The sequence below is a fragment of the uncultured Clostridium sp. genome (assembly GCF_947036855.1).
Classification (GTDB): Bacteria; Bacillota; Clostridia; order Clostridiales; family Clostridiaceae; genus Sarcina.
This window is the reverse complement of sequence record NZ_CAMQRY010000003.1, coordinates 1-57,189: the sequence shown is the minus strand read 5'-3', so window position 1 is coordinate 57,189 and position 57,189 is coordinate 1. Positions and strand designations below refer to the sequence as shown.

71 protein-coding genes and 1 tRNA gene (1 of these 72 only partly in view) are annotated in these 57,189 nt (G+C 31.7%); 3 read left to right on the top strand and 69 right to left on the bottom strand.

Going from position 1 to position 57,189, the window contains the following annotated elements; all coding sequences use genetic code 11:
- The 64 genes from cwlD to Q0V15_RS01025 all read right to left on the bottom strand — a co-directional run.
- A protein-coding gene (gene cwlD / locus Q0V15_RS01340) for an N-acetylmuramoyl-L-alanine amidase CwlD (protein WP_297435235.1) crosses the window boundary here: on the bottom strand, positions 1-458 show its 5' portion. The gene continues 226 nt to the left of window position 1, outside the view; only the first 458 of its 684 coding nucleotides appear in the window; the start codon lies at positions 456-458; the stop codon falls past the left edge of the window.
- 94 nt (positions 459-552) lie between these two features.
- Positions 553-2,169: a Na/Pi cotransporter family protein gene (locus Q0V15_RS01335; RefSeq protein ID WP_297435234.1), complete on the bottom strand. Its 1,617-nt coding sequence runs from the start codon at positions 2,167-2,169 to the stop codon at positions 553-555.
- Between the two features lie 371 nt (positions 2,170-2,540).
- Positions 2,541-3,191 carry an HD domain-containing protein gene (locus tag Q0V15_RS01330; RefSeq protein WP_297435232.1) on the bottom strand — a complete coding sequence of 217 codons (651 nt, stop codon included), beginning with the start codon at positions 3,189-3,191 and terminating at the stop codon, positions 2,541-2,543.
- 73 nt (positions 3,192-3,264) lie between these two features.
- Positions 3,265-3,657 (bottom strand): 30S ribosomal protein S9, encoded by a 393-nt coding sequence (gene rpsI / locus Q0V15_RS01325; protein WP_297435230.1) that lies wholly within the window; start codon positions 3,655-3,657, stop codon positions 3,265-3,267.
- 25 nt (positions 3,658-3,682) lie between these two features.
- Positions 3,683-4,117, bottom strand: a complete 435-nt coding sequence (gene rplM / locus Q0V15_RS01320) for a 50S ribosomal protein L13 (RefSeq protein ID WP_297435229.1) — start codon at positions 4,115-4,117, stop codon at positions 3,683-3,685.
- 156 nt (positions 4,118-4,273) lie between these two features.
- Positions 4,274-5,008: a tRNA pseudouridine(38-40) synthase TruA gene (truA, locus tag Q0V15_RS01315; protein WP_297435227.1), complete on the bottom strand. Its 735-nt coding sequence runs from the start codon at positions 5,006-5,008 to the stop codon at positions 4,274-4,276.
- 188 nt (positions 5,009-5,196) lie between these two features.
- The gene (locus tag Q0V15_RS01310) at positions 5,197-6,009 is read right to left on the bottom strand and encodes an energy-coupling factor transporter transmembrane protein EcfT (RefSeq protein ID WP_297435225.1); all 813 of its coding nucleotides are present in this window, start codon (positions 6,007-6,009) and stop codon (positions 5,197-5,199) included.
- A complete protein-coding gene (locus Q0V15_RS01305; RefSeq protein WP_297435223.1) occupies positions 6,002-6,871 on the bottom strand; it encodes an energy-coupling factor transporter ATPase in 870 nt (289 codons plus the stop codon). The genes Q0V15_RS01310 and Q0V15_RS01305 overlap by 8 nt, the downstream gene beginning before the upstream one ends.
- On the bottom strand, positions 6,856-7,701 hold the full coding sequence (locus Q0V15_RS01300) for an energy-coupling factor transporter ATPase (RefSeq protein ID WP_297435221.1): 846 nt from the start codon (positions 7,699-7,701) through the stop codon (positions 6,856-6,858). Before Q0V15_RS01300 ends, Q0V15_RS01305 begins: the two co-directional genes overlap by 16 nt.
- A 419-nt stretch (positions 7,702-8,120) precedes the next feature.
- Positions 8,121-8,462, bottom strand: a complete 342-nt coding sequence (gene rplQ, locus Q0V15_RS01295; protein ID WP_297435219.1) for a 50S ribosomal protein L17 — start codon at positions 8,460-8,462, stop codon at positions 8,121-8,123.
- A 15-nt stretch (positions 8,463-8,477) separates the two neighbouring features.
- Entirely contained in the window at positions 8,478-9,425 is a 948-nt protein-coding gene (locus Q0V15_RS01290; RefSeq protein WP_297435217.1) for a DNA-directed RNA polymerase subunit alpha, read from the bottom strand.
- Positions 9,426-9,647: 222 nt separating this feature from the next.
- Positions 9,648-10,040: a 30S ribosomal protein S11 gene (rpsK, locus tag Q0V15_RS01285; protein ID WP_297435214.1), complete on the bottom strand. Its 393-nt coding sequence runs from the start codon at positions 10,038-10,040 to the stop codon at positions 9,648-9,650.
- An 18-nt stretch (positions 10,041-10,058) separates the two neighbouring features.
- Positions 10,059-10,427, bottom strand: a complete 369-nt coding sequence (rpsM, locus tag Q0V15_RS01280; protein ID WP_297435212.1) for a 30S ribosomal protein S13 — start codon at positions 10,425-10,427, stop codon at positions 10,059-10,061.
- 207 nt (positions 10,428-10,634) lie between these two features.
- Positions 10,635-10,748: a 50S ribosomal protein L36 gene (gene rpmJ / locus Q0V15_RS01275; protein ID WP_039312872.1), complete on the bottom strand. Its 114-nt coding sequence runs from the start codon at positions 10,746-10,748 to the stop codon at positions 10,635-10,637.
- Positions 10,749-10,760: 12 nt separating this feature from the next.
- Positions 10,761-10,979 (bottom strand): translation initiation factor IF-1, encoded by a 219-nt coding sequence (infA, locus tag Q0V15_RS01270; protein WP_297435205.1) that lies wholly within the window; start codon positions 10,977-10,979, stop codon positions 10,761-10,763.
- A gap of 285 nt (positions 10,980-11,264) precedes the next feature.
- Positions 11,265-12,014 (bottom strand): type I methionyl aminopeptidase, encoded by a 750-nt coding sequence (map, locus tag Q0V15_RS01265; RefSeq protein ID WP_297435203.1) that lies wholly within the window; start codon positions 12,012-12,014, stop codon positions 11,265-11,267.
- Entirely contained in the window at positions 12,014-12,664 is a 651-nt protein-coding gene (locus Q0V15_RS01260) for an adenylate kinase (protein ID WP_297435201.1), read from the bottom strand. The genes map and Q0V15_RS01260 overlap by 1 nt, the downstream gene beginning before the upstream one ends.
- A gap of 24 nt (positions 12,665-12,688) precedes the next feature.
- Entirely contained in the window at positions 12,689-13,966 is a 1,278-nt protein-coding gene (secY, locus tag Q0V15_RS01255) for a preprotein translocase subunit SecY (protein ID WP_297435199.1), read from the bottom strand.
- 1 nt (position 13,967) lies between these two features.
- Positions 13,968-14,408, bottom strand: coding sequence for a 50S ribosomal protein L15 (gene rplO, locus Q0V15_RS01250; RefSeq protein WP_297435197.1), 441 nt, complete (start codon positions 14,406-14,408; stop codon positions 13,968-13,970).
- 32 nt (positions 14,409-14,440) lie between these two features.
- Positions 14,441-14,614 (bottom strand): 50S ribosomal protein L30, encoded by a 174-nt coding sequence (rpmD, locus tag Q0V15_RS01245; protein ID WP_297435195.1) that lies wholly within the window; start codon positions 14,612-14,614, stop codon positions 14,441-14,443.
- 12 nt (positions 14,615-14,626) lie between these two features.
- The gene (rpsE, locus tag Q0V15_RS01240; protein ID WP_297435193.1) at positions 14,627-15,124 is read right to left on the bottom strand and encodes a 30S ribosomal protein S5; all 498 of its coding nucleotides are present in this window, start codon (positions 15,122-15,124) and stop codon (positions 14,627-14,629) included.
- Positions 15,125-15,144: 20 nt separating this feature from the next.
- Positions 15,145-15,504, bottom strand: coding sequence for a 50S ribosomal protein L18 (gene rplR / locus Q0V15_RS01235; protein ID WP_297435191.1), 360 nt, complete (start codon positions 15,502-15,504; stop codon positions 15,145-15,147).
- Positions 15,505-15,523: 19 nt separating this feature from the next.
- Positions 15,524-16,063, bottom strand: coding sequence for a 50S ribosomal protein L6 (gene rplF, locus Q0V15_RS01230; RefSeq protein ID WP_297435189.1), 540 nt, complete (start codon positions 16,061-16,063; stop codon positions 15,524-15,526).
- A gap of 86 nt (positions 16,064-16,149) precedes the next feature.
- Positions 16,150-16,548: a 30S ribosomal protein S8 gene (gene rpsH / locus Q0V15_RS01225; protein ID WP_297435187.1), complete on the bottom strand. Its 399-nt coding sequence runs from the start codon at positions 16,546-16,548 to the stop codon at positions 16,150-16,152.
- Positions 16,549-16,578: 30 nt separating this feature from the next.
- Positions 16,579-16,764 carry a type Z 30S ribosomal protein S14 gene (locus Q0V15_RS01220; RefSeq protein ID WP_297435185.1) on the bottom strand — a complete coding sequence of 62 codons (186 nt, stop codon included), beginning with the start codon at positions 16,762-16,764 and terminating at the stop codon, positions 16,579-16,581.
- Positions 16,765-16,779: 15 nt separating this feature from the next.
- The gene (gene rplE, locus Q0V15_RS01215) at positions 16,780-17,319 is read right to left on the bottom strand and encodes a 50S ribosomal protein L5 (protein ID WP_297435252.1); all 540 of its coding nucleotides are present in this window, start codon (positions 17,317-17,319) and stop codon (positions 16,780-16,782) included.
- 28 nt (positions 17,320-17,347) lie between these two features.
- Entirely contained in the window at positions 17,348-17,662 is a 315-nt protein-coding gene (rplX, locus tag Q0V15_RS01210) for a 50S ribosomal protein L24 (RefSeq protein WP_297435183.1), read from the bottom strand.
- A 25-nt stretch (positions 17,663-17,687) separates the two neighbouring features.
- Positions 17,688-18,056: a 50S ribosomal protein L14 gene (gene rplN / locus Q0V15_RS01205; protein ID WP_297435181.1), complete on the bottom strand. Its 369-nt coding sequence runs from the start codon at positions 18,054-18,056 to the stop codon at positions 17,688-17,690.
- Between the two features lie 28 nt (positions 18,057-18,084).
- Complete coding sequence (rpsQ, locus tag Q0V15_RS01200) at positions 18,085-18,339, bottom strand: 30S ribosomal protein S17 (protein WP_297435179.1); 255 nt, start codon at positions 18,337-18,339, stop codon at positions 18,085-18,087.
- A 28-nt stretch (positions 18,340-18,367) separates the two neighbouring features.
- On the bottom strand, positions 18,368-18,574 hold the full coding sequence (gene rpmC / locus Q0V15_RS01195) for a 50S ribosomal protein L29 (protein WP_297435177.1): 207 nt from the start codon (positions 18,572-18,574) through the stop codon (positions 18,368-18,370).
- The gene (gene rplP / locus Q0V15_RS01190; RefSeq protein WP_297435175.1) at positions 18,574-19,008 is read right to left on the bottom strand and encodes a 50S ribosomal protein L16; all 435 of its coding nucleotides are present in this window, start codon (positions 19,006-19,008) and stop codon (positions 18,574-18,576) included. The genes rpmC and rplP overlap by 1 nt, the downstream gene beginning before the upstream one ends.
- A 30-nt stretch (positions 19,009-19,038) precedes the next feature.
- Positions 19,039-19,707, bottom strand: a complete 669-nt coding sequence (rpsC, locus tag Q0V15_RS01185; protein WP_297435173.1) for a 30S ribosomal protein S3 — start codon at positions 19,705-19,707, stop codon at positions 19,039-19,041.
- Positions 19,708-19,728: 21 nt separating this feature from the next.
- Positions 19,729-20,061 carry a 50S ribosomal protein L22 gene (gene rplV / locus Q0V15_RS01180; RefSeq protein ID WP_297435171.1) on the bottom strand — a complete coding sequence of 111 codons (333 nt, stop codon included), beginning with the start codon at positions 20,059-20,061 and terminating at the stop codon, positions 19,729-19,731.
- 26 nt (positions 20,062-20,087) lie between these two features.
- On the bottom strand, positions 20,088-20,369 hold the full coding sequence (rpsS, locus tag Q0V15_RS01175) for a 30S ribosomal protein S19 (RefSeq protein WP_297435169.1): 282 nt from the start codon (positions 20,367-20,369) through the stop codon (positions 20,088-20,090).
- Between the two features lie 69 nt (positions 20,370-20,438).
- The gene (gene rplB / locus Q0V15_RS01170; protein ID WP_297435167.1) at positions 20,439-21,272 is read right to left on the bottom strand and encodes a 50S ribosomal protein L2; all 834 of its coding nucleotides are present in this window, start codon (positions 21,270-21,272) and stop codon (positions 20,439-20,441) included.
- A gap of 55 nt (positions 21,273-21,327) precedes the next feature.
- Complete coding sequence (rplW, locus tag Q0V15_RS01165) at positions 21,328-21,621, bottom strand: 50S ribosomal protein L23 (protein WP_297435165.1); 294 nt, start codon at positions 21,619-21,621, stop codon at positions 21,328-21,330.
- Positions 21,621-22,241 carry a 50S ribosomal protein L4 gene (gene rplD / locus Q0V15_RS01160; RefSeq protein ID WP_297435163.1) on the bottom strand — a complete coding sequence of 207 codons (621 nt, stop codon included), beginning with the start codon at positions 22,239-22,241 and terminating at the stop codon, positions 21,621-21,623. Before rplD ends, rplW begins: the two co-directional genes overlap by 1 nt.
- Before the next feature lie 24 nt (positions 22,242-22,265).
- A complete protein-coding gene (rplC, locus tag Q0V15_RS01155; protein ID WP_297435161.1) occupies positions 22,266-22,895 on the bottom strand; it encodes a 50S ribosomal protein L3 in 630 nt (209 codons plus the stop codon).
- A gap of 81 nt (positions 22,896-22,976) precedes the next feature.
- Entirely contained in the window at positions 22,977-23,285 is a 309-nt protein-coding gene (gene rpsJ, locus Q0V15_RS01150) for a 30S ribosomal protein S10 (RefSeq protein ID WP_297435159.1), read from the bottom strand.
- A gap of 495 nt (positions 23,286-23,780) precedes the next feature.
- The gene (gene tuf, locus Q0V15_RS01145) at positions 23,781-24,974 is read right to left on the bottom strand and encodes an elongation factor Tu (RefSeq protein WP_297435145.1); all 1,194 of its coding nucleotides are present in this window, start codon (positions 24,972-24,974) and stop codon (positions 23,781-23,783) included.
- A 45-nt stretch (positions 24,975-25,019) separates the two neighbouring features.
- A complete protein-coding gene (fusA, locus tag Q0V15_RS01140) occupies positions 25,020-27,086 on the bottom strand; it encodes an elongation factor G (RefSeq protein ID WP_297435157.1) in 2,067 nt (688 codons plus the stop codon).
- Positions 27,087-27,172: 86 nt separating this feature from the next.
- Complete coding sequence (gene rpsG / locus Q0V15_RS01135) at positions 27,173-27,643, bottom strand: 30S ribosomal protein S7 (RefSeq protein WP_297435156.1); 471 nt, start codon at positions 27,641-27,643, stop codon at positions 27,173-27,175.
- Positions 27,644-27,801: 158 nt separating this feature from the next.
- Positions 27,802-28,179 carry a 30S ribosomal protein S12 gene (gene rpsL / locus Q0V15_RS01130; RefSeq protein ID WP_297435155.1) on the bottom strand — a complete coding sequence of 126 codons (378 nt, stop codon included), beginning with the start codon at positions 28,177-28,179 and terminating at the stop codon, positions 27,802-27,804.
- Between the two features lie 173 nt (positions 28,180-28,352).
- Positions 28,353-31,889: a DNA-directed RNA polymerase subunit beta' gene (rpoC, locus tag Q0V15_RS01125; protein ID WP_297435154.1), complete on the bottom strand. Its 3,537-nt coding sequence runs from the start codon at positions 31,887-31,889 to the stop codon at positions 28,353-28,355.
- 144 nt (positions 31,890-32,033) lie between these two features.
- Entirely contained in the window at positions 32,034-35,723 is a 3,690-nt protein-coding gene (rpoB, locus tag Q0V15_RS01120; RefSeq protein ID WP_297435153.1) for a DNA-directed RNA polymerase subunit beta, read from the bottom strand.
- Positions 35,724-35,999: 276 nt separating this feature from the next.
- Positions 36,000-36,359 (bottom strand): 50S ribosomal protein L7/L12, encoded by a 360-nt coding sequence (gene rplL, locus Q0V15_RS01115; protein WP_297435152.1) that lies wholly within the window; start codon positions 36,357-36,359, stop codon positions 36,000-36,002.
- A gap of 47 nt (positions 36,360-36,406) precedes the next feature.
- Positions 36,407-36,910 (bottom strand): 50S ribosomal protein L10, encoded by a 504-nt coding sequence (gene rplJ / locus Q0V15_RS01110; protein WP_297435151.1) that lies wholly within the window; start codon positions 36,908-36,910, stop codon positions 36,407-36,409.
- Positions 36,911-37,117: 207 nt separating this feature from the next.
- The gene (gene rplA / locus Q0V15_RS01105; RefSeq protein WP_297435150.1) at positions 37,118-37,807 is read right to left on the bottom strand and encodes a 50S ribosomal protein L1; all 690 of its coding nucleotides are present in this window, start codon (positions 37,805-37,807) and stop codon (positions 37,118-37,120) included.
- A gap of 57 nt (positions 37,808-37,864) precedes the next feature.
- Positions 37,865-38,290, bottom strand: coding sequence for a 50S ribosomal protein L11 (rplK, locus tag Q0V15_RS01100; RefSeq protein ID WP_297435149.1), 426 nt, complete (start codon positions 38,288-38,290; stop codon positions 37,865-37,867).
- 74 nt (positions 38,291-38,364) lie between these two features.
- Positions 38,365-38,886, bottom strand: a complete 522-nt coding sequence (gene nusG / locus Q0V15_RS01095) for a transcription termination/antitermination protein NusG (RefSeq protein ID WP_297435148.1) — start codon at positions 38,884-38,886, stop codon at positions 38,365-38,367.
- 46 nt (positions 38,887-38,932) lie between these two features.
- The gene (secE, locus tag Q0V15_RS01090; RefSeq protein ID WP_297435147.1) at positions 38,933-39,157 is read right to left on the bottom strand and encodes a preprotein translocase subunit SecE; all 225 of its coding nucleotides are present in this window, start codon (positions 39,155-39,157) and stop codon (positions 38,933-38,935) included.
- Positions 39,158-39,220: 63 nt separating this feature from the next.
- Positions 39,221-39,370 (bottom strand): 50S ribosomal protein L33, encoded by a 150-nt coding sequence (rpmG, locus tag Q0V15_RS01085; RefSeq protein WP_297435146.1) that lies wholly within the window; start codon positions 39,368-39,370, stop codon positions 39,221-39,223.
- Between the two features lie 184 nt (positions 39,371-39,554).
- Positions 39,555-40,748 carry an elongation factor Tu gene (gene tuf, locus Q0V15_RS01080; RefSeq protein ID WP_297435145.1) on the bottom strand — a complete coding sequence of 398 codons (1,194 nt, stop codon included), beginning with the start codon at positions 40,746-40,748 and terminating at the stop codon, positions 39,555-39,557.
- Positions 40,749-40,809: 61 nt separating this feature from the next.
- Positions 40,810-40,885, bottom strand: a tRNA-Thr gene (locus tag Q0V15_RS01075).
- 77 nt (positions 40,886-40,962) lie between these two features.
- Entirely contained in the window at positions 40,963-41,622 is a 660-nt protein-coding gene (gene sigH, locus Q0V15_RS01070) for an RNA polymerase sporulation sigma factor SigH (protein ID WP_297435144.1), read from the bottom strand.
- Between the two features lie 49 nt (positions 41,623-41,671).
- Complete coding sequence (locus Q0V15_RS01065; RefSeq protein ID WP_297435143.1) at positions 41,672-42,196, bottom strand: NYN domain-containing protein; 525 nt, start codon at positions 42,194-42,196, stop codon at positions 41,672-41,674.
- 17 nt (positions 42,197-42,213) lie between these two features.
- A complete protein-coding gene (rlmB, locus tag Q0V15_RS01060; RefSeq protein ID WP_297435142.1) occupies positions 42,214-43,083 on the bottom strand; it encodes a 23S rRNA (guanosine(2251)-2'-O)-methyltransferase RlmB in 870 nt (289 codons plus the stop codon).
- 37 nt (positions 43,084-43,120) lie between these two features.
- Positions 43,121-43,612: a dihydrofolate reductase gene (locus Q0V15_RS01055; RefSeq protein WP_297435141.1), complete on the bottom strand. Its 492-nt coding sequence runs from the start codon at positions 43,610-43,612 to the stop codon at positions 43,121-43,123.
- 16 nt (positions 43,613-43,628) lie between these two features.
- Positions 43,629-44,459: a thymidylate synthase gene (gene thyA / locus Q0V15_RS01050; protein ID WP_297435140.1), complete on the bottom strand. Its 831-nt coding sequence runs from the start codon at positions 44,457-44,459 to the stop codon at positions 43,629-43,631.
- 47 nt (positions 44,460-44,506) lie between these two features.
- Positions 44,507-44,923, bottom strand: a complete 417-nt coding sequence (locus Q0V15_RS01045; protein WP_297435139.1) for a Mini-ribonuclease 3 — start codon at positions 44,921-44,923, stop codon at positions 44,507-44,509.
- Between the two features lie 215 nt (positions 44,924-45,138).
- The gene (gene cysS / locus Q0V15_RS01040; RefSeq protein WP_297435138.1) at positions 45,139-46,536 is read right to left on the bottom strand and encodes a cysteine--tRNA ligase; all 1,398 of its coding nucleotides are present in this window, start codon (positions 46,534-46,536) and stop codon (positions 45,139-45,141) included.
- 78 nt (positions 46,537-46,614) lie between these two features.
- Positions 46,615-48,312: a proline--tRNA ligase gene (locus tag Q0V15_RS01035; RefSeq protein WP_297435137.1), complete on the bottom strand. Its 1,698-nt coding sequence runs from the start codon at positions 48,310-48,312 to the stop codon at positions 46,615-46,617.
- Positions 48,313-48,621: 309 nt separating this feature from the next.
- Positions 48,622-49,302 carry a 2-C-methyl-D-erythritol 4-phosphate cytidylyltransferase gene (ispD, locus tag Q0V15_RS01030; RefSeq protein ID WP_297435250.1) on the bottom strand — a complete coding sequence of 227 codons (681 nt, stop codon included), beginning with the start codon at positions 49,300-49,302 and terminating at the stop codon, positions 48,622-48,624.
- A gap of 4 nt (positions 49,303-49,306) precedes the next feature.
- A complete protein-coding gene (locus tag Q0V15_RS01025; protein ID WP_297435136.1) occupies positions 49,307-50,422 on the bottom strand; it encodes a PIN/TRAM domain-containing protein in 1,116 nt (371 codons plus the stop codon).
- A gap of 309 nt (positions 50,423-50,731) precedes the next feature.
- On the opposite strand from Q0V15_RS01025, the gene Q0V15_RS01020 reads away from it, so the two are divergent.
- Complete coding sequence (locus Q0V15_RS01020; protein WP_297435135.1) at positions 50,732-51,127, top strand: DUF1573 domain-containing protein; 396 nt, start codon at positions 50,732-50,734, stop codon at positions 51,125-51,127.
- Between the two features lie 57 nt (positions 51,128-51,184).
- Here Q0V15_RS01020 and disA read toward each other — a convergent pair whose 3' ends face one another.
- From disA to Q0V15_RS01000, 4 genes are all read right to left on the bottom strand, one after another.
- On the bottom strand, positions 51,185-52,243 hold the full coding sequence (gene disA / locus Q0V15_RS01015) for a DNA integrity scanning diadenylate cyclase DisA (RefSeq protein WP_297435134.1): 1,059 nt from the start codon (positions 52,241-52,243) through the stop codon (positions 51,185-51,187).
- A 12-nt stretch (positions 52,244-52,255) separates the two neighbouring features.
- A complete protein-coding gene (gene radA, locus Q0V15_RS01010) occupies positions 52,256-53,629 on the bottom strand; it encodes a DNA repair protein RadA (protein WP_297435133.1) in 1,374 nt (457 codons plus the stop codon).
- A 259-nt stretch (positions 53,630-53,888) separates the two neighbouring features.
- Positions 53,889-54,620: a glucosamine-6-phosphate deaminase gene (nagB, locus tag Q0V15_RS01005; RefSeq protein ID WP_297435132.1), complete on the bottom strand. Its 732-nt coding sequence runs from the start codon at positions 54,618-54,620 to the stop codon at positions 53,889-53,891.
- Entirely contained in the window at positions 54,617-55,339 is a 723-nt protein-coding gene (locus Q0V15_RS01000; RefSeq protein WP_297435131.1) for a GntR family transcriptional regulator, read from the bottom strand. Before Q0V15_RS01000 ends, nagB begins: the two co-directional genes overlap by 4 nt.
- A 163-nt stretch (positions 55,340-55,502) precedes the next feature.
- On the opposite strand from Q0V15_RS01000, the gene Q0V15_RS00995 reads away from it, so the two are divergent.
- Both Q0V15_RS00995 and Q0V15_RS00990 read left to right on the top strand, forming a co-directional pair.
- Positions 55,503-55,667, top strand: coding sequence for a hypothetical protein (locus tag Q0V15_RS00995; protein ID WP_297435130.1), 165 nt, complete (start codon positions 55,503-55,505; stop codon positions 55,665-55,667).
- A 132-nt stretch (positions 55,668-55,799) separates the two neighbouring features.
- Positions 55,800-56,027, top strand: a complete 228-nt coding sequence (locus Q0V15_RS00990; RefSeq protein ID WP_297435129.1) for a glutaredoxin family protein — start codon at positions 55,800-55,802, stop codon at positions 56,025-56,027.
- A gap of 23 nt (positions 56,028-56,050) precedes the next feature.
- Here Q0V15_RS00990 and Q0V15_RS00985 read toward each other — a convergent pair whose 3' ends face one another.
- Complete coding sequence (locus Q0V15_RS00985) at positions 56,051-56,974, bottom strand: NAD(P)/FAD-dependent oxidoreductase (RefSeq protein WP_297435128.1); 924 nt, start codon at positions 56,972-56,974, stop codon at positions 56,051-56,053.
- Between the last annotated feature and the right edge of the window lie 215 nt (positions 56,975-57,189).

Below are 57,189 nucleotides of genomic sequence, written 5' to 3'. Positions count from 1 at the left end.
TCCTTAAAGCTTGCTTGCATCAAATCTGCAAGTGCTTTACTATCTGGACTATTTTGTGCATACCAAACTTGCATCCCTTTATACTTTGCTTCCGGAAATGTATTTTGATGAATACTTATAAAAATATCTGCATCCGTACTATTTTTAAGCTTAACTCTACTAGCTAAATCTTCCCTCTTCTTTTCCCTAATTGTTTTCCCCTCTGTATAAAGCCCCTTATCTTCATCTCTAGTCATATAAACCTTATAGCCCCCATCTTCTAAAACTTCTTTTAATTTTAATCCTATACTTAAATTAACATCCTTCTCAATAACTCCGCTACTTGATACAGCTCCACCATCAATCCCACCATGACCTGGATCTATTAGTATAACTTTCTCACTAGCATATGCTATCTTACTCATAAAAAATAGAAAACAAAAAACTCCTATTAAACTTAAAGTAATTTTTTTCTTCATAAAAACCTCCAATAAAATTATTTCATTTCTAGTATCTCCTTTTAAATCTAACTTTATTAAAAGAAAAAGGAGTGCTATTTAGCACTCCTTAAAATTACTTATTATTTTGAATAACACTATCCGCTATGTTTGTAGCATGATCTCCTATTCTTTCAAGATTACTTAAAAGATCCATGAATATCGCTCCCTCATATGCATTACACTTACCATCGTTAAGTCTTCCAATATGATTATATCTATATTCTTTTTGCTGTGAATCTATTCTGTGTTCTATATGGTATACAGCCTCAGCCTTTTGAATATCTCTCTCTTCGTAAGCCTTAATAGATGTTTCAAGTGCACTAATTGTGTCTGCATACATACTATCAAGTTCTTTAATTGCATCTGCTGAATAGTTAAGATTTTTAACACTTCTAAGAAGTGCAAGCTCTGCTATATTCTCAGCATGATCTCCAATCCTCTCAATATCAGTTACGATATGGAAAGTAGCTGCTACTATATTTCTCTCTCTATTTGATAAATCTCTTTTTGATAACTTAACTAAATATGATGTTATAGCTTCTTCTAAAACATTTATACTCTCTTCATTTTCATAAACCTTTTTAACTAACTTCTCATCTTTTCTATCAAAAGCTTCTTTACTAAGTTCTAAATTTTTTCTAGCTTTATTAGCCATTCTTATTGTTTCTTTAATAACTTGACCAGCTGCAATAACAGGTGTTTCAAGAATTTTATCATCAATAAACTTTGGTCCTACCCTTTCAATATCATCTTCACCTTTAATTAGCTTATTAACAAACTTAATTAGAAGTCCCATGAATGGGAAGATAATAATTGTTGCACCTATATTAAATATAGTATGTGCATTGGCGACTTGTCTAGCAACCATATCTGGGCTCATTTGTTGAACTACCTTACCAAGAATACTTATAAATGGTAAGAATATTAATGTTCCAACTACATTAAATAATAAATGTAAAATCGCTGCTTTTCTAGCATTGATTGTTGTACCTATACAAGCAAGTAATGCTGTTACACAAGTACCTATATTACATCCAAATAATATTGGAAGTGCTGCTTCGATATTAATTGCCCCTGCCGTAGCAAGAGAGATTAGTATTCCTGTTGTTGCTGATGAACTTTGTAAAACTGCTGTCATAGCAAGTCCAACTACAATTCCGATAAGAGTATTATCTCCAATAGCCATAACCATTTGCTCAAATACTGGTGAATTTGCAAGAGGCTTCATTGCCGCACTCATTGCTGACATTCCCATAAATAAAAGACCAAATCCTAAAATTATATTTCCAATTTCTTTTCTCTTCTTAGCTTTAGCTGCAATAACAACTATTGCTCCGATAGCTACAAACATTGGTGCATAATCTGTAAGCTTAAATGCTACAAGTTGAGCTGTAATAGTTGTCCCTATATTAGCTCCCATGATAACTCCTGCTGCCTGTATAAGATTCATAAGACCTGCATTAACAAATCCTACAACCATAACAGTAGTAGCTGATGAACTTTGAACTATAGCAGTAACCACAGCTCCAACTATAACTCCGATAAATCTATTTTTTGTAACTTTTTCAAGAATTCCCTTAAGTTTATCTCCTGCTGAATTCTCTAAACCTTCTCCCATTATCTTCATTCCATATAAGAAAAGACCAAGTCCCCCTAATAATTCAATTGCCGTAAAAAACACATCTTTCAAAGTTAAATCGCTCCTTCACTAATTTAATATTTATTAAAATTTTAATTATTCCCGTTCTCACAATTTTAATTTTAACCTATCCTCCCCCCTTTGTTAATAGCTTTTAAGACTTCTTAACCTAAACTTAAACTTCAACCCATTTTTTACCTATTATATTTTAAAATACATTTAATATTCTAAACATTTAATTAACAAACACTAAAAAACACCTATTAAAAAGAAAAATGAAAGAGATTAAATCATATAATTTAACCTCTTTCATTTACACTTTATTCACTTTTCTTAACACTAATCTAATTTTAATTATCAATTTCATAAAATTCATCAATTAAATTGTATATTTTTCAAAATATTATTTAACATCAATTTTTTTATTCTCCTAAATTCCACTCACTATAAAACATTTCTAAAAAACTCACCATAAAATTATGTCTTTCATTTGCTAAAATTTTAGCTGTATCAGTATTCATTAAATCCTTAAGTTTTAATAATTTCTCATAAAAATGATTAACAGTAGTATTCTTTTTCTTAACATCATCAAGTGATTTAAAATCCATAGCTTTAACCTCTGGGTCATATATCAGATTATTTTTATAACCACCATAAGTAAATGCTCTAGCAATCCCAATAGCACCTATTGAATCTAACCTATCAGCATCTTGAACTATCATGCCCTCTAGAGATGTTTGTGTTGAATCAACAACTCCACCTTTAAAAGAAAGAGTTTTAATTATATCTGTTATCTTAAATATATCATCATCTGAAACTTCTTGAGCTACTAAAAACTTTTCAATTCTGCTAGTATCTGTTTTATTCTCACTAGAAAATTTCCAATCATCTACATCATGAAGTAATGCTGTAATTTTAACTATAAACTCATCTGCCCCCTCTTCTCTTTCAAGAATGTAGCATGTGTTTTTATAAACTCTATCAATATGAAGCCAGTCATGTCCACTTCCTTCATCACAAAACTCACTCTTAATAAAATTAATAGTATTTTCTATAACTAAATCTTTATCCATAAAGCCACCTCTTTCATATATAATTATATATAAAAAAAAGAGAGGTATAAACCTCTCTCCATAAAATAGAAAATTATCTTTTTGAGAATTGTGATGATTTTCTAGCTTTCTTCTTACCGTATTTCTTTCTTTCAACCATTCTTGAGTCTCTAGTAACAAATCCAGCTTTCTTTAATTCAGCTCTTAAGTTCTCATCAGCTTTTAATAAAGCTCTTGTGATCCCGTGTCTGATAGCTCCAGCTTGACCTGTTGTTCCCCCACCGTGAACATTAACTAAAACGTCATATTTATCTTTAGTTTCTGTTAAAACTAATGGTTGGTTAACGATCATTCTTAAAGTTTCTAATCCAAAGTATGTTTGGATATCTCTTTTATTTATTGTAACATTACCTTCTCCAGGTACTAATCTTACTCTTGCAACTGATGTTTTTCTTCTACCAGTTCCCATGTATTGAACCTTTGCCATTTGAATTCCCTCCTTCTAATTTATACTAGTACTTTAACTCAAGTACTGATGGTTTTTGTGCTTCAAATCCGTGCTCTGAACCTTTAACTGTTTTAAGTTTTTTAAGCATTTGTCTTCCTAAAACTCCAGTAGGTAACATTCTTCTTACAGCTTCATCGAAAACGAACTCAGGTTTTTTAGCTAAAACAACTCTATAAGGTGTTTCTTTTAATCCACCAACGTATCCGCTGTGCTTTCTCATCATTTTTTGGTCTAATTTCTTACCAGTTAAAACAACCTTTTCAGTGTTTATAACGATAACGAAATCTCCACAGTCACAGTTAGGTGTGAATGTTGGTTTATGCTTTCCTCTTAATATTGAAGCAACCTGACTAGCTACTCTTCCTAGTGGCTTTCCAGCAGCGTCAACTACGTACCATGATCTTTCTACAGTTTGTGCATTAGCAATGTATGATTTCATGATTTATTCCCTCCTTAGATATTCAAAATTTATTTTCATTTTAATTTATTAGTTCTATGTATGTTAAAACTCTATGAGTTAGATACACAATCTTCTCTTACAAACAAATACCATTATAATACACGCATACGGGTGTGTCAACTTTTTTCTTTTAATTTAGCAAAAAACCTTTTCAAGACATAATCCCTTTGCTGGTGCACATTTACCTGCTTTTTTCCTATCCTTTGATAATATAATATTTGGTATTTCTTTTGGTTTAATTTTACTAGAACCCACATCTAGTAGTGTCCCAACTATTATCCTAGCCATATTATATAAAAAAGCATTTGCAGTGATATATACTTTGATAAACTCTCCTTCAACTTCTATATGTAAATCAGTAATCGTTCTAGTAGATGTCTTAACTGAACCACCTTGGCTTTTAAAAGCCTCAAAATCATGTTCACCATAAAAATACTGACAAGCTTCTTTCATTAGCTCAACATCAAGATATGGTACATGATGATATGAATAATTTCTTCCTATAGTCATAGGCTCTCTTCTTATACAGATACTATAACTATATGTTTTTCCTGTACTAAAATATCTTGAATGAAAATCCATACTAACCTCTTCTGACTCTAAAATAACCATATCCTTTGGAACTTTTGTATTAATAGCATCTCTAAATCTCTCACTTGGAATAGTTGAATTTGTTTTAAAATTGCAAATATATCCTCTTGCATGAACCCCTGAATCTGTTCTACTACTCCCAAACACTTCAATATCTTCACCAGTAAGCTTTGATATAGCCTTTTGTAAATCTTTTTGAACAGTTCTTTCAGTTGGTTGTATTTGCCACCCACAAAAATTTGTTCCATCATATTCAATCTTAAGCTTAATATTTCTCATATAAAATTCCCACCTAACTTATTTATTAATTATCCTATATTTATATCTTATAAAATAGCTCTTAAAATTCTAATTAATCTTTATTCTAAAATTATAACAAAATAAAAAGACTTTGATAAATCAATATGAAATATCAAAGCCTATTTTTTAACGTTAGCTTTATAATCTTTTTCAAGATTATAATAATTTTATATTATTCCTACTCTCATAAGAACTGTAAGTCCAATTAAAACAATAATAGAAGCATATCCAACTATATCTCTACCTGTATATTTTAATTTCTTCATCCTAGTTCTTCCCTCTCCACCTCTATAACATCTTGCTTCCATAGCCATAGCAAGTTCATCAGCTCTTCTAAAAGAACTAATAAATAATGGTACAAGTAAAGGGATTAAATTTTTAGCCCTTTTCATAATATTTCCTGATTCAAAATCAGCACCCCTAGCTTTTTGAGCTTTCATTATCTTATCAGTCTCATCAATAAGAGTTGGAATAAATCTTAATGCAATAGTCATCATCATAGCAAGCTCATGAGCTGGGAACTTAACTTTCTTTAACGGATTAAGTAAACTCTCAATACCATCTGTAAGCTCAATAGGAGATGTTGTAAGAGTTAATAGAGATGTTCCCATTATTAGTAGTATAAGTCTTAAAACCATCTTAATAGCCATTAAAATACCATTAGTATAAATTTCAAAGAACTTCCACTTCCAAACCAATTCACTAGGATTACCTTTAATCATAAAGACATTAAATAAGGAAGTAATTATAATAAGTATAAAAATGGGTTTAAGCCCATTATAAATAAACCTAAACGGTACTTTTGATATTATAATCGCAAGTGCTAAAAATACTATAGAAAAACCATATCCATAAATATGACCAACTAAAAATAAATTAATTACATATAAAATTGTAAGAAGTATCTTTGTTCTTGGATCAAGTTTATGAACAAATGATTTTCCTGGGATATATTGTCCGAGTGTAATATCCTTAAGCATCAATTTTCTCCTTTCTCTTCAAGATTTTTAAAAGTGCCTCTTTAGCATCTTCAATAGTAAATATATCATCTGATATATCAAAACCTTTATCTCTAAGTCTATTTATCATATAAGTAACCTGTGGTACACCAAGCCCTATCTTTTCAAGTATATCAATTTGCTTGAAAACTTCACTAACAGTTCCATCAAGTGCAATATCACCATTATTCATAACAATAACTCTAGATGCAATCCTTGCAACATCTTCCATACTATGACTAACTAAAATAATCGTCATATTATAATTAGCATGCAAAATCTTAATTTGTGCTAAAATATCATCTCTCCCCTTAGGATCAAGTCCTGCTGTAGGTTCATCAAGTATAAGAATCTTAGGCTCCATTGCTATAACTCCAGCAATAGCAACTCTTCTCTTTTGCCCACCTGACAACTCAAATGGAGATATATCTTTATACTCTTCATAATCTAAACCAACCATTTCCATGGACTTTTTAACTCTCTTAGTTATAGCATCTTGCTCAAGCCCCATATTTCTTGGTCCAAACTCAATATCTTTCTCAATAGTTTCTTCAAACAACTGATACTCTGGATACTGAAATACAAGTCCAACTTTCTTTCTTATATCACTAAGCTTAGTCTTCTTATCTGATAAATCTATACCATCAACAATTATCTTCCCCTCTGTTCCCTTTAACAGACCATTTAAATGTTGAATAAGTGTAGATTTACCAGAACCAGTATGCCCTATAAGTGCAACAAATTCCTCATCTTTTATTTCTAAATTAATATTATTAAGAGCCATCTTCTCAAATGGACTTTTAGGCATATAAACATGTTTTAAGTTTTCTATTTTAATCGACATAACTCATCCACCATTTCATCTATATTTAATATTTCATTAGAAATATCAATTCCTTCCCTTCTTAATTCATAAGCAAGTTCTGTAACTTGTGGTACATCAAGACCTATCGCCTTAATTTTTTCAACATTAGAGAATACCTCTCTAGGTGTTCCCTCAAGCTCAACATGCCCTTTATCCATAACTATAACTCTATCAGCCATAGCAGCTTCGTCCATATAGTGTGTTATAAGAATAATCGTTATATTTAAATTTTTATTTATATCTTTAATAGTTTCAAGAACCTCTTTTCTCCCTGATGGATCAAGCATAGCTGTTGGTTCATCTAAAATAATACATCTAGGCATCATTGCAAGAATCCCAGCTATAGCAATTCTTTGTTTCTGTCCTCCTGAAAGTAAATGAGGTGCATGTTTTCTATAATCATACATTCCAACTTTTTTTAAGCACTCATCAACACGCTTTCTAATTTCTAAAGGCTCTACCCCTAAATTTTCTGGACCAAAAGCAACATCTTCTTCAACAATAGTTGCAACTAGTTGATTATCTGGATTTTGAAAAACCATTCCAGCTTGACTTCTAATATCCCAAAGAAGACTATCATCTCGTGTATCCATATTATTAACAAGCATTTTACCACTAGTAGGTAGTAAAAGTGCATTCATATGCTTCGCAATAGTAGATTTACCTGATCCATTATGCCCTAAAACAACTAAAAACTCGCCTTTTTTAACATTTATATTAACATTATCTAAAGCTATCTTTTCTTCTTTTCCTTCTTCAACTTCATATTTAAAAGTTAAATCTTCAGAAATAACCATAAATTCCTCCATCTCTATACCTCCCACTTCATTATTATGTATTAATTTTTACATATAATAGGTTATTAATATCTGCTACCTAATATCTATATTTTCCTATTTATATATATATCCCAACTACTATTATATTTTAAACCTCGAAAATGAACAACTTTCCAAAATACAACATTTTGTTAAAATTATAAAAAAAAATATCTACTTATAAAATAATACTATTTGTAGTTTTATTTTGTAAATAGATATAATCTATATATTATTAAATTTTATAAATAGCATTTGTCTAATAACCATAATCTCATCAGATAATAATCCTACACTATAGTTACATAAGTATACTCTTATACTTAACTCGTACTATTCCCTTTAACTTAAAGGTTTTTTATTTTTTATGAAAAAGGGATTAAGCGTAACACTTAATCCCTGAAGCAAAATTATACTAATTCAAGTATAACTGTTTCTGCTCCGTCTCCTCTTCTAGGACCAATTTTGTACATTCTAGTGTATCCACCGTTTCTCTCACTGTACTTTGGAGCTATGTTATCGAATAAATCTTTAACAACTGTTTCTTCTGTTACAAATGCTAAAACTTGTCTTCTAGCGTGAAGATCACCTCTTTTACCAAGAGTAATCATTTTTTCTGCTAATCTTTTAGTTTCTTTTGCTCTAGTTACAGTAGTCTCAATCTTTCCATGCTTTAAGAAACTTGTTACAAGGTTTCTTAACATTGCTCTTCTCTGGTCAGTAGGACGACCTAACTTACGATATCCTGCCATTGCTCTACCTCCTAACTATTCGTCATTAACTTTTAAATTTAACCCTAGCTCGATAAGCTTTTTCTCAACTTCTTCAAGTGATTTCTTACCAAGATTTCTAACTTTCATCATATCATCCATGCTCTTAGCTGCAAGCTCTTGAACTGTATTGATACCTGCTCTTTTTAAACAGTTATATGATCTAACTGATAAATCAAGCTCTTCGATAGTCATTTCTAGTGCTTTTTCTTTTTTATCTTCTTCTTTTTCTATCATGATTTCAACGTCATTTGTGTTATCAGTTAAAGTCATAAATAATTTGAAGTGCTCGATAAGAATTTTTGCTGATAAAGATATAGCTTCTTCTATTTTAATAGTTCCATTAGTCCATATTTCAAGTGTAAGCTTATCATAATCTGTGATTTGCCCAACTCTAGTATTTTCTATTGAAAAGTTTACTCTCTTAACAGGAGTATAAATAGAATCTATAGCTATAGCTGATAATGGAAGATCTTCAGTTTTGTTTTTGTTTTGAGTAACATAACCTCTACCTCTATTAACAGTTATTTCCATATATAACTTTCCATCTTCATCTAATGTAGCAATTTTTAAGTCCTTATTGATAACTTCTACATCACCATCTGTAGTTATATCTGCTCCAGTAACCACTCCTGGTCCTTTTGCATCTATATAGATAGTTTTTGGTCCTTCACCTTCCATAGTCAATGCTAATGTTTTAAGGTTTAATATTATTTCAGTAACATCTTCCTTAACTCCAATAACAGTTGAAAACTCATGAAGAACTGAGTCTATTTTAACAGAAGTTGGCGCAACACCTGGTAAAGAAGAAAGTAATATTCTTCTTAATGCATTCCCAAGAGTAGTTCCATATCCTCTTTCAAGTGGTTCTATGGTAAATCTACCATATGTTCCATTATCATTTGACTCTATACATTGAATAACTGGCTTTTCGATTTCTAACATTCGCAAACCCTCCTTAATATTAAAATGGCAACCTTATTCTGAGGGCAACTGATCCATCTTAAAAAGTCATTCCTTTAAGATTAATTACTATTTGCATGTATAACTCACATTATACCTTCACTGTATAGCACCTTTTCTAAAGAAATTATATATACTCCATAAAGTTTACACTATATAGATACATATACATAATTATAATCACATATAAAATATGAAATTAAATTACACTCTTCTTCTTTTTGGTGGTCTACAACCATTATGAGGAATTGGAGTTACATCTTTAATTAAAGTAACTTCTAATCCAGCTGCTTGTAAGCTTCTTATAGCCGCTTCTCTACCAGCTCCTGGTCCTTTAACATAAACTTCGATACTTTTTAAACCGTGTTCCATAGCTGCTTCTGCTGCTTTTTCAGCGGCCATTTGAGCTGCGAAAGGAGTACTTTTTCTTGAACCTCTAAATCCAAGACCACCAGCACTTGCCCATGCTAATGCATTTCCTCTTTCGTCAGTTAAAGTAACTATTGAGTTGTTGAATGTTGATTGTATGTGCGCTGCACCAAATTCAACGTTTTTTCTGTCTCTTTTTCTTCTAGTTTTTTTAACTTTTTGAGCCATTGCGTCTTACCTCCTTAATTATTTCTTCTTGTTAGCCATAGTCTTCTTAGGACCTTTTCTTGTTCTAGCGTTAGTCTTAGTTTTTTGTCCTCTTACTGGAAGACCTCTTCTATGTCTAACACCTCTGTATGATCCTATTTCGATTAGTCTTTTAATGTTTAATTTGATCTCTCTTCTAAGGTCACCCTCAACTGTAAAGTTCTCATTTACGTATGTTCTTATTTCATTAACTTGATCTTCTGTAAGATCTTTAATTCTAACGTCACAACTAATTCCTAATTCCTTAAGTACTTTTTGTGAAGTAGATAATCCCACACCGTATATATAAGTTAAACCTATCTCAACTCTTTTTTCTTTTGGTAGGTCAACACCTGCTATTCTTGCCATTAATTACACCTCCTGATTTTGAAATATTGATTTTTCAATCATTAATTTCCTCAAAATATATTAACTAATTTTTAGGCTATTAAATTTATATATATCACTAAATTTAAATTTCTTAACAGAACGCCTATATAATCATATTTTAGTTTTTAGAAAAAGTCAATATCTATTAGCTTATCTATAACTTAAATATTCTTAAGGTTAAATTTATTAGCCTTGCTTTTGCTTGTGCTTTGGATTTTCACAGATTACCATTACTCTTCCTTTTCTTCTTATAACCTTGCACTTTTCGCAAATAGGCTTAACTGATGGTCTTACTTTCATCGGTAACCCTCCTTATTTTGCTCTCCAAGTTATTCTACCTCTACTTAAATCGTATGGTGAAAGTTCTAAAGTAACTGTATCACCTGGTAGAATTCTTATAAAGTTCATTCTTAATTTCCCAGAAATATGAGCATTTATTTCCTGCCCACTCTCTAATTTAACTCTAAATGTTGCATTTGGTAATGATTCTAAAACCGTACCTTGCATTTCTATTACATCTTCTTTTGACATAAGGTAATCAAACCTCCTTGACAGTGCCATTAAGCATATCAATTATTATAAAAAATATATATTAATTTGTGAAAGAATTGATTGCTCTCCATCAATCACAATAATAAGTTCAAATATTTAATCTACCTATTGGCCATAAATTTAATTATATTTGTATATTATAAAAGTATAAACTTTTTTTACTTACTATACAACCACTCTGCCAATTAAGTTATGCAGCTTTCACCGTAATAACTACCAAGTCATAAATTTTACAAACTCATAACTAAGTATAAGAGCCTTAATCTACTCAACTAACGTAAGTATTTCTGGTCCATCTGGTAAAATTGCAATGGTGTTTTCATAATGTGCTGCTAATGTTCCATCAGCAGTAACTACTGTCCACCCATCACTTAATGTTTTAACATTGTGTTTACCAATATTAAGCATTGGTTCAATAGCTAAGACCATTCCTTTTACAAGTAATGGGCCTTTGCCAGGCTTTCCAAAGTTAGGCACATTAGGATCTTCATGAACATTTCTGCCGATACCATGACCAACAAAATCTCTTACAACTGAAAACCCTTGAGCTTCAGCGTATTTCTGAATTTCACTAGATATGTCTGACAATCTATTTCCTAACTTAGCTTTTTCTATACCTTTGAAAAAACTTTTTTTAGTAACTTCTATAAGTTTTCTAGCTTCTTCATTAACATTTCCTACTGGAAATGTTCTTGCTGCATCTCCATGAAAACCATCGATAAATGCACCACAATCAACGGAAACTATATCTCCATCTTTAAGAGTATAATTTCCAGGTATACCGTGAACCACTGTAGTATTTACAGATATACAAACTGAAGCTGGGAAGCCATATAATCCTTTAAAGGATGGCTTAGCTCCTTGCTTAGTTATAAATTCTTCAGCAATCCTATTCAACTCTGCAGTTGTAATACCTGGTTTGATATTTCTTTCAAGCAGGTTCAAAGTTTCACCAACTATTTTACCTGCTTTTCTCATAAGAGAAATTTCTAAATCATTCTTAATTAAAATCATTAGTTATTGCTCCCTAAGATCATACAAATATCTTCAAATACCTTATTAATTGCTTTTGTTCCATCAACTTTTGAAAGTTGTTCTCTTCCAGTATAGAATTTTATAAGTGGTAGTGTCTGTGCTTCATATACTGAAAGTCTATCATTGACTATTTCAACAGTGTCATCCTTTCTTTGCATTACATCACTTCCACATAAATCACACTTACCATCTATACTTGATGGATTAAACTTCACATGATAGCTAGCTCCACATGAAGTACATACTCTTCTTCCTGTCATTCTCTCAAGTATGAAACTTGAAGGAACTTCTATTAAAAGAGCTGTATCTATTTTTTCTCCTCTAGTTGCTAGGAACTCCTCTAAAGCAATTGCTTGCTCAACAGTTCTTGGAAAACCATCTAATAAATATCCATTCTTACAATCATCAAAAGTTAATCTATCCTTAACCATGTTAATTGTTACTTCATCAGGAACTAAATGACCTTTATCCATGTAGCTCTTAGCTTCAATACCTAAAGGTGTATTCTCAGAAATATTCTTTCTAAAAATATCTCCTGTTGAAATATGAGGAATTTCATATTTATTACTAATTGATTTTGCCTGTGTTCCCTTACCAGCTCCTGGAGGACCTAATAAAATCATTTTCACTGGCATTCATCTCCATAATCTTTCTTATTTAAGAAATCCTTTATAATGTCTCATTGTTAACTGTGTTTCTAACTGTCTCATCATCTCTAATGCAACAGAAACTAAAATTAATAATGATGTCCCTCCAAACTCAACTCCTTTGAAGTTTGTGTAATTTGCAACTAAAACTGGTGAAACAGCTATTATAGCAGCAATTACTCCCCCGAAGAAAGCCATTCTGTTTAAAAGTTTTTCAAGGTAAATAGCTGTTTCCTTACCAGGTCTGATACCAGGAATAAATCCTGATGACTTGTGCATATTCTCAGCCATCTCCTCAGGTTTAAAGGTTATTTGAGTATAAAACCATGTGAAGAATATTGTTAATACTGCATAACATATAGGATATAAAACACCCTCATAGTTAAACGGACTAAAAGCATTACTAGTAATCCAATCAGCAAAACTATTACCTTTGAAAAATCCTGCTATAGTTCCAGGGAATCCCATAACTGACATAGCAAAAATAATTGCTATTACAGTAGATCCAATAATACTTAAAGGAATATGAGTATTTTGTCCCTTGTAAACTTTATTTCCTACAGACTTCCCAGCATAATGCACAGGAATTCTTCGTTCTCCTAATGACAGTATAATAACCGCACAAATCAGTACTAGACTTGCTACTACAAATAATGCTACTTCTACTATCCCAACTTCTCCAACTTTTGATAAACTGAAAATTTGGGCTCCTGTCTTAGGTAAACCAGAAATAATATTAGCAAATATTATTAATGATACACCGTTACCTAGTCCTTTTACTGTAATTTGATCTCCAAGCCACATAAGGAATGTAGAACCAACTACTAAAGAAACTATGATAAGCAGTACACTCGTTAGGTTATTTTTATCTAACGCACCACTTCTTACTATTAATAAATAAGTTCCAACAGACATAACAATTCCTATAAATATAGAAGCATATCTAGTGATGTTTTGGATTTTCTTACGTCCATCCTCACCTTCCTTAGACATTTGTTCAAGCTGTGGAATAGCAATTGTTAACAATTGCATTATGATTGATGCATTAATATAAGGTACCACTCCAAGTGCAAAAATACTAAATCTTGCTAGAGATCCACCTGATATAAGGTTATAAAAACTAAGCATTCCTTCTGAGTTCACCATTTTTTGTAAATGCGCTGTATCTATTCCAGGAACAGGAATATGACTTCCCATCCTGAAGATTACAACTAAGAATACCGTCCATAGAATTTTCATTCTAAGATCTGGAACTTTCCAGGCATTACGTAGGGTTGATAGCATACTAGTTCACCTCAACTTCTCCTCCAAATGCAACAACTTTTTCAGCTGCTTGCTTTGAGAACTTGCAACCTTTAACTGTTAATTTCTTTTCAACGTTTCCGTTTGCAAGAATTTTAACGCCATCCATTATTTTACTTACTACTCTTCTTTCAAGTAATAATTCTGGAGTAACAACTGTACCATCTTCAAAGATGTTAAGTCTATCAACGTTTATTACAGCAAAGTGCTTTGTGAATGGGTTAGTGAATCCTCTTTTAGGAATTCTTCTGTATAATGGCATTTGACCACCTTCAAAACCTGGTCTAACTCCACCACCTGATCTAGAATTTTGACCCTTTTCACCTTTTCCGGCATTTCTACCTGTACCTGAACCTGTACCTCTTCCTAATCTCTTAGGTGCTTTTGTACTTCCAGCTGCTGGTTTTAACTCATGAAGTTTCATAGTTAACTACACCTCCTCTTATATATTAATTATTATATTTCTTCAACTTTAATCATGTAGTTGATTTTAAAAATCATACCTTTGATTTGAGGTGTTCCCTCATGTTGAACTGATTTTCCTATTGTCTTAAGGCCAAGGGCATTCGCTGTCGCAATATGGCTTTTCTTTCTACCTATTAGACTTTTAACTAAAGTAATCTTTAACATGCTATTCCCTCCTTAACCTAATATTTCCTCAACAGATTTTCCTCTTAATGCAGCGATATCCTCAACTGTTCTTAAGCTAGCTAATCCTGCTATTGTTGCTTTAACCATGTTTCTTGGGTTGTTTGAACCTAATGATTTAGCTCTAACATCTGTAATTCCAGCTAATTCAAGTACTGCTCTAGCAGGACCTCCAGCAAGAACTCCAGTACCTTCTGAAGCTGGCATAATTAATACGTTACTTTTGCTGAATATTCCTGACACTCTGTGAGGAACTGTTCCATCAACTATAGCAACACTTACTAAGTTTTTCTTAGCATCTTCTATTCCTTTTCTTATTGCTTCAGGTATTTCTATTGACTTACCAGTACCAACACCGATATGTCCATTTTCATCTCCAACAACAACTAATGCGCTGAATCTGAAGTTTCTTCCACCTTTAACAACCTTAGTAACTCTTCCAATATTTACAACTTTTTCTTTAAGTTCTAATGTACTAGGATCAATTCTCATTACGTTTTCCCTCCTTATTCCTAGAATTTAAGACCTGCTTCTCTAGCTCCTTGTGCTAAAGCTTCAACTCTTCCATGATATACATATCCACCTCTGTCAAATACAACATCAGTAATATTTTTATCTAATGCTTTTTTAGCAATCATTTCACCAACTACTTTAGCAGCTTCTTTATTGCTTCCAACTTTTTCAAAGTCTTTTTCAACTGTTGATGCTGACACTAATGTTACAGCATTAACGTCATCTATGATTTGAGCATATATGTTTCTTTCACTTCTATATACAGCAAGTCTAGGTCTATCTTGAGTTCCTGATATCTTACCACGAACTCTTAAGTGACGCTTAGCTCTAGATTCTTTTCTATTAGCTTTTTTGAACATAAGATTCACTCCTTTCTAATTATTTACCTGTTTTACCTTCTTTTCTTCTTATAACTTCACCAGCGTACTTAATTCCTTTACCTTTGTAAGGTTCAGGTTTTCTCCACTTTCTGATACTAGCAGCAAATGCTCCTACCTTCTGTTTATCGCATCCTGAAATTATTAATTTTGTAGGTCCGTCTACTTTTACACTAACGCCTTCTACAACTTCTATTTCTACTGGATGTGAGAATCCTAAGCTCATTACAAGTTTCTTTCCTTGTAATTGTGCCTTATATCCAACTCCGTTTAACTCTAATGTTTTAGAGAATTCTTCGTTTACTCCAATAACCATATTGTTTATTAAAGATCTTACTAATCCATGTAATGATCTGTGAGTTTTATTCTCACTAGGTCTTGTAACAATTACTTGGTTATTTTCAATAGCTATTATCATGTCTGCATGCATAGCTTGAGTTAGTTCACCTTTAGGACCTTTTACTGTAACAATATTTTCTGGTGTTACAGTAACAGTTACTCCAGCAGGTATAGCTACAGGTAATCTTCCAATTCTTGACATACTCGCCACCTCCTGTGATATTTTAATCCGTAAATTAATTCATTGCTTCAATCTATATATATTAAGAATAGTGTAAAGTTTTTATATTACCAAACGTAACAAATAACTTCTCCACCTAATCCTGATGTTCTTGCTTCTTTATCAGAAACTAATCCTTTAGAAGTTGATACTAGAGCTATTCCTAATCCGTTTAAAACCTTAGGAACCTCATCTTTCTTGCAGTACACTCTTAATCCTGGCTTAGATATTCTCTTTAAACCAGTGATAACCTTTTGGTTATCTGAACCGTACTTAAGTGATATTCTAAGCATTGGAACTACACCATCGTTGTATTCCTCAATGCCTTTTAAGTATCCTTCTTCTAATAATATAGTAACGATAGCCTTCTTCACTGTTGATGAAGGAACCTCTACTACTTGATGTTTAACAGCATTTGCATTTCTTATACGAGTAAGTAAATCTGCGATAGGATCTGTCATAACCATTTTTTTCCGCCTCCTTTCGTTTTTACGCTATTACCAACTTGCCTTTCTACAACCAGGAATTTCACCTTTATAAGCTAATTCTCTGAAGCAGATACGACAAATTCCAAATTTCTTTAATACAGAATGTGGTCTTCCACATAGTCTACATCTTGTGTAAGCTCTTGTTTTGTACTTAGGTTCTTTGTTCCACTTTTCGATAATTGCTTTACGAGCCATGTAAAACCCTCCTTATTATTGAGCGAATGGCATACCAAGGAATCTTAATAATTCTCTTGCTTCTTCGTCTGTGTTAGCAGTTGTTACGAAGATAATATCCATTCCTCTTATTTTATCTATTTTATCATATTCTATTTCTGGGAATATTAATTGCTCTTTAATTCCCATTGAGTAGTTTCCTCTTCCGTCAAATGACTTACTTGAAACTCCTCTAAAATCTCTAACTCTTGGAAGAGCTATTGTCATTAATTTCTCAGCGAAATCATACATTTTAACTTTTCTTAAAGTTACTTTACATCCTAAAGGCATTTTTTCTCTTATTTTAAAGTTAGCAACTGATTTCTTAGCTCTTGTTAAGATTGGCTTCTGTCCAGCTATTAAAGTCATATCTGAAACAGCAGTTTCTAAGACTTTAGCATTATCTTTAGCTTCTCCTACACCCATATTAATTATTATTTTTTCAAGCTTTGGAACTTCCATGATATTCTTATATCCGAACTTCTCCATCATTGCTTGAACTACTTCTTTTTCATATCTTTCTTGTAGTCTTGGCATCATGTAAAGTACCTCCTTTCAATTTTTCTTAGAATGTTTCTCCACATTTTTTGCATACTCTTACTTTTGCACCATCTTCTAATATGTTGTGGCTTATTCTAGTAGCTTTTTTACATTTTTCACAGTAAAGCATAACGTTTGAACTGTTAATACCAGCTTCAAACTCTATGATTCCACCCTGCATGTTTTCTCTATTAGGTTTTTGGTGTTTTTTAACAACGTTAACGTCCTTAACAGTAACAGTTCCTTTTTTAGGGTTTACTGCAAGAACTTCACCTATTTTACCTTTATCTTTTCCAGCTAAAACTAAAACTTTATCTTGTTTTCTAACATGTATTTTCATCTTTAGACACCTCCTAATCCTTTAATTATAGAACTTCTGGTGCTAATGATAAAATCTTGTTAAACTCTTTATCTCTTAGCTCCCTAGCAACAGGTCCAAATATACGTGTTCCTTTTGGTTGCTTATCATCCTTGATTATTACTGCTGCATTCTCATCAAATTTGATGTATGAACCATCAGCTCTTCTCATTCCTCTAACTGTTCTTACTATAACAGCTTTAACAACTTCACCTTTTTTAACTACTCCACCAGGTGTTGCTGTTTTAACACTAGCTACTATTACATCACCAATGTTTCCATATTTTCTTTTAGATCCACCTAAAACTCTTATACACATAATTTCTTTTGCGCCTGAGTTATCAGCTACTTTTAATCTAGTTTGTACTTGTATCATGAAATTACCCTCCTTTCAGACTTAAGACCTATTTAGCCTTTTCTGCAATTTCTACTAGTCTCCATCTCTTATCTTTTGATAATGGTCTAGTTTCCATCATTACAACTTTGTCTCCAATATTCGCTTCATTTTTTTCATCATGAGCTTTGAACTTAGTTGTTTTATTAACAGTTTTTCCGTACAATGGATGTCTTACCTTTGTAGCAACCGCAACAACGATAGTTTTATCCATCTTATCTGAAACAACTGTACCTACTCTTTTCTTTCTTAAACTTCTTTCCATGGTAGTTGTTACCTCCTTTTAGGAATTACTATTGAACCTTAAGCTCTTCTTCTCTAATAATAGTTTTAATCTGAGCTATTGATTTTTTTACTTCTTTTATTCTCATTGGGTTCTCTAACTGACCTGTTGCTAATTGGAATCTTAAGTTGAATAATTCAGCTTTAAGATCATTTAACTTAACTTTTAAGTCTTGAGAATCATTTGTTCTTATTTCTTTTATCTCTCTAGCTTTCATTATTCTTCACCACCCATTTCCTCAAAATCTCTTCTTGTAACGAACTTAGTCTTTACAGGAAGTTTGTGTGAAGCAAGTCTCATAGCTTCTCTAGCTACTTCTTCAGCTACACCTGATATTTCAAATAATACTCTACCTGGTTTAACTACTGCTACCCAGTATTCAACTGAACCTTTACCTTTACCCATTCTAGTTTCAGCTGGTGTTGCTGTTACTGGCTTATCTGGGAATATTTTTATCCAAAGCTTTCCGCCTCTTCTTACATATCTATTGATTGCTATTCTCGCAGATTCAATTTGGTTACTAGTGATCCAACCACAAGTTTTAGCTTGGATACCGAAATCTCCATAAGCTAAGAAGTTTCCTCTTGTAGCTTTACCCTTCATTCTACCACGTTGCACCTTACGATGTTTAACTCTTTTAGGCATTAACATGACTGTCGTCCTCCTTTCGTATTCCAGAAACTATGCGTTAGCTTTTTCTGCTTTTTCTACTTTTTTAGTTGGAAGAATTTCTCCATTATAAACCCAAACTTTAACTCCGATTTTACCGTATGTTGTATTTGCTTCTGCAAATCCATAATGTATATCAGCTCTTAATGTTTGTAATGGAATTGTTCCTTCGTGGTACTGCTCTGTTCTAGCTATTTCAGCTCCGCCTAATCTACCTGAACAAGCTGTTTTAACACCTTTAACTCTTAATCTCATAGCTCTTTGAATTGATTGTTTCATTGCTCTTCTGAATGAAATTCTCTTTTCTAGTTGTAAAGCTATGTTTTCAGCCATTAATTGTGCATCAGTATCAGCGTTTCTAACTTCAACAATGTTTAATAAAACATTCTTTTGTGAAACTAACGCAGCTACTTTTTTCTTAAGAGCTTCGATTCCTGATCCACCTTTTCCTATAACTACTCCTGGTTTAGCAGTATATATATTTAATTTAAGTCTTTTTGCAGCTCTTTCAATTTCAATTTTAGAAATTCCAGCTGTGTAAAGTTCTTTCTTAACGAATGTTCTTATTGCTTGATCTTCAACAATGTTATCTGCAAAATTTTTCTTATCTGCATACCACTTTGAATCCCAACCATGAATTATACCAACTCTTAGTCCGTGAGGATTTACTTTTTGACCCACTCTTATTCCCTCCTTCTTTGATTAAGCCTCTTTAACTATTACAGTTATGTGACTTGTTCTTTTTAATATTCTGAATGCTCTTCCTTGTGCATGAGGTCTGAATCTCTTTAATGTTGGTCCTTGACCTACAAAAGCTTCAGATACAATAAGGTTAGCTCTATCTAACTCATTATTATGCTCAGCATTCGCGATTGCTGACTTAAGTACTTTTTCAATTACTCTAGCCGCTTCTCTTGGAGTGTATTTTAATATAGCCGCAGCTTCATCAACATTTTTTCCTCTAATTAATCCAAGAACAACTCCTACTTTCATTGGAGACATTCTTACATACTTAGCTATAGCTCTAGCTTCCATTTAAGGTTCCTCCTTTCTAGGTGTAACTATTTTCTCTTTGATGTTTTTTCTGTATTAACATGACCTCTATAAGTTCTTGTTAGTACGAATTCACCTAATTTGTGTCCAACCATATCTTCACTAATGTAAACAGGCACGTGCTTTCTTCCATCATGAACAGCTATTGTGTGTCCTATCATTTGTGGGAATACAGTTGAGCTTCTTGACCAAGTTTTGATAACTTTTTTCTCACCAGCTTGGTTCATATCTTCTATTTTCTTTAAAAGACCTGCTTTAATAAAAGGTCCTTTTTTAGTTGATCTACTCACTAGAATTGCCTCCCTTCATATCATTATTTTTAAGCGATTCTCATTTGAAGAGAACTGAAATAGTTCAAATTATTTATCGTTTCTTCTCTTAATGATAAACTTATCTGAATATTTTTTGTTCTTTCTAGTCTTGTATCCAAGTGCTGGTTTACCCCAAGGAGTAACTGGACTTGGTCTACCTATTGGACTCTTACCTTCTCCTCCACCATGTGGGTGATCGCAAGGGTTCATTACTGATCCTCTGACTGTAGGTCTGAATCCCATGTGTCTTTTTCTACCAGCTTTACCGATATTAATAATATCATGTGTAGTGTTTGAAACTGTTCCAATAGTAGCTCTACACTCTATTCTAACATATCTCATTTCACCTGATGGTAATCTTAAAGTAGCATAGTTTCCTTCTTTAGCCATTAATTGAGCTGAAGTACCTGCTGATCTTACTAATTGTCCACCCTTACCAGCTTGAAGCTCGATATTGTGTACAGTTGTACCAACTGGCATATCTTTTAATTTCATAGCATTTCCAGATTTAATATCTGAACCTTCTCCTGAAACTAATACATCACCAACTTTTAATCCTAGAGGAGCAAGTATGTATCTCTTTTCTCCATCTGCATATACAACTAATGATATATAAGCTGATCTCATTGGATCGTATTCTATTGTAGCAACTTTTGCTGGAATACCATCTTTATTTCTTTTGAAATCTATTATTCTGTATTTTCTTTTAGCTCCACCACCACGATGTCTTACAGTTATTTTACCTTGAGAGTTTCTTCCAGCTTTTCTCTTCATTGAAACAAGAAGTGATTTTTCTGGTGTAGATGTTGTTAACTCTTCAAAAGTGGCAACTGTCATCTGTCTTCTAGATGGTGTAATGGGATTAAACTTTTTAACTGCCATTGTAATACCTCCCTATTTATTCCTTCTCTGGCCTCAGCCACTACCGGTTTTTAAATTATTGCATTCCTTCGAAGAATTCGATAGTACCTTCTGATAAAGTAACTATTGCTTTCTTAAATCCTGCTCTTTTTCCGATGTGAACGCCAACTCTTTTAGTTTTTCCATCATACTTCATTGTTTTAACATCAGCAACTTTAACATTGTTGAATATTTCTTCAATAGCATTTTTTACTTGAACCTTGTTAGCTGAAACATGAACAGTAAATGTATATTTACCCTCTGCCATAGCAGCCATACTTTTTTCAGTTATAACAGGCTTTCTTATTATATCATGGCTTGTTAATTTCATTATGCGTACACCTCCTCAATTTTATTTATAACTTCTTTAGTCATCATAACTTTTCCGTATTTTAATAAATCGTATACGTTAATGTTGTTTAATGGAAGTACTGCTACACCCTCAACATTTCTGAATGATTTATATACATTTTCGTTTGACTCTAAAGTAATTACTAATGTCTTTTTAGCTTCGAAAGCTTTTAAAACACTTAAAGCTTCTTTAGTTTTAGGTGCATTGAACTCTAAGTTGTCTAAAACAACTAATTTTTCATCTACAACTAAACTTGATAAAGCTGATCTCATAGCTACTAATCTCATACTCTTAGGTACTGATTGTCTGTAACTTCTAGGTTTTGGCGCGAATACTATTCCTCCACCAGCCCATTGAGGTGATCTTATTGAACCCTGTCTAGCTCTACCAGTTCCTTTTTGTTTCCAAGGTTTGATTCCTCCACCTCTTACTTCAGATCTAGTTTTAGCTGATTGAGTTCCTTGTCTCTTATTAGCTAATAAAGCAACTACTACTTGATGTAATACATCTCCATTAACTTCTGCTCCGAATACTACTTCGTTTAATTGAATATCTTCAATTTTTTGTCCTTCTTTGTTAAATAATCCTAATGTAGGCATTTTGTTTCCTCCTTTCTACAGAAATTAAGCTTTAACACTATTTCTGATAACTACTGTACTTTTATTTGCTCCTGGAATACCACCTTTTACTAAGATAACATTCTTATCTGCCATAACCTTAACAATTTCAAGGTTTAATACAGTTCTGCTAACTGAACCCATGTGTCCTGGTAATCTTTTGTTTTTAAAAGTTTTTGATGGATCAGATGAAGCTCCCATTGAACCTGGTGCTCTATGGAACTTAGAACCGTGACTCATAGGCCCTCTGCTTTGTCCCCATCTTTTAATAACCCCTTGGAATCCTTTACCTTTAGAAACTCCTGATACGTCAACTTTTTCTCCAACTTCAAAAATGTCAGCATTAATAGCATCACCAAGATTATATCCTGATATATCTTCTAATCTGAATTCTTTAAGAGTTCTTCTGAAAGAAACTCCAGCTTTAGCTAAGTGACCTTTTTTAGGTTTGTTAAGTAATTTTTCTCTTACCTCTCCAAATCCTACTTGAATTGCTTGGTATCCATCGATTTCAACTGTTTTCTTTTGAACAACAACATTTGAACCAACTTCTACTACTGTTACAGGTACAACTTTTCCATTCTCATCGAATATTTGAGTCATACCGATTTTTTTACCTATTATAGCTTTTTTCATGTAGCTACACCTCCCAAACTTATTAGCGGATTGCTTACGCATTCATAATAGCCTATTTTTTAATATAATGTTGAGATTATATTATAATTTTATTTCGATATCAACACCAGCTGGTAAGTTTAATCTCATTAATGCATCAACTGTTTTAGGTGATGGGTTAACGATATCTATTAATCTCTTGTGTGTTCTGATTTCGAATTGTTCTCTTGAATCTTTGTAATTATGAACAGCTCTTAAGATAGTTATTATCTCTTTACTTGTTGGAAGCGGTACTGGTCCTACAACCTTTGCTCCTGTTGTTTTAGCTGTTTCAACAATTCTTTCAGCAGATTGATCTAATATTGTGTGATCAAAAGCCTTTAATTTAATTCTTATTTTTTGCTTTGACATATGCTTTCCCTCCTTTTCTTGTACGTTTTACTTCTAACGCACAACAGCGTTGTTCTATAAACTGTCCCTGGTGTTTCTTTTATTTCGAAAACCAGTATAAAACACCTGTCGTTGGATTCTAGATCCTAACATACTCATCAAGAATAACCCGGAAGTCCGGCAACCTCTCGATTCATCGCTGTTTGCTTTGCAACTTCTTAATTATACTATGTATATTCTATTTTTTCAAGTTTTTTTTAAAAATAATTTCACTGAATGTCTCTACAATATATAATACATCTTTTTTTAATTTTTACAAGAAAAACTTTTTATAATTAATATATAAACAGTTCTTGAAATTTATTAATATGCACTTTATTTTTATATAAAAAAAGAGTAGATGATTTATCATCTACTCTTTAATCTCACTAAAACTATAAAATTTAATTTACTTTTCGCGCTAAAAAATAATTCAATTTAAAATAGCTTTAATATTTTTTGTATATCAAAAATTAATTACTTTGTTATTGTAGTAACAACTCCTGAACCTACTGTTCTTCCACCTTCTCTGATAGCAAATCTTAATCCCTCTTCCATAGCGATTGGGTGTATTAATTCAACAACCATATCTATATGATCTCCTGGCATTACCATTTCCATTCCGTCTGGTAATTTTATTGATCCTGTTACATCAGTTGTTCTAAAGTAGAACTGTGGTCTATATCCATCGAAGAATGGAGTATGTCTTCCACCTTCTTCTTTTTTAAGTACATATACTTGACCTACAAAGTTTGTATGTGGCTTAACTGATCCTGTTTTAGCAAGAACTTGCCCTCTTTGTATATCATCTCTTTGAACTCCTCTTAAAAGAGCTCCTATATTATCTCCTGCTTGAGCATCATCTAATAATTTTCTGAACATTTCTATTCCTGTTACTATTACTTTTCTGCTCTCTTCTACTAATCCTACGATTTCAACTTCTTCAGCTATGTGAAGTGTTCCTCTTTCAATTCTTCCTGTTGCAACTGTTCCTCTTCCTGTTATTGTGAAGACGTCCTCTATTGGCATTAAGAATGTTAAGTCTGTTGATCTCTCTGGTGTAGGGATATAACTATCAACTGCATCCATTAACTCTAAGATTGGTGCTATTGCAACTTCATCTGAAGGGCTTTCTAATGCTTTTAATGCTGATCCTTTTACTACTGGAATATCATCTCCTGGGAAATCATACTCACTTAGTAATTCTCTTATTTCCATTTCTACTAACTCTAATAACTCTTCGTCATCAACCATGTCAGCTTTGTTTAAGAATACTACTATATGACTAACTCCAACTCTTGAAGCTAATAGTATATGCTCTCTTGTTTGAGGCATTGGACCATCTGCAGCTGAACATACTAGGATTGCTCCATCCATTTGTGCAGCTCCTGTGATCATATTCTTAACATAGTCAGCGTGACCTGGACAGTCAACGTGAGCATAGTGTCTTTCTTCTGTTTCATACTCAACGTGTGCTGAGTTGATTGTGATTCCTCTTGCTTTTTCCTCTGGTGCTTTATCTATTTCGTCATATTTGAAAGCCTCAGCTCCACCTCTTACTGCTAATACTGATGTGATAGCAGCTGTTAATGTAGTTTTACCGTGGTCTACGTGACCTATTGTTCCAATGTTTACGTGTGGTTTATTTCTCTCGAATTTAGCCTTTGACATATAAATTCCTCCTTTAATTTTAAATAATTATATTAATACTTCTTATTAATTAACTCTTTTTCCAGCAATATCTTCTTGAACATTCTTTGGAACCTCTCCATAGTGATCAAACTCCATTGAGTATGTTCCTCTACCTTGAGTTCTTGATCTTAATGTTGTTGCATATCCAAACATTTCTGAAAGTGGAATAAATGTGTTAACAACTTGTGCTCCACCTCTAGCTTCCATACCTTCAATTCTACCTCTTCTTGAGTTAGCATCTCCGATAACATCTCCCATATATTCTTCAGGCATAACAATTTCAACCTTCATTATTGGCTCAAGTAATACTGGATCTGCTTTTTTCATAGCATTTTTAAATGCCATTGATCCAGCTATTTTAAATGCCATTTCTGATGAATCGACATCATGATATGAACCATCATAAACTTTAACTTTGAAGTTAATAACTGGATATCCAGCAATTATACCACTAGCTGAAGCTTCTTTGATACCATTATCTATAGCAGGAATATATTCTCTAGGAATTGACCCTCCTGTAACACCATTTTCAAATAAATACTCACCTTCATGTGGTGTCATAATAATCTTACAGTGACCATATTGACCTTTACCACCTGATTGTTTAGCATATTTAGCTTCTGCATGAACTTCATTTCTGATTGTCTCTTTGTATGCAACCTGTGGTGCTCCAACATTACATTCAACTTTAAATTCTCTTCTTAATCTATCAACTATAATGTCTAAGTGAAGCTCACCCATACCAGCTATAATTGTTTGTGCAGTTTCTTGATCTGTCCAAGTTTTAAATGTTGGATCTTCTTCAGCTAATTTAGATAAAGCTAATCCCATTTTTTCTTGAGCTGCTTTTGTTTTAGGCTCAATAGCAACTGAGATAACTGGCTCTGGGAAGTCCATGCTCTCTAAGATTATTGGATGGTCTTCTGAACATAAAGTATCACCTGTTGTAGTGTTCTTTAATCCAATTATAGCACCAATTTCTCCCGCTTCTAATGATTCTATCTCTTCTCTTGAGTTAGCATGCATTTTTACAAGTCTACCAATTCTTTCTTTTTTATCTTTAGTAGAGTTAAGTACATATGTTCCACTAGTTAAAACACCTGAATAAACTCTTGTAAATGCTAATTTTCCAACAAATGGATCTGTTGCAATTTTAAAAGCTAATGCTGATAATGGTGCTTCATCAGAAGCTTCTCTAGTATCATCATTTCCTTCTAAATCAGTTCCTTTGATAGCTTCGATATCTAAAGGTGATGGTAGGAAGTCAACAACTCCATCAATCATTCTTTGAACACCTTTATTTTTATATGATGATCCACATATTACTGGTACTATTTGATTAGCTATAGTAGCTTTTCTTAAAGCAACTTTTAACTCTTCTTCTGTTAATTCTTCACCTTCAAGGTATTTTTCCATTAACTCATCATCAGTTTCAGCAATTGCATCTATCATCATTGTTCTGTATTCTTCAGCTTGCTCTTTATATTCATCTGGAATTTCACCTTCAAATACATCTTGACCTAGGTCATCATTGAATATTACAGCAACATTTTTAATTAAATCTACCATACCTTTGAATTCTAATTCTTTTCCTATTGGAATTTGTATAGCAATAGCATTTGTTCTTAATCTATCTCTTACTGAAGCTATACAGTTATAGAAGTCTGCTCCTGTAGCATCCATCTTATTAACATATATCATTCTAGGAACACCATACTTATCTGCCTGTCTCCAAACAGTTTCAGTTTGAGGCTCAACTCCACTTTTAGCATCTAATACAGTAACTGTTCCATCAAGTACTCTTAATGATCTTTCAACCTCTACTGTGAAATCTACGTGTCCTGGAGTATCTATTATATTTAACTCATAACCTTTCCACTCACATGTTGTAGCTGCTGAAGTAATTGTTATACCTCTTTCTTGTTCTTGAACCATCCAGTCCATTGTAGCAGCACCTTCATGAGTTTCACCTATTTTATGTTTTCTTCCTGTATAAAAAAGAATACGCTCTGTAGTAGTAGTTTTACCCGCATCTATATGAGCCATTATTCCAAAGTTACGGAATTTTTCTAATGCATATTTTCTTGCCATTAAAATTTCCTCCTCTTCTATTTATGAATTATTTTTAAATTCAACAAAACTGTTTTGGCTTAACCAAAACAGCTTTGTACTTAGTATTAGAATCTATAATGAGCGAACGCTTTGTTAGCTTCTGCCATTTTGTGAGTATCTTCTCTCTTTTTGACAGCTGCTCCAGTGTTGTTAGACGCATCAAGTATTTCTGCTGCTAATCTCTCTCTCATGTACTTTTCGCCTCTTTTTCTAGTAGCTATAAGTAACCATCTTAACCCTAAAGTTTGTCTTCTCTCTGGTCTTACTTCTATTGGAACCTGGTAGTTAGCACCACCTATTCTTCTAGCTTTAACTTCTAGTAATGGCATTATGTTAACTAATGCTTCCTCAAATACTTCATTAGCATCTTTTCCTGATTTCTCAGCAATGATTTCAAAAGCATCATAACATATTTTTTGAGCTATTCCTTTTTTACCATCTAACATTACTGAGTTAACTAATTTAGTTACAGTAACTGTCTTGTATATAGGATCTGGTAACACTTCCCTTTTTGCGATATGTCCTTTTCTTGGCACTTTTCTTCCCTCCTTAATAATTCTAACTTAAGTTCATCGGTACTCGACATAACTTTAATTACATTTTGTCGTAAAGTGCATGCTTCTATCTATAATAAACTATATAATCTATCTTTTAATTGAAGTCATAGCACTTAAGCTAAGTTTAAAATGAAATATTATTTCTTCTTAGGTCTCTTAGCACCGTACTTTGATCTTCCTTGCATTCTGTTAGCTACTCCAGCTGAGTCTAATGCTCCTCTGACAATATGGTATCTAACACCAGGAAGGTCTTTTACTCTTCCACCTCTTATAAGAACAACACTATGTTCTTGTAAGTTGTGGCCTACACCTGGAATGTAAGCTGTAACTTCGAATCCGTTTGTTAATCTAACTCTTGCAACTTTTCTTAAAGCTGAGTTAGGTTTCTTAGGAGTACTTGTTTTTACTACTGTACAAACTCCTCTTCTTTGAGGGCACTCTTTAAGCGCTGGCGCAGTTGACTTAGTAACTAATGTTTTTCTGCCTTTTCTTACTAATTGATTAATTGTTGGCATACCTTTCACCTCCTGATTATTTCATAACATTCTATATTAAATATGATGTTAACATCTTCATAGTACTAATATATCTCAATTAATACTCATTATTTAATGTGTGAATAGCTTTTTAGCTATACACACAAATTGTATTTTATCACTTTAAAATAGCTCTGTCAATAATTTAAATACTATTCTTCAATGATGTTTACTTGTTCATCTTCTTCTAAATCAGTATCAGTATTTAATTTCACAGATCTATATTTCATCATTCCTGTACCTGCTGGTATTAACTTACCAATAATAACATTTTCTTTTAATCCTATTAATGGATCAATTTTACCTTTAATAGCTGCATCTGTAAGAACTCTTGTTGTTTCTTGGAATGATGCTGCTGATAAGAAACTATCTGTAGCAAGAGATGCTTTAGTTATACCAAGTAAAACTTGGTCTCCTTTAGCTGGTTCTCCGCCTATTTTTGCAATATTCTTATTTGTTCCATGGAAATCAAACATATCAACCATTACACCAGGTAATAATTCAGTATCTCCTGATTCAGTTACTTTTATCTTTCTAGTCATCTGTCTAACAACTACTTCTAAGTGTTTATCATTTATATCAACACCCTGTAATCTATAAACTTTTTGAACTTCTGATAAAAGATACTGTCTAGCACCATCAACACCTTTGATAGCCATTATATCATGAGGATTAACTGATCCTTCTGTAATTTCTTCTCCAGCTTCAATTGTTCCTCCATCAAGAACTATTACTCTTGAACCAAATGGAATATCATATGCATATTCTTCGCCATCTGCTGACATAACATATACATTCTTCTTCTTTTTAGTTTCTTCTATTCTTAATGTTCCATTAACTTCACTTACCATAGCTAGACCTTTAGGCTTTCTAGCTTCAAATAACTCTTCAACTCTTGGAAGTCCTTGCGTGATATCTGATCCAGCAACTCCACCAGTATGGAAAGTTCTCATTGTAAGCTGTGTTCCTGGTTCACCAATTGATTGAGCTGCAACTATACCAACAGCTTCTCCAATATTTATCTTCTCAGATGTTGCCATATTCATACCATAGCACTTAGCACATACTCCAAATTTAGAAGAACATCTAAATACTGATCTTATTTTAACTTTTTCAATATTAGTTTCAGCAACTTTAGCCGCTAATTCTGATCCCATATAAGTATCATTAGCTACTAATAATTCACCACTTACAGGGTGATATATTGCTTCAGCTGAATATCTTCCTGTTAATCTTTCTTCTAAGCCTTCAATAGTTTCTGTACCCTCTTTTATTTCTGATACGTACATCCCATCATCTGTGAAACAATCTTCCTCTCTAACTATAACATCTTGGCTTACATCAACAAGTCTTCTTGTTAAATATCCTGAGTCAGCAGTTTTAAGAGCTGTATCAGCATTTCCTTTTCTAGCTCCGTGAGTTGATATGAAATATTCTGATACATCAAGACCTTCTCTAAATGAAGCTCTGATTGGAAGCTCTATTATCTTACCTGAAGGATTGGCCATAAGCCCTCTCATTCCTGCAAGTTGCTTAATTTGAGCTTTTGATCCTCTGGCTCCTGAATCAGCCATCATAAATATAGGATTAAACTTATCTAGACTATCCATTAATGCATTAGCTACATCTTCTGTTGTATTAGTCCATTTTTCAATAACTCTTTCATATCTTTCTTCATCTGAAATAAGTCCTCGTCTATACATTTTCTCAATTTTTTCAACTGTTTCATCTGCATCTTTTAATAATCCTTGCTTCGCGTCTGGTACTATCATATCAGACGCAGATACAGTTATAGCACCTATTGATGAGTAGTGATATCCTGTTGCTTTAATAGCATCTAACATTACTGATGTCTTTGTTGCTCCATGCTTTAAGTAACATTTATCTATTATTTTCCCTAAACTTTTCTTAGTTATTAAGAAATCTATTTCTAAATCAAACATCTCTGCTTCATCTTCTCTATTAATAAACCCTAAATCTTGAGGTATTGCTTCATTGAATATTACTTTTCCTGGAGTCGTTTTTATTATTCCAGTTTTTATTTCTCCATTAACTTCTCTCTCAATTTTAACATTTATTTTAGCATGTATAGATATTTGCTTTAATTGATAAGCCATTATAACTTCATTAAGACTTGCAAAGTATCTACCTTCACCTTCTGTATTATCCTTATCCATTGTCATGTAATAAGTTCCAAGAACCATATCCTGTGTTGGAATACATACTGGTTTACCATCTGATGGTTTCATTATATTTCCAGCTGCTAGCATTAAGAACCTAGCTTCAGCTTGTGCTTCCACTGATAATGGTACGTGAACAGCCATTTGATCTCCATCAAAATCAGCATTATATGCTGTACAAACAAGCGGATGTAATTTTATAGCTTTTCCTTCTACTAGTACTGGTTGGAAAGCTTGAATTCCAAGTCTATGAAGTGTAGGAGCACGGTTAAGTAATACTGGATGATCAGCTATAACTTCTTCTAAAACATCCCATACTTGTGGCATAATTCTTTCTACTAATCTCTTAGCATTCTTGATATTATGTGATATTCCTTCTTCTACTAATTTCTTCATTACAAATGGTTTAAATAATTCTAAAGCCATTTCTTTTGGAAGTCCACATTGATACATTTTCAATTCAGGTCCAACTACAATAACTGATCTTCCTGAATAATCAACTCTCTTACCTAGTAAGTTTTGTCTAAATCTACCTTGTTTACCTTTTAGCATATCTGATAATGATTTCAACGGTCTATTACCTGGTCCTGTTACTGGTCTTCCTCTTCTACCGTTATCTATTAAAGCATCAACCGCTTCTTGAAGCATTCTCTTTTCATTTCTAACGATAATATCTGGAGCACCTAAATCTAATAATTTTTTAAGTCTATTATTTCTATTTATAACTCTTCTATATAAATCATTTAAATCAGATGTAGCAAATCTTCCTCCATCTAATTGAACCATTGGTCTTAAATCTGGTGGTATTACTGGTATAACATCAACAATCATCCACTCAGGCTTATTTCCTGATTTTCTAAATGATTCTATAACTTCAAGTCTTCTTATTATTCTAACCTTTTTTTGTCCTGTACTTTGCTTTAACTCTTCTTTAAGTTCTACTGAACCTCTTTCTAAGTCAATTTCAGCTAATAGCTTTTTAACAGCTTCAGCTCCCATAGCAGCCTCAAAATTTTCTTCACCATATTTATCAGCAGCTTCTCTATATTCTTTTTCATTTAAAAGTTGTTTTTTAACTAATCCAGTTTCTTTTGGATCTATTACAATATATGAAGCAAAATATAAAACTTTTTCTAAAGATCTTGGTGACATATCCATAATTAATCCCATTCTTGATGGAATTCCTTTAAAGTACCATATATGTGATACTGGTGCTGCAAGTTCAATGTGACCCATTCTTTCTCTTCTTACCTTAGACTTAGTCACCTCAACTCCACATCTATCACAAACTACACCTTTATATCTAACTCTTTTATATTTTCCACAATGACATTCCCAGTCCTTTATTGGTCCAAATATTCTTTCACAGAATAAACCATCTCTTTCTGGTTTTAATGTTCTATAGTTTATAGTTTCAGGTTTTTTAACTTCACCTCTAGACCAATTTCTAATTTGCTCTGGTGAAGCTAACCCTATTTGTAAAGCATCAAAATTATTTAATTCAAACAAGGGTGTATCCTCCCTTCATATTATTGTAGTTTAATAAATCCCCTACTAAATTATCCAGTAGGGGAATATTCTCTTTTAGAATATCTTCTACTAGTCAAGGTCAGTAGAATAAACCGATATTTATTATAAATTACTTAAATTATCTTATTCAAAATCATCTATTTCTAAGTCAGTTGTTAAATCTTCAAGATCTAAATTATCATAATCTACGTCTTCTTCTTCAACTTCTGTTTCGTCAATATAAGTATCATCTGAAGATTCTGCATTTGCTTTCTCTTCTTCACCTTCTATATTAACTTCTAACTCTTCTATTTCATCTTCAACAACTTCTTTAAGTTTTACTTCTTCATTTGAATTATTTAAAACTTTAACATCTAGACATAAAGCTTGTAATTCTTTAATAAGAACTTTAAATGATTCAGGTACACCTGGTTCTGGAATATTTTCACCTTTTACAATAGCTTCATAAGTTTTAACTCTTCCGACAACGTCATCAGACTTAACTGTAAGAATTTCTTGTAAAGTATGTGCAGCTCCATATGCTTCAAGAGCCCAAACTTCCATTTCTCCAAATCTCTGACCACCAAATTGAGCTTTTCCACCCAATGGTTGTTGAGTAACTAATGAGTATGGACCTGTTGATCTAGCATGGATTTTATCATCAACTAAGTGAGCAAGTTTAAGAATATACATTATTCCAACTGTAACTCTACTATCAAACTCATCCCCTGTTCTACCATCTCTTAAAACAGTTTTCCCATCAGCATTATATCCTGCTTCTTCTAAGTATCTTTCAATGTCTGCTTCTGTAGCACCATCAAATACTGGAGTTGCAATATGCCATCCTAATGCACTTGCTGCCCAACCTAAATGAACCTCTAGCACTTGCCCGATATTCATACGTGAAGGAACTCCTAATGGATTCAGACATATTTGAAGTGGTCTACCATCTGGTAAGAATGGCATATCTTCTTCAGGTAAAACCCTTGAAATAACCCCTTTGTTACCATGACGTCCAGCCATTTTATCTCCAACTGATATCTTTCTTTTTTGAGCAATATAACATCTTACTAATTCATTTACACCTGGAGATAATTCATCACCATTTTCTCTAGTAAATACTTTAATATCAACAATTATACCAGCTTCTCCGTGTGGAACTTTTAGTGAAGTATCTCTAACTTCTCTAGCTTTCTCACCAAATATAGCTCTAAGTAATCTTTCTTCAGCTGTTAATTCTGTTTCACCTTTTGGTGTAACTTTTCCAACTAATATATCTCCAGATCTTATCTCAGCACCAATTCTAATTATACCTCTTTCATCTATATCTTTAAGAGTATCTTCACTTACATTAGGTATATCCCTTGTTATTTCCTCAGGCCCTAACTTAGTGTCTCTAGCTTCACATTCATATTCCTCTATATGGATTGATGTAAATACGTCTTCTCTAACTAATTCTTCCGAAATTAGCATAGCATCCTCATAATTATATCCTTCCCATGTAATGAATCCCATTCTAATGTTTTTACCTAAAGCAATTTCTCCTAAATCAGTTGATGGTCCATCTGATAAAACTTGCCCTTGAGCAACTTTTTCATTTTTATCAACTAAAGGTTTTTGATTAATACAAGTACCTTGGTTACTTCTCTTAAATTTAAGAAGTCTATATACATCAATACCACCATCAAGATCTCTCTTAATTCTAATTTCATTTGCACTTACATAATCTACAGTTCCTGCATTTTTAGCTTTTGGTAAAACCCCTGAGTCAACCGCAGCTCTAAACTCTATACCTGTACCTACTACAGGTGCTTGAGGTTTTAATAATGGAACAGCTTGACGTTGCATATTAGAACCCATAAGAGCTCTTGAAGCATCATCATTTTCAAGGAATGGTATCATAGATGTAGCTACTGATACTATTTGTCTTGGAGATACGTCCATTAAATCTATATCTTCTTTAGGAACAATAACCACTTCTTCTTTGATTCTTGCAGTTATTCTTGCATCTAAGAATCTACCATCTTCAGCTATTGGCTCATTTGCCTGTGCTATTAGATATTTATCTTCCTCATCTGCTGTGAAATATTTAATTTCACTTGTTATAAGTCCTGTCTTTTTATCAACAATTCTATAAGGAGTTTCCATAAATCCATACTCATTTACTTTAGCATATGTAGCTAATGAGTTAATAAGTCCAATATTTGGTCCCTCTGGTGTTTCTATAGGACACATTCTTCCATAATGTGAGTGATGAACGTCTCTTACTTCAAAACCAGCTCTTTCTCTTGAAAGACCTCCTGGTCCAAGTGCTGATAATCTTCTTTTATGTGTTAACTCTGATAATGGATTTGTTTGGTCCATGAACTGAGATAATTGTGAGCTACCAAAGAATTCTTTTATAGCTGCTGCAACTGGTCTTATATTTATTAATTGCTGTGGTGTAATTCCTTCTTGGTCTTGAATAGTCATTCTTTCCTTAACTACTCTTTCCATTCTAGATAAACCAATTCTAAATTGATTTTGAAGTAATTCTCCAACACTTCTTAATCGTCTATTACCTAAATGATCAATATCATCTTTTTCACCAATTCCATAAGTAAGACCAATTTCATAACTTATAGTTGCAAAAATATCATCTTTAATGATATGTTTAGGTATAAGTCTATTCATGTTTTTCTTTAATTCAACTTTTAACTCAGCTTCATCAGAAAAATTATCTAATATTTCTTTAAGTGTAGGATAATGTACTAACTCCTTAAATTTTAAATCAGATATATCAAAACTTATATACTTTCTTATATCAACAAAATGATTTCCAATAGCTCTAATAACTCTATCTTCAACTAAAAGATCCACTGAATTTATACCAGCATTTTGTATATCATCTGATATTTCTCTTGATATTTTTTCACCTTTAGCAACAAGTATTTCTCCAGTTGAAGGGTCAATTATATCCTCTGCTGATATTTTATTAGCAATTCTTAAGCCTAAAGCTAATTTTTTATTGAATTTATATCTTCCAACTTTAGATAAATCATATCTTTTAGCATCAAAAAATAAAGAGTCAATAAGTGAAACCGCACTATCAACTGTAGGTGGTTCACCTGGTCTTAATCTTTTATAAATCTCTAAAAGAGCTTCCTCTTTAGTTTTTGTGTTATCTTTTTCAATACTAGCTTTAAACCTTTCTTCTTCTCCGAAATAATCTAATAGCTCTTGATCACTACCGATTCCCATAGCTCTTGCCAAGATTGAAATAGGTAGTTTTCTTGTTTTATCTATTCTTACGTAAATAATATCATTAGAATCTGTTTCATATTCTAACCAAGCACCCCTGTTAGGAATTACTGTAGCTCCAAATAATTTTTTACCATTCTTATCTACACTTGAATTATAATAAACTCCTGGTGATCTAACTAATTGAGATACAATAACTCTTTCAGCACCATTAATGATGAAAGTTCCTTGATCTGTCATTAGTGGGAAATCTCCCATAAACACCTCTTGTTCCTTTATTTCTCCTGTTTCTTCATTTTGAAGTCTTACAGTAACTTTTAAAGGAGCTGCATATGTAGCATCTCTCTCTTTACATTCTTCTACTGTATACTTGACATTTTCCATATCAAGATTATACCCAACAAACTCTAATACTAAGTTTCCTGTGAAGTTTGCAATAGGATTTATATCATCAAAAACCTCTTGTAAACCTGCTTTTAAAAACCAGTGGTATGAATCTAACTGAACCTCTATTAAATTAGGCATTTCAGCGACATCTTTTACCTTAGCAAAGCTCATCCTTGTTCTTTTTCCAACTTGGATAGGATGTACCATCAATATTCACCCCTCGTATAAACTAAAATAACCCAAAAGCGGACTTTCCCTAAGGACTTTTGCTTTTGGACTGCATACAATATCATCTGTTTAGTATACCCAACTTTACATTTTTTATTCAAATATAATGTTATATATACTCATATACAATAATAATACATTTAATTATAGTAACATAGTGAAACTTGTCTGTCAATAAAACCATAATTAAATATTTTTCAAAAAAAAAGAGGTACTATTAAGCACCTCTATTTTATAAATTATGAGAAAGTAGAATTATTTAACTTCTACTGTTGCTCCAACTTCTTCTAACTTAGCTTTTATTTCTTCAGCTGCATCTTTAGTTATAGCTTCTTTTAATGTCTTAGGAGCTCCATCAACTATTTCTTTAGCTTCTTTTAATCCTAATCCAGTAACTTCTCTTACTGCTTTGATTACTTTTATTTTACTTGCTCCAACACTAGCTAATACTACGTCGAACTCAGTCTTTTCTTCTGTTGTAGCTCCAGCTACTCCAGCTGCAGCTACAGGAGCAGCAGCGCTTACTCCAAACTCTTCTTCACAAGCTGATACTAGCTCGTTTAATTCTAAAACTGTCATATTTTTGATTGCTTCTATTATTTGATCTTTTGTCATTTTTAGCACCTCCGAAATTTCTTTCTTATTTTATTTTTTTTAGTTTATTATTCTGTTACTTCTGTCTCTTTTTGATCTTTTATTGCACTTAATAAATATGCAAAATTTGATATTGGAGACTTGATGCTTCCAAGGAATTTCCCAATAAGAACTTCTCTTGAAGGAATCTCTGCAAGCATTGCAATTTTTTCTGAATCGTAGATAATTCCATCAACGATACCAGCTTTTAATGTTAATTTCTTGCTTGATTTAGCAAAGTTATTTAAAACTCTAGCTGGAGCAGTAGCATCTTCATATCCGAATGCTATTGAAACTGGTCCACTTAAGAATTCTGTTATACCTTCAAGTCCAAGCTCTTTAGCAGCTAATACTACTAAACTGTTTTTGTATACTTTATACTCAACACCAGCTTCTCTTAAAGATTTTCTTAATTCAGTATCTTGTTCTACTGATAATCCTTGATAGTTAGAAAGTACTACAGATTGAGCTTTTTCTAATTTCCCTTTGATTTCAGCAACTTTTGCTTCTTTAATTTGTCTATTCTTGTTCACGGTGTGTCCACCTCCTCACAGTTAAAAACTGCTTAATATATTAAGAAAAGTCCCCCCGTAGACTAGGAAGACTTAAATATATAAATCAGTCCTATGTAGGTTGCATGCGTTACACTTTACGTACCTACGGTCTACGGAAACTTTATTTACTTTTTAACAAGATTTATTATAATTAATTATTGAAAATATGTCAATAGTTAATTAATACTAATCTAAAACTTTTGATGGATTAATTTTAGCTCCTGGTCCCATTGTTGCAGAAACTGAAACTGACTTAATGTATTGTCCTTTAGCAGCAGCTGGTTTAGCTTTTACTAAAGCTTCCATTAAAGCTTTAAAGTTTTCTCCAAGTTTTTCAGCTCCGAATGAATCTTTACCGATTGGGCAGTGAACGATAGAAGTTTTATCAACTCTATATTCAACTTTACCAGCTTTGATATCTTCTATAGCTTTAGTTACATCAAATGTAACTGTTCCAGATTTAGGATTTGGCATTAAACCTTTAGGTCCTAAGACTCTTCCTAATCTTCCTACAACACCCATCATATCAGGAGTTGCAACTACAACATCAAATTCAAACCAGTTTTCACCTTGTATTTTTTGAAGCATATCTTCTGCTCCAACAAAATCTGCTCCTGCAGCTTTAGCTTCTTCAGCTTTAGCTCCTTTAGCGAATACTAAAACTCTTACTACTTTACCAGTTCCGTGAGGAAGTACTACAGCACCTCTTACTTGTTGGTCAGCATGTCTTGGGTCAACACCTAATCTTACGTGTAACTCAATTGTTTCATCGAATTTAGCTTTTGCAGTTTTAACAGCAAGCTCTAAAGCTTCTGCTGGAGTATATAATGCATTCTTATCTACTAATTTTGCACTTTCAACATAATTCTTTCCCATTGTAAATCCTCCTATGTGGTACTAACGGTTTCGACCTCCCACTTATTTTGTATGTTATTATTCTTCTATTGTAACACCCATACTTCTTGCAGTACCTGCTACCATTCTCATAGCAGACTCAACTGAAGCTGCATTTAAATCAGGCATTTTCATTTCAGCTATTTTTCTAACTTGATCTTGTGTTAATTGTCCAACCTTAGTTGTATTCGGAACACCTGATCCACTTTTTAATCCTAATTCTTTCTTAATTAAAACAGCAGCTGGTGGAGTCTTTAGTATAAAACTAAATGATCTATCCTGATATACTGTTATAACTACTGGTATTATTAAACCAACTTTATCTGAAGTTTTTGCATTGAACTCTTTACAGAATCCCATAATATTAACACCATGTTGACCTAAAGCTGGTCCTACTGGTGGTGCAGGAGTTGCCTTCCCTGCTTGAAGTTGAAGTTTTATCATTCCTGTTACTTTTTTAGCCATGAGTTATTCCTCCTATTACTGTGGTGTTTTCGGGGTTTCCCCTCCCACTTAATTAAGACTTTCGTCTAAATTATCTAATCTAATTTTTCTAATTGGTTAAAATCTAGTTCGGCAAGTGTTTCTCTTCCGAACATATCTACTAAAGCCTTAACTTTAGAGTTTTCTAAGTCAATTTCTTCTATTACAGCTGTACAACCAGCTATAGCTCCTGAAATTACCTTAATAGTCTCTCCTACTTCAAGGTTGATATCCACGTATCCATCTTGAACACCCATCGCTTCAACTTCTGCATCAGTAAGAGGAACTGGCTTAGACCCAGGTCCTACGAACCCTGTAACTCCTCTAGTATTTCTAACCACATACCATGATTCGTCTGTCATAAGCATTTTAACTAATAAATATCCTGGAAACTTTTTTCTTAAAGTAGTTTTAATCTTCCCGTCTTTTTCTTCAGTATACTCTTCCATAGGAATTTGCATATCAAAAATAAGTCCTGGAATATTTCTGTTTTCTATTGTTTTTTCAATAGTAACTTTTACTTTATTCTCGTATCCAGAATAAGTGTGTACTACGTACCATTTTGCTGTTTCACTCATATCAATTCTAAGGCGCTTTTAAAGCCTTTAAACCTCCTTTTTCTAATTAAAGTTTGAATATAAATTCAAAGAGGTTTTTAAACACAAAATCTACGCTACCAACTAAAATAATCGCAGCAATAGTTACCACAAGGACAGCTATTATTGCTTTTTTAGCTTCTTCTTTGGATGGCCAAGTTATTCTTTTAACCTCAGCCCTAACCTCTTTTAAAAATTGAATAGGACCTACCGCTTTCACAGATGTATCCTTACCTTTTCCATTTGCAGCCATTTGTTTCACATCCTTAACACCCTATGAGTTAATAACAAATAGATTGATCAATCAATCTGTTTATTATTTTGTTTCTCTATGAAGAGTATGTTTTTTACAGAATTTGCAATATTTATTCATTTCAATTCTGTTTGGATTATTTCTTTTATTTTTCATTGTACTGTAATTTCTTTGCTTACACTCTGTGCATGCTAAAGTTACTTTTACTCTCACGTTCAGCACCTCCAGTTTCCTATATATAAAGTAATGTCTACTATCTCGACTTTATTTGCAATAATAACACTATCACAAAAGTATATTAATGTCAACAATTCTCGACTATGTAAAGGACTAGGTTATTACACCCAGTCCTACATGTTTGAGATTGAAAAGTCTCTTTTTGTATATCAAAAATTGATTACTTTGTTATTGTAGTAACAACTCCTGAACCTACTGTTCTTCCACCTTCTCTGATAGCAAATCTTAATCCCTCTTCCATAGCGATTGGGTGTATTAATTCAACAACCATATCTATATGATCTCCTGGCATTACCATTTCCATTCCGTCTGGTAATTTTATTGATCCTGTTACATCAGTTGTTCTAAAGTAGAACTGTGGTCTATATCCATCGAAGAATGGAGTATGTCTTCCACCTTCTTCTTTTTTAAGTACATATACTTGACCTACAAAGTTTGTATGTGGCTTAACTGATCCTGTTTTAGCAAGAACTTGCCCTCTTTGTATATCATCTCTTTGAACTCCTCTTAAAAGAGCTCCTATATTATCTCCTGCTTGAGCATCATCTAATAATTTTCTGAACATTTCTATTCCTGTTACTATTACTTTTCTGCTCTCTTCTACTAATCCTACGATTTCAACTTCTTCAGCTATGTGAAGTGTTCCTCTTTCAATTCTTCCTGTTGCAACTGTTCCTCTTCCTGTTATTGTGAAGACGTCCTCTATTGGCATTAAGAATGTTAAGTCTGTTGATCTCTCTGGTGTAGGGATATAACTATCAACTGCATCCATTAACTCTAAGATTGGTGCTATTGCAACTTCATCTGAAGGGCTTTCTAATGCTTTTAATGCTGATCCTTTTACTACTGGAATATCATCTCCTGGGAAATCATACTCACTTAGTAATTCTCTTATTTCCATTTCTACTAACTCTAATAACTCTTCGTCATCAACCATGTCAGCTTTGTTTAAGAATACTACTATATGACTAACTCCAACTCTTGAAGCTAATAGTATATGCTCTCTTGTTTGAGGCATTGGACCATCTGCAGCTGAACATACTAGGATTGCTCCATCCATTTGTGCAGCTCCTGTGATCATATTCTTAACATAGTCAGCGTGACCTGGACAGTCAACGTGAGCATAGTGTCTTTCTTCTGTTTCATACTCAACGTGTGCTGAGTTGATTGTGATTCCTCTTGCTTTTTCCTCTGGTGCTTTATCTATTTCGTCATATTTGAAAGCCTCAGCTCCACCTCTTACTGCTAATACTGATGTGATAGCAGCTGTTAATGTAGTTTTACCGTGGTCTACGTGACCTATTGTTCCAATGTTTACGTGTGGTTTATTTCTCTCGAATTTAGCCTTTGACATTGTAAATTCCTCCTTTAATTTTAAATAAACTTTGCCTAGTGTTTTCACTCTTACAAGTTTTTGGAGCTCATGATCGGACTTGAACCGACGACCTCCGCCTTACCAAGGCGACACTCTACCAACTGAGCCACATGAGCAACTTTATACCTATATTCTAATTTATCTCTATACTTTTATGAGTTTACTACTAATACTTATTTTTGTCAATAATATATTAATAAATATCACTCTTCTTTTTTTCATAAAAAGACTTCTCTAATTTCTTCTTAACTCGCTGTAATGCATTATCTATAGATTTAGCTTCACGATCAAGATCTTCTGCTATTTCTTGATAACTTTTACCATCTAAATAGTAATTCAAAACTTCCATTTCTAAACTTGATAAAACACTTTTTATTTGAAGCTCTATATTCGCAACATCTTCTTTTCCTATTATCAAAGCCTCTGGATCTGTTATTTTCATTCCATCTATAACATCTAATAATGTTCTCTCAGAATCTTCTTCATAGATCGGCTTATTTAATGAAACATATGTATTAAGAGGTATATGTTTTTGCCTTGTTGCTGTTTTTATAGCAGTTATTATTTGCCTTGTTATACAAAGTTCTGCAAATACTCTAAAAGAACTTTCTTTATCCTCTTTAAAATCTCGTATTGCTTTATATAAACCAATCATACCTTCTTGGTATATATCTTCTTTATCTGCCCCTATTAAAAAATATGATTTTGCTTTAGCTTTCACAAACTGCTCATACTTATTAATTATAAAATCTTGCGCTATATTGTTACCAGTTTTTGCTACTAAAACTATTTCTTCATCAGTTTTATTTACTATCTCATTTTCCATTAACCTCAAACTTCCAACTGTCCCCATAATTCTCCCCCCTTTTATACCATATAAAAGAAATACCTTTAGCTCAAACCTACATATCACTTTTTCTTAATTTATCTAAAACCCCTGCAACATCATCACTAAGATTATCCCATAAAAGATTTCTATTAGCACTTTCATTTTTCTTAGTTCTTACTTTTATAACATCTTCAACTTTTACTACTTCATTGTAAAATTCTAATGAAGGCATTCTTGTTGCACCTCTTTGAAAAATTGTTTGTTGCTCTAGATTATCTGATGTAACCACTAAAACCTCATATCTTTTTCCTAGTTCATTTACTCTTCTCTCTATATAACTGTCAGCTGTCTCACTAGATTTAGTGTATACTACACTTACATTTTTATTTCTACCTACAGACTCTTCTTTTTCATCACTGTTACTGAGTTTATGTGCATCAAATACTATAAAAGCTTTACAATTTTTAAACGAAGCATAATTTTCAACTTTCTCTATCAATTTAATTCTTCCATTTTCAAGATCAGTTTCTTTCATTACCTTCTTTAAACTTGGCCAACTATTTATAACATTATATGCATCAATAAATACAAATTTCATCAATAACTACTTTTTTTCTACTTTATTAGTCTTGATTTTAAGACTTCATACATCATTATACCACCAGCAACTGACGCATTTAAAGAGTTTATTTTTCCAACCATAGGTATTTTTACTAATTTATCACATTTCTTAGCAGTTAATTTAGACATTCCTCTTCCTTCATTTCCTATTATTAGCGCACAAGGTCCTGAATAGTTTACACTATAACTAACCTCTTCTGCTCTTATATCTGAACCATATATCCAAACACCTTTTGATTTTAATTTATCTATTTCATTATTAACATTTGTAACTTTAGCAATTCTCATATGCTCTATAGCTCCAGCTGCTATTTTATAAACTGTTGATGTTACTCCAACATTTCTTCTTTTTGGTATTATTATTCCATGAACACCACAAAGTTCTGCTGTTCTAACTATTGAACCTAAATTATGAGGATCTTCTAATTCATCTAATATTATTATGAAAGGATCTTGACCTTTTTTAGCCGCATAAGCTAAAATATCATCAACTTCACTATATTCAAAAGGTGTTATTTGAGCTATTACCCCTTGATGTGAACCTGTTTCACTTAATGAATCTAATTTTTTTCTATCTACTTCTTTAAGAACTATACTTTTATCTTTAGCCATTCCTATAATTTTAGTTATTGAACCTTCTAATTTTCCTTTTGCTATGAATATTTGCTCAACTGTTGCTCTTTCTGATTTTAAAAGTTCAATTACAGAATTTCTTCCTTCTATTAAATCTTCTCTTCCAGACATTTGTCCATCTATTGCTGAAGCTTTAGCCATTTTCTCTTCATATCTTTCTCTTCTCTCATCTTTTGCTAATTCTTTTTCATATCTTCTCATTTGTCTTGCTCTGTTTTCTGACTTTGTCATTTTATATTCCTCTTTTCTTTCTTTAGTTTTATTTTTGTTATTTTACATTTTTATATTTCGTCATCTTATATTTTATATCATCATGACTTCTTTCTTCACTTTCCTCATATAATTCCCATGACTTATCATTACTTATATTAGGAAAGTATTTATCTGCTATATACTCATTCTCTATTTTAGTTATATATAATTCATCACAGTAAGGTAGGAACTCTTTGTATATAGCTTCTCCGCCAATTATAAAAACTTCTTTATTTGTGTATTCTTTTAATTTCTCTAAAGTCTCATTAACTGAATTACAAACTACAAAACCATCTTTTTTATAATCTTTACTTCTTGTTAGAACTATATTAACTCTATCTTTCAACGGAGCTTGTTTTGGTAATGATTCTAATGTTTCTCTTCCCATTACAATTACATTGTTAATAGTATTTTCTTTAAAGAACTTCATATCGCCTGGAATGCGTAAAAGTAAGTTTCCTTTATGACCTATTCCAAATTTTTTATCTACTGCAACTATAGCTTTCATATTACACCCTCCCTAATTAGATAGCTACTGGTATTTTTTTTACCTGCTCGCCATGCTCATAATTTTCTAAAGTAAAATCTTCAACTTTAAAATCATAAAAATCTTTAATATCTTTATTTATGATTAGCTTTGGTGCTTCAAATGATTTTCTTGAAATAAGTTCTTCTACAAGTGGAATATGTCTATCATATATATGTGCATCTGCTATTACATGAACAAACTCTCCAACTTCTAAACCTGATACTTGTGCAAACATATGTACTAGTATTGCATATTGAGATACATTCCAATTATTTGCTACTAATATATCTTGTGATCTTTGATTTAATATTGCATTTAATTTATTTCCAACAACATTAAAAGTCATACTATATGCACAAGGATATAAATTCATTTCATGTAAATCATCATGATTATACATGCTTACAATAATTCTTCTACTATATGGATTATTTTTTAAATCATATAAAACTCTATCAACTTGATCAAACTCACCTTCTGAGTATTTATGTTTAAGACCTAATTGATACCCATAAGCCTTACCTATACTTCCAGTTTCATCTGCCCAACTATCCCAAATTTTACTATTTAAATCATTTGTATTATTTGATTTTTTTTGCCATATCCATAGAAGTTCATCTATAGCTGCTTTGATATTTGTAGGTCTAAGTGTCATTATAGGAAACTCTTTTGATAAGTCATATCTATTAACAACACAGAATTGTTTTATTGTGTGGGCTTCTTCTCCATCAAGCCATTTAGCTCTTATAACCTGCCCCTTTGAAGATTCACCATTTTTTATTACATCTTCACACATTTCTTTAAATATTTTATCTGCATTACTCATATTTAATACCTCCATAATTTCAAACTATCCTTTTATATACTACCATTTTATTTCTTTAAATTATCTACACCTTTTTTAACAAGCTCAATTAATCTTTCTTGTTGATTTGTTAAGTAAAGGTATCCTATTAAAGATTCAAAACCTGTTGCAGCTCTATAATCTCTAACATTTGCATTTTTAGGAACTGTTGCTGATTTTGCATTTCTTCCTCTTTTAAAAATGTATAATTCATCCTCTGTTAAATCATCTTGAATTATTAACATTATGTCACTTTGACCTTTAGCTTTCACATAGTTTATTGCTTCTACATGTATTTTATGTGCTGATAATCCTTGATTACCATTAAAAACATAACTTCTAACATAAACTTCATATACTGCATCACCAATTAAAGCTAACTGAAGTGGGTTAAATTGCTTTGCTTCTTGATTAGTGTATTCCTTAAATAACATTTTATCTAACATTTTATCTCTCCTTAGCTAAAATAGATATTTACATAATCTATCTCTACTTATATAGATTATATATTTTTTCACATTATTTATCTATTACTTTTTATCTATTCTCTTTATTTATCGACATATTATATTAATTCTAATCTTAATTTATAAAAATATAACATTCAAATTTCTACAAATTAAAAGCTATCTCGAATTTGAGATAGCTTTTAATTATATTATTAAAGTTTTTTCCATCTAACACCTTGTGGTGTATCTTCTAAAACAATACCTCTTGCTTTAAGTTCATCTCTAATTTCATCTGATCTCTTAAAGTCTTTATTTTTTCTTGCTTCTTGTCTTTCTTGAACTAAGTTATCAATTTCATCATCTAAATTTACTTTAGTAGAATTTTGAAGTATTCCAAGTGGACCTCCTAGTTCTCTGATTAAATCTAAAACTTTAACTGCAAGTTCTTTTGAATTTGTATTTGCCATATGTGTATTTATATCTTTAACTAAATCAAAGATAGCTGTTATAGCATCAGCAGTATTAAAATCATCATCCATTTTTTGAATGTATTTTTGTCTATATTTATCAAGTCCTGATAAATAAGTATTCTCTTCATCACTCATAACTTCAGTACTTGCTTTATCTATTATTTCTTCAAGTTTTGAAACTGCATTATATAATCTTTCAATTGAGGCTTTAGCTGATTCTAATAAATCGTCACTAAAGTTAAGTTGTTGTCTATAATGAGCAGATAACATTAGGAATCTTATTATATCTGAATTATATTCTTTTAATGTTTCTCTAGCAGTCTTAAAGTTATTTAATGACTTAGACATTTTTTGATTATTAACATTTACAAATGCTGAATGTAACCAATAGTTTGCAAATGGTTTCCCTGTTAAAGCTTCACTTTGAGCCACTTCATTTTCATGATGTGGGAATGCTAAATCTGATCCACCAGCATGAATATCTATTGTTTCTCCAAGAAGTTTTTTAGCCATACATGAGCATTCTATATGCCAACCTGGTCTACCTTCTCCCCATGGACTTTCCCACGCAGGTTCGCCTTCTTTTTTAGCTTTCCATAATGCAAAATCTAAAGGATCTTGTTTTCTATCATCAACATTTATTCTTGCACCTGATTGCAACTGATCTATATCTTGACCTGATAATTTACCATAACCCTCAAATGATTTTGTTTTAAAGTAAACATCACCATCAATAGCATAAGCAAATCCTTTATCTATTAGTCCTTTTATGAATTCAACCATTTCAACCATAAACTCTGTAGCTCTTGGATTAACTGTTGCTCTCTCTATGTTTAGCCCATCAGCATCTTGATAATATTCTTTAATATATCTATCACCAAGTTCTTTTACTGTGCAGCCCTCTTCATTAGCTTTATTAATCATTTTATCATCTATGTCAGTAAAGTTTTGAATAAAGTTCACCTTGTATCCTCTATACTCTAGATATCTTCTTATTGTATCAAAAACTATAAATGTTCTACCATTTCCAATATGGAAAAAGTTATATACAGTAGGTCCACATACATACATGCTAACCTCACCTTGAACTATAGTTTTGAAATCTTCTTTTTTATTATTAAGAGTGTTATATACCTTCATTCTTTTTACCTCCTTGTATATTTATATAATATAGTGTAAAGATTTTCTACACTATATTATATACTATTATTTTACTTATTATTTGTTAAATTCTTCATTTATTTTATCATATATATCTGAAACTTTAACAACTTCAGCCTCTGCTGCTGTTCTAAGTTTAAACTCAAGTTCACCTTCAGTTATTCCTCTACCAACAGTAACTCTCATAGGAACTCCTAAAAGTTCTGCATCTTTAAATTTAACTCCAGCTCTTTCTTTTCTATCATCTAAAAGAACATCAAATCTCATTTTCTTAAGAGTTTCATAAATTTCTGTAGCTGCAGTCATTTGCTCTTCATTTTTTGAATTAACAGGAACTACAACTATTTGGTATGGTGCAACTTCCATTGGCCATATTATTCCATTTTCATCATTGTGTTGTTCTATTATTGAAGCAAGAGTTCTAGTAACTCCTATTCCATAACATCCCATTAAGAAAGGTTTAGCTTTTCCATTTTCATCTATGAAGTTTGCACCCATAGATTCTGAATACTTTGTTCCAAGCTTAAATATATGTCCAACTTCTGTTCCTCTAGCTATTGTGATAGTTCCATCACAACAAGGACATTTTTCACCTTCAACAATATTTCTAAAATCTCCAATAGTTCCTTCAAAATCTCTACCATAGTTAACATTCTTTAAGTGGTAACCTGTTTCATTAGCACCTACAACAAAGTTAAACATTTTTGAAACTTCTTCGTCAACTAACATCATATCAACTTTTAGTCCTATAGGACCAGCAAATCCACATTCAGCATTTGTAGCTTCTCTAACCATTGAATCACTTGCCATAAGAAGTTCTAAAACATCTCCAATAGCATTAGTAACTTTAGTTTCATTAACCTCCCTATCTCCTCTAACAAATACAGCAACAACTTTTTCATCTGCTTTAAATATTAAAGTTTTAACTGTATTTTTAGCTGAAACATTTAATGATGTTGCAACTTCTTCTATTGTTCTCTCATTTGGAGTTTCTACTTTTTCAACTGCTAATAATTCTGAAACAACTTCTAAATCAGCTGTTGTTTTAGCTTTTTCTATATTTGCTGCATAATCACACTTAGTACAGAAAGCTATATCATCTTCACCAACTGAAGACTTAACCATAAACTCAGCTGAATTTGAACCACCAATTGCACCTGAATCAGCTTCAACACATTTAGCATCAAGTCCACATCTACTAAAGATATTATTATATGCTGCTTGCATTCCATCAAAAGCTTTATCAAGACCTTCTTGATTTATATCAAAACTATATCCATCTTTCATTATGAACTCTCTTGATCTCATAACTCCAAATCTTGGTCTTCTCTCATCTCTATACTTTGTTTGTATTTGATATAAGTTAAGTGGAGCTTGTTTATATGACTTAACAGTTCCTCTAACTATATCTGTGAAAACTTCCTCATGAGTTGGCCCAAGACAAAACTCTCTGCTATTTCTATCAGTAACTCTAAACATCTCTCCGCCGTAAGCATCCCATCTTCCTGACTCTTTCCAAAGTTCTGAAGGAATTATAGCAGAACATAAAAGTTCTTCTGCACCTGCATTATTCATTTCATCTCTTACTATTTCTTCAACTTTTTTAAGTGCTTTTAAACCATATGGCATATAGTTATATATACCTGCTGCACTTTTTCTCATAAGCCCCGCTCTAAGCATTAACTTATGACTTTCTATTTCAGCTTCAGCTGGAACTTCTCTTAATGTAGATATTAACATCTTTGACATTTTCATTACTAAATATCCTCCTAACAATTCTTTATAAAAAAATAAAAAAACCCGCCCTAATATTATTAGGGCGAGTTATATATCTCGCGGTACCACCTAAATTTGTACTCTAATCATGATAACGGTATTAAACCGATAGTTTTGCTATACTCCGAAGTAGGTTCAAAGTTTTTTTGGAAATCTTTCAGCCGGTGAATCTCCTCTCTAAACTGTTTTCTTCTACTATTCTTCATCATAGTTTTGCAATATTTTCTTTTAACTTTCTAAATTATATATGTTAATTTTATTCATGTCAATATAACGCTATGACAGCTTTTAATACTTTACAAACTCTCTTGCTAGTATTAAATCTTCTTCTGTCGTTAATTTAATATTTTTATAATCACCTTCATAAAGATATACTTTATTTCCATAATGCTCAACAACCATAGTATCATCAGTTACACAAATATTTTCTTTTTGTATCTTTTCATGACACTCTTTAATCATAGAATAATTAAAGCACTGCGGTGTTTGAATAGCAAACAAACTTTCTCTTGTCGGTGTTTCTTTTGAAAATGAATTTTCATTTCTTACTTTTATAGTATCCTTTGGAACAACTCCTGGTGCTGCTGCTCCAAACTCATATGCAAAATTTATTCCATCTTCAATTATTTTATTTGAAACAAACGCTCTAGCTCCATCATGTATCAATACAACATTAGCATTTTCTATAGCTTTTAATGCATTATATACAGAATCTGACCTTTCTGCTCCACCTTCAACAATTTTACTTATATTAAAATTAAATCTACTTTGTATTTTTGTATTAAAATAATCAATTTCATCTTTTGGAAGAACAATTATTATTTCATTTACCATCTTACACTGCTCAAATTTCTTTATAGTATAGTATATTAAAGGCTTTTCATCTATTTCTATAAATTGTTTACTAACTGGTGCATTCATTCTTTTCCCTTTTCCACCTGCTAGTATTATAGCTACATTCTTCATAATTTAATTAATCCTTTTTCTTTGCAAAAATCATTCTTCCAGCAGCAGTTTGTAATACTGAAGTTACTTCAACAGTTATCTCTTGGTTCATATATTTTCTACCACCCTCAACAACTATCATAGTTCCATCATCTAAATATGCAACACCTTGAGTCTGTTCTTTACCATCCTTAACTATTCTTATAGTCATATCCTCACCTGGTAAAACAACAGGTTTTATAGCATTAGCAAGTTCATTAATATTAAGAACTGGCACACCTTGAACCTCTGCAACCTTATTTAAATTATAATCATTTGTAAGTACTTTACCCTCAATTTTTTGTGCAAGTTTTAAAAGTTTACTATCAACTTCACTTATTTCGGGAAAATCACCTTCCCAAATTTCAACCTCCATATCTAGTTCCTTTTGAATTTTATTTAATATATCAAGACCCCTTCTTCCTCTTACTCTTTTCAAAGAATCAGAGCAATCTGATACATGTCTAAGTTCATCAAGTACAAAACCTGGTATAACTAAAGTACCTTCTATAAATCCTGTTTTACACAAATCAAAAATTCTTCCATCTATTATTACTGATGTATCTAAGATTTTAGGAAATTTACTTCTTTGTGTTTTAGCTTTTTTCTCTTTGCTTACTGATGGTTTTTTTAAACCTTCAAAGAAAGCTATAATTTCATTTCTTCTCTTAACAAATATATTAATCCCTATAACTCCCAATATAATATCAGCAAATATATACATTATATTACCTATTAGTGATCCAAGATTAGCACTTAGTCCAGTAAGTAAACTCTTTACTGGCAAGAATACTACTGATGCAACAAGTATTCCAAATATAGCTCCAAGTAAACCAAATATAAGTTCACTTCCACTAAGTTTACCAACACTACTTTCTATTGTCTCAACAATCTTAGATATTCCTTTATATATATATGGTGAAATAAAGAAAAATATAATACCAAATAAAGCTGATATTAATGTATAACTTATTACTTTAGTTATATTATTAGATAAAAACTCTATATTTTCTATAGCCGAACTCTTTAACACTACATCTGATATTACTGCACCAAGCAAAACACCAAATATTGTAACTAATCCTCTAAAAACTTTTTTAATCATAGCTACCACCTCCTATTTTATTATTAACATGAATAAAAAAAATATATTATAATTCCTGATAGGTTTTTACCTACATTACCTAATTATAACACATCATTTTATTAGAGTCTTATATTTAAGGTTAATCCAATCTTACTTTTAACTATCTTTTTTATTAATATTTTTATACATCACCCCCTATTAATTTTCTTATATTTGTTTTATATTAGACTAAACGTTGCAAGTGTTTTTTATATGTAATTTACTTAATTTTTAAATGTTATTATATTATATTATATAAGGTTATAAACTAAGGAGTTGTATTTTAAAATGAATGATTTAATATTTGATAAATTTCAAAGTACCGTAGCTGATTCTTTGCTAAGACATAAAAGTATACTAGATATTTTAAGCAAACATCAAGATTCTCAAGCTAGAATTTTTAGAGCTATTTGTAAAGCTATCACATCTTGTGGTTGTGTTGAAATAAATGCTTCTAAACAAAATTTTTCTGATAGCGACTCTATTGCAAGTTTCAAAAGTTCACTTGATTCTCATATCAATGGTACTATTTGTGAAAACTGCCGTAGTGTTATAGAAACTGAACTTGGCAATAATATTTTCTATCTAGTTTCCCTTTGTGAAACTCTAGATATAAATTTCTTTGATATACTAGTAAAAGAAAATGAAAAAATGAAAACTCTTGGCGAGTTTACTTTTAGATAAAAAAAAGATGCAATGCAGGCTTACTTATTTTGCCCCGCATTGCATCTTTTATTCTATCTATTTCTTTAATGAAACTTGCTCTTGAATTCTTCTAAGTCCATTTCTTATAGCTCTCGCTCTAGCTTCTCCTATACCTTCAACCATATCTAAATCTTCTTTAGATGCTTCTAGTATAAATTTAAGATTTCCAAAATGAGATACTAAATTTTCTATAACTGTTGAAGGAATCCTTGGAACTTTATTTGTTATTCTATAACCTTTAGGTGCTATAAAGCTTTCAGTTAGTCCTTTTCCTGTATATCCAAGTAACTTCGATATTTGTTCCACATCTAAAAGTTCTTCTGAACTTAGTTTTTGCATCTCTTTATATATATTTTCATAATCAATGCCCTCTTTACAATAATCTCTTATTAAAAGAATTCCATCTTGCTCTACGCAATTTACAAGTTCATTAAGCTGCATAGATATTAATCGGCCTTCATTTCCAAGCTCTATAATATATCCTTCAACTTCTTGAACTATTCTCATAACCATTTCAGTTCTTTGAATAGCCCCTGCAACATCAAATAAAGTTGCTAAATCTTGAAATTCTAATATATTAAGATTATTTATAACCTTGTCTAAAACCTTTATATACCTTTCAAGTGTTTGAACAGCTTGATTTGCCTTTGATAAAACTATACTACTATCTCTTAAAACATACTTTATATCACTTTTATAAATAGAAATCATATTTCTTCTTTGTGATATTGCTATTGCTATACATCCTGTTTGCTTTGCAACTCTTTGCGCTGTTCTATGTCTAGTTCCAGTTTCAAAAGTTGCTATTGATGAATGTGGCATTAACTGTGCATTAGCAACAAGTATTCTTTTAAGATCTGAACTAATGATAAGCGCCCCATCCATTTTTGCAAGTTCATATATATATGCTGGTGAATATGGTGAATCTATTTTAAAACCACCATCTACAACCTCTAAAACTTCCTCCTTATTGCTTAAAACAACAAGACCTCCTGTTTTAGCTCTTAAAATATTTTCAAGTCCTTCTCTCAAAGTAGTCCCTGGACTCATTATCTTTAGTATATTTTTTAATTCTTTATTATTTTCTAATCTCATACACTCACCTATCTACTTATAAATCTTAGCGATTGCCTCTCTTAAAGTACTAACTCCTATTAAATTAATTTTATTTTTCCCTTTTACCTTTTCTATATTTTTATAAGGTATTATTGCATTAATAAATCCCATTTTCTCGGCTTCATTTAAAATTCTATCACAACTTGAAACTGGCCTTATTTCTCCTGTAAGTCCTACTTCACCTATTATTATTACTTTTTCTAAAGAAGTTGTAATACCCTTATTAGATGAAAATAGTGATAATGCTATTCCTAAATCTCCTGTTGTTCCTTCAATACTAAGTCCACCAACAACATTTAAATAAACATCACAATTATAAAAATAGACTTTTAATTTTTTTTCAAGAACAGCAAGTATTAAACTCATTCTTGAATTATCAAATCCTATAGCAGTTCTTCTCGGCATTGGAGCCTTAGTTTCACTAACTAAAGATTGTATTTCAACAAGAATTGGTCTTGTTCCTTCCATTATTCCTATAACAGCCGAACCTTCCTGTCCAAAACTTGTATCCTCTAAAAATAATTTAGATGGATCGGTTACTTGAACAAGTCCTATCTCACTCATTTCAAAAACTCCAATTTCAGATGTTGTTCCAAATCTATTTTTCATAGTTCTAAGAACTCTAAAATCTTCTGTTCTTTCTCCTTCAAAAGATAAAACTGTATCAACCATATGCTCTAAAACTTTAGGTCCTGCAAGTTCCCCTTGCTTTGTAACATGGGCAACTATAAATAGCGGAATATTTTTTCCTTTTGCAATTCTCATCATAATATTTGAACACTCTTTAACTTGCGAAATACTACCTGGAGCTGATGATACACTTTCTCTATATACTGTTTGAATTGAATCTATAATTATAAAAACTGGTTTGATTTCATCTATATAAGCTTCTATAATATCAAGATTGTTTTCTGCTACAATATATAATTCATCTGCAGTAACTCCTAGTCTATCACCTCTGATTTTTATCTGTTCTTCAGACTCCTCACCAGATACATAAAGAACTTTTCCATATTTATTACACATATTATTAGCTGCTTGTAATAACAATGTTGATTTACCAATTCCTGGTGCACCTGATATTAATGTAAGAGAACCTTTTACAAGACCTCCACCAAGCACTCTATTTAATTCTAAAATTTGAGTATCATATCTTAATTTATCACCAGATTTTATATCACCTATTTTTTTTAAGGTGTTCATTTTTTCTGTCATATTAATAGTAGGCTTTGTTTCTTTACCAGCTACTTCTTTGACTTCTTCAACCATTGTATTCCACTTTCCACAAGATGAACATTTTCCCATCCACTTAAGTGACTCAAATCCACACTCTTGGCAGAAGAATACAGTTTTTACTTTTGCCATTTATCACAACTCCAAATTTATTCTTTTTAAATATATTTATATAATATAATATAATATAATAATATCATATAAATATATTAAAACTTAAACATATTTGTAATATATATTTTCTCTATTTAATTTATATTTTTATTATTGTCTATTTATTTGAAATTTAATACTTTATTTATTAATTTAAATTCATATAAAAAAAAACTGCATGCAATATTAGAGTTTTACTTAAACTCTAATACCATACAGCCCTTCTACACAACTAAAATTATTTAGAAATTTTAGCAGCAGCAGCTTCATCAATAATAATAGTTACATCTCTGTGCATTTGTAACATAGATGCTGGACAATCTGCTGTTATTTTTCCATTCATCATACTTTGTACTGCTTCAGCTTTTCCTTCTCCACTAGCTATAAGAAGTATTTTCTTCGCTTGCATAATTCCACCAAGACCCATTGTTACAGCTGTTTGTGGAACTTCACTAGCATTCTTAAAGAATCTAGCATTTGCATCTATAGTATCCTTAGTTAATCCTGTTAGGTGACTTCCTACTACTAAATGGCTATCTGGCTCATTGAATGCAATATGCCCATTTCCACCAAGACCTAGTAATTGAAGATCAATTCCACCAAGTTCTACGATTCTGTGATCATAAGCTAAACACTCTGCTTCTATATCTTTTGCTAAACCATTAGGTACAAAAGTTCTAGCTTTATCAATGTTGATATGATTGAAAAGTGTATCATTCATAAAGAATCTATAACTTTTCTTATGCTCTCCTGAAAGTCCAACATACTCATCTAAGTTAACACTTGTAACTTTTGAAAAATCCACTTTTCCATCTTTATTCATTTTAATTAAGTTTTCATACATCCCTACTGGAGTTCCACCTGTTGCAAGTCCTAGAACTGCCTCTGGTTTATTATTAACTATCTCTGCCATAAACTGTGCTGCTTTTAAACTAACTTCTTCATAATTTTTTACTACTACTATTTTCATTTTAATTTCCCCTCTCTTTTATATATATTTACTTCTAAGGTATATTTGTCTGATCTATAAATTGCCTTTTCATAAAAAAGCATTTTATCATCTTGGCTATATACCTTGTTATTAACATTTAACAGTGCTACTTTATCATCAAGTTTAAATAGCTTTGCAAAATCATCATTATATAAAATAGCGTTTATACTTGAATCACAATAAGATATATGATGATTCATAGATTCTAAATATTTATATATTGAATCCTTTATATTTTCCTCAGTTAAGTTTTTACCTAAAGAGTACGGCATATATATAAGCTCATTTGCTATAATCTCACCATCAACAACTCTATTTCTATCAATCTTATAAACTGTATCTTCAGAAAGCATAGAATGTAAAAATTTTGGAGTTTTTATAACATCAAAGTTTAAAATAATATTTTCAAGCTTTCCACCTGTTTTTTCTATTATTTCAGTGAAACTCATAATATCTTTTTGTGTAACTTTTGGCTTACATACATAAGTACCTTTACCTTTTTTCTTAATTAAAAATCCTTCTTGTACTAATTCACCTAAAGCCTGCCTAATCGTCATTCTACTAATTAAGAATTTTTCTGATAATTCACGCTCACTAGATATTAAATTCCCTTCTTTCCAAATTCCTTTCTCAATATTATCTAAAATTATAGATTTTAATTGAAGATATGCAGGAACTTGACTACTTTTATCTATCATAAAATTCTCCTCCTAAACTAATTATAGTGGTCTAGACCAGACTTGTCTAGACCACTTTGTGCTGTTTACACTTTCTTAACTATTTTAATATTTTTTCAAAGATATGAATAGTTAATTCGTTTTTGAAGAATACTATTACTATAAAATAGTAGGAGTGATTTTTTTGGATAAACTAGTAAACTTATTAAAATCAAGTGATTTATTATATAGCAATCCGCTTAAAGCAACTGAAAAACCTATAATTAGCAAAGTCAATGTTGAAAATAGTGATATTATGAATAACTTTTTAATAAATAATTCTATTGACACAGAATCCACACAAAAATAACATTTTTTAAAGTTATAATAAACCATAATTACTTTTAATTAGTATGCTACTTCAAATAAACATATTAATAAATTATTTCAAGTAAGCACTAAAAGTAATAAAATTTATAAATAAACTCAAGAGGTGAATTAAATGATAAAAGTATATAGTACTCCAGTATGTCCTTGGTGTGATAAAGCTAAAGACTACTTAAAAAGAAAAGATGTAGAATTTACAGCTTACAATGTTCAAGAAGATATGGAAGCTAGAGAAGAAATGGTTTCTAAAACTAAGCAAATGGGTGTTCCAGTTTTAGATATAAACGGAACAATAATCATAGGATTTGACAGAAAAGCTATTGATGAAGCTTTAAATAAATAGCATAAAAAACTGAGGATAACTTATTATATGTTATCCTCAGTTTTTTCTTTTATATAACTAATTGCATTAAGGACTGCAATTACCGAATCATTAATATCTGTCGGTATTTCATTAATTACTTTCTCTATACCTGCTCCACTAGCAAAAACTCCACTTATATTTGTTTCCATACTTTCATTAACTCTTATGTAACCATCTTCTCTATGCTCTAAAGAAACATCCTTTTCATACACACTTGGATTTTTACCAAACGAACCAATTATAGCATCAAGCCTCAACCTTTTCCGCTTTCCGCTATTTATATCATTTAAATAAATCCCTTCTAGTTTTTCAAACCCAAAAGCACCTATTAATTTATAACCACTTATAACTGTTATATTATCATTCTTCTCTATGTTTTTTAACATTTTCTTCGAATACTCTATGTTTTCACTTCCCTTTATAATAACGACTTTTCTAGCTATTTTAGATAAATATAAAGCTTCCTCAAACATAGAATGGCTATTTCCTATAATCGCAACTAACTTATCATTTAGTACTTCTATATTAGCAACTATATTATAGTAAATTCCATTATTCATAAATTTTTCGCAATTCTCAATATTAAACCTTTCAACATCATTACCTGATGTTATAACAACAGCTTTTGCTATGTACTTTTCCTTACTTGTTTGAATAATCTTAATATCACTTGTGAAAATAGCTTTTTCTATATCAACAATTCTTTTTATAAGAACTCCACTCTCTTTAGCCTTTTCTTCCAAGCTTTTTATATCATTTCCTATTGATAAAAAATCTAAATTACTTTTTATGATTTTCACTTCATCTTCTTTATGCTTATCTAAAACTGCTACACTCATCCCTGCTCTTGAACAATAAATTGCAGAACTCATAGATGCCCTATTAATTCCTAGAATCAATATATCCACATATATATTATTTTCCACTTTGGCCTTCCTCTCGCTGCAACAAATCTAACTTTGAAATACAACATTTTATTAGTTAAAAAAATATTAATATTTAGTTAAATTTTAATGTATTTTATCATTAATTACAAGAAAAAAAGAAACTACACATTTGTAGTTTCTTTAAATTTATTATTCTTGGATATTAATAACAATAGCTTTTGGTCTAGACATTGACTCTATAGAATATCTTATTC

What these genes read in the sequence shown, in the direction of transcription:
- Q0V15_RS01330 (WP_297435232.1), bottom strand. Translation starts at nt 3,191, where the DNA reads ATGGATAAAGATTTAGTTATAGAAAATACTATTAATTTTATTAAGAGT.
- rpsI (WP_297435230.1), bottom strand. Translation starts at nt 3,657, where the DNA reads ATGGCAAAGGTTCAATACATGGGAACTGGTAGAAGAAAAACATCAGTT.
- rplM (WP_297435229.1), bottom strand. Translation starts at nt 4,117, where the DNA reads ATGAAATCATACATTGCTAATGCACAAACTGTAGAAAGATCATGGTAC.
- truA (WP_297435227.1), bottom strand. Translation starts at nt 5,008, where the DNA reads ATGAGAAATATTAAGCTTAAGATTGAATATGATGGAACAAATTTTTGT.
- Q0V15_RS01310 (WP_297435225.1), bottom strand. Translation starts at nt 6,009, where the DNA reads ATGCTTAAGGATATTACACTCGGACAATATATCCCAGGAAAATCATTT.
- Q0V15_RS01305 (WP_297435223.1), bottom strand. Translation starts at nt 6,871, where the DNA reads ATGTCGATTAAAATAGAAAACTTAAAACATGTTTATATGCCTAAAAGT.
- Q0V15_RS01300 (WP_297435221.1), bottom strand. Translation starts at nt 7,701, where the DNA reads ATGGAGGAATTTATGGTTATTTCTGAAGATTTAACTTTTAAATATGAA.
- rplQ (WP_297435219.1), bottom strand. Translation starts at nt 8,462, where the DNA reads ATGGCAGGATATCGTAAGTTAGGTCGTCCTACTGACCAGAGAAGAGCA.
- Q0V15_RS01290 (WP_297435217.1), bottom strand. Translation starts at nt 9,425, where the DNA reads ATGTTAGAAATCGAAAAGCCAGTTATTCAATGTATAGAGTCAAATGAT.
- rpsK (WP_297435214.1), bottom strand. Translation starts at nt 10,040, where the DNA reads ATGGCTCAAAAAGTTAAAAAAACTAGAAGAAAAAGAGACAGAAAAAAC.
- rpsM (WP_297435212.1), bottom strand. Translation starts at nt 10,427, where the DNA reads ATGGCAAGAATAGCAGGTGTTGACCTACCAAAAGAAAAAAGAGTTGAG.
- rpmJ (WP_039312872.1), bottom strand. Translation starts at nt 10,748, where the DNA reads ATGAAAGTAAGACCATCAGTTAAGCCTATTTGCGAAAAGTGCAAGGTT.
- infA (WP_297435205.1), bottom strand. Translation starts at nt 10,979, where the DNA reads ATGTCAAAAGAAGATGTAATAGAAATGCAAGGTACGGTTTTAGAATCA.
- map (WP_297435203.1), bottom strand. Translation starts at nt 12,014, where the DNA reads ATGATTTTAATTAAGAATGATTTAGAAATTTCTCTTATGAGAAAAGCA.
- secY (WP_297435199.1), bottom strand. Translation starts at nt 13,966, where the DNA reads ATGCTATCAACCCTACGTAATGCCTGGAAAGTTCCAGATCTTAGAATG.
- rplO (WP_297435197.1), bottom strand. Translation starts at nt 14,408, where the DNA reads ATGAAACTTCATGAGTTAAAACCAGCAGCTGGAAGTACAAAAGCACCT.
- rpmD (WP_297435195.1), bottom strand. Translation starts at nt 14,614, where the DNA reads ATGTTAAAGATTACTTTAGTTAAAAGTCTAATAGGTAGAAAGAAAAGC.
- rpsE (WP_297435193.1), bottom strand. Translation starts at nt 15,124, where the DNA reads ATGAGAATTGATCCTAGTACATTAGAACTTAAAGAAAAAGTTGTAAAT.
- rplR (WP_297435191.1), bottom strand. Translation starts at nt 15,504, where the DNA reads ATGTTCAAAAAAGCTAATAGAAAAGAATCTAGAGCTAAGCGTCACTTA.
- rplF (WP_297435189.1), bottom strand. Translation starts at nt 16,063, where the DNA reads ATGTCAAGAATTGGAAGATTACCTGTAGCTATACCTGCTGGAGTAACT.
- rpsH (WP_297435187.1), bottom strand. Translation starts at nt 16,548, where the DNA reads ATGGTTATGACAGATCCTATCGCAGATTTACTTACTCGTATAAGAAAT.
- Q0V15_RS01220 (WP_297435185.1), bottom strand. Translation starts at nt 16,764, where the DNA reads ATGGCTCGTAAAGCAATTATCGAAAAGTGGAACAAAGAACCTAAGTAC.
- rplE (WP_297435252.1), bottom strand. Translation starts at nt 17,319, where the DNA reads ATGCCAAGACTACAAGAAAGATATGAAAAAGAAGTAGTTCAAGCAATG.
- rplX (WP_297435183.1), bottom strand. Translation starts at nt 17,662, where the DNA reads ATGAAAATACATGTTAGAAAACAAGATAAAGTTTTAGTTTTAGCTGGA.
- rplN (WP_297435181.1), bottom strand. Translation starts at nt 18,056, where the DNA reads ATGATACAAGTACAAACTAGATTAAAAGTAGCTGATAACTCAGGCGCA.
- rpsQ (WP_297435179.1), bottom strand. Translation starts at nt 18,339, where the DNA reads ATGGAAAGAAGTTTAAGAAAGAAAAGAGTAGGTACAGTTGTTTCAGAT.
- rpmC (WP_297435177.1), bottom strand. Translation starts at nt 18,574, where the DNA reads ATGAAAGCTAGAGAGATAAAAGAAATAAGAACAAATGATTCTCAAGAC.
- rplP (WP_297435175.1), bottom strand. Translation starts at nt 19,008, where the DNA reads ATGTTAATGCCTAAAAGAGTTAAACATCGTAAGGTGCAACGTGGTAGA.
- rplV (WP_297435171.1), bottom strand. Translation starts at nt 20,061, where the DNA reads ATGGAAGCTAGAGCTATAGCTAAGTATGTAAGAATGTCTCCAATGAAA.
- rplB (WP_297435167.1), bottom strand. Translation starts at nt 21,272, where the DNA reads ATGGCAGTTAAAAAGTTTAATCCCATTACACCATCTAGAAGACAGATG.
- rplW (WP_297435165.1), bottom strand. Translation starts at nt 21,621, where the DNA reads ATGAAATTAACAAGCCATGATATAATAAGAAAGCCTGTTATAACTGAA.
- rplD (WP_297435163.1), bottom strand. Translation starts at nt 22,241, where the DNA reads ATGCCTACATTAGGATTATTTAACAAAGAAGGACAAAAAATTGAAGAT.
- rplC (WP_297435161.1), bottom strand. Translation starts at nt 22,895, where the DNA reads ATGAAAAAAGCTATAATAGGTAAAAAAATCGGTATGACTCAAATATTC.
- rpsJ (WP_297435159.1), bottom strand. Translation starts at nt 23,285, where the DNA reads ATGTCAAAGCAAAAAATAAGAATTAAATTAAAGGCTTTTGATCACACA.
- tuf (WP_297435145.1), bottom strand. Translation starts at nt 24,974, where the DNA reads ATGTCAAAGGCTAAATTCGAGAGAAATAAACCACACGTAAACATTGGA.
- fusA (WP_297435157.1), bottom strand. Translation starts at nt 27,086, where the DNA reads ATGGCAAGAAAATATGCATTAGAAAAATTCCGTAACTTTGGAATAATG.
- rpsL (WP_297435155.1), bottom strand. Translation starts at nt 28,179, where the DNA reads ATGCCAACAATTAATCAATTAGTAAGAAAAGGCAGAAAAACATTAGTT.
- rpoB (WP_297435153.1), bottom strand. Translation starts at nt 35,723, where the DNA reads ATGGTACATCCTATCCAAGTTGGAAAAAGAACAAGGATGAGCTTTGCT.
- rplL (WP_297435152.1), bottom strand. Translation starts at nt 36,359, where the DNA reads ATGACAAAAGATCAAATAATAGAAGCAATCAAAAATATGACAGTTTTA.
- rplA (WP_297435150.1), bottom strand. Translation starts at nt 37,807, where the DNA reads ATGGGAAAGAATTATGTTGAAAGTGCAAAATTAGTAGATAAGAATGCA.
- rplK (WP_297435149.1), bottom strand. Translation starts at nt 38,290, where the DNA reads ATGGCTAAAAAAGTAACAGGAATGATAAAACTTCAACTTCAAGCAGGG.
- nusG (WP_297435148.1), bottom strand. Translation starts at nt 38,886, where the DNA reads ATGAGTGAAACAGCAAAATGGTACGTAGTACACACTTATTCTGGATAC.
- secE (WP_297435147.1), bottom strand. Translation starts at nt 39,157, where the DNA reads ATGGCTGCAAATGGAAAAGGTAAGGATACATCTGTGAAAGCGGTAGGT.
- tuf (WP_297435145.1), bottom strand. Translation starts at nt 40,748, where the DNA reads ATGTCAAAGGCTAAATTCGAGAGAAATAAACCACACGTAAACATTGGA.
- sigH (WP_297435144.1), bottom strand. Translation starts at nt 41,622, where the DNA reads ATGGGGACAGTTGGAAGTTTGAGGTTAATGGAAAATGAGATAGTAAAT.
- Q0V15_RS01065 (WP_297435143.1), bottom strand. Translation starts at nt 42,196, where the DNA reads ATGAAATTTGTATTTATTGATGCATATAATGTTATAAATAGTTGGCCA.
- rlmB (WP_297435142.1), bottom strand. Translation starts at nt 43,083, where the DNA reads ATGACAAAGTCAGAAAACAGAGCAAGACAAATGAGAAGATATGAAAAA.
- Q0V15_RS01055 (WP_297435141.1), bottom strand. Translation starts at nt 43,612, where the DNA reads ATGAAAGCTATAGTTGCAGTAGATAAAAAATTTGGAATAGGTCATAAA.
- thyA (WP_297435140.1), bottom strand. Translation starts at nt 44,459, where the DNA reads ATGAGTAATGCAGATAAAATATTTAAAGAAATGTGTGAAGATGTAATA.
- Q0V15_RS01045 (WP_297435139.1), bottom strand. Translation starts at nt 44,923, where the DNA reads ATGTTAGATAAAATGTTATTTAAGGAATACACTAATCAAGAAGCAAAG.
- cysS (WP_297435138.1), bottom strand. Translation starts at nt 46,536, where the DNA reads ATGAAGGTATATAACACTCTTAATAATAAAAAAGAAGATTTCAAAACT.
- Q0V15_RS01035 (WP_297435137.1), bottom strand. Translation starts at nt 48,312, where the DNA reads ATGAAAATGTCAAAGATGTTAATATCTACATTAAGAGAAGTTCCAGCT.
- Q0V15_RS01025 (WP_297435136.1), bottom strand. Translation starts at nt 50,422, where the DNA reads ATGATTAAAAAAGTTTTTAGAGGATTAGTTACAATATTTGGTGTTTTG.
- Q0V15_RS01020 (WP_297435135.1), top strand. Translation starts at nt 50,732, where the DNA reads ATGAATGATTTAATATTTGATAAATTTCAAAGTACCGTAGCTGATTCT.
- disA (WP_297435134.1), bottom strand. Translation starts at nt 52,243, where the DNA reads ATGAGATTAGAAAATAATAAAGAATTAAAAAATATACTAAAGATAATG.
- radA (WP_297435133.1), bottom strand. Translation starts at nt 53,629, where the DNA reads ATGGCAAAAGTAAAAACTGTATTCTTCTGCCAAGAGTGTGGATTTGAG.
- nagB (WP_297435132.1), bottom strand. Translation starts at nt 54,620, where the DNA reads ATGAAAATAGTAGTAGTAAAAAATTATGAAGAAGTTAGTTTAAAAGCA.
- Q0V15_RS01000 (WP_297435131.1), bottom strand. Translation starts at nt 55,339, where the DNA reads ATGATAGATAAAAGTAGTCAAGTTCCTGCATATCTTCAATTAAAATCT.
- Q0V15_RS00990 (WP_297435129.1), top strand. Translation starts at nt 55,800, where the DNA reads ATGATAAAAGTATATAGTACTCCAGTATGTCCTTGGTGTGATAAAGCT.